At 42.4% G+C, this 56,504-nt stretch carries 62 protein-coding genes (1 of these 62 running past the window's edge); 41 read left to right on the top strand and 21 right to left on the bottom strand.

Going from position 1 to position 56,504, the window contains the following annotated elements; all coding sequences use genetic code 11:
• Both ACGTN9_RS14295 and ACGTN9_RS14290 read left to right on the top strand, forming a co-directional pair.
• Positions 1-541, top strand: partial view of an ABC transporter permease gene (locus ACGTN9_RS14295; RefSeq protein WP_499593891.1) — the 3' portion only. 518 nt of this gene lie to the left of the window's left edge; the window shows 541 of its 1,059 coding nt (coding positions 519-1,059); its start codon lies off the left edge, out of view; the stop codon is at positions 539-541.
• On the top strand, positions 538-1,269 hold the full coding sequence (locus tag ACGTN9_RS14290) for an ABC transporter ATP-binding protein (protein WP_499593889.1): 732 nt from the start codon (positions 538-540) through the stop codon (positions 1,267-1,269). The genes ACGTN9_RS14295 and ACGTN9_RS14290 overlap by 4 nt, the downstream gene beginning before the upstream one ends.
• 32 nt (positions 1,270-1,301) lie before the next feature.
• Here the strand turns inward: ACGTN9_RS14290 and ACGTN9_RS14285 are convergent, their stop codons facing one another.
• Complete coding sequence (locus ACGTN9_RS14285; RefSeq protein WP_499593887.1) at positions 1,302-1,526, bottom strand: DUF3892 domain-containing protein; 225 nt, start codon at positions 1,524-1,526, stop codon at positions 1,302-1,304.
• 175 nt (positions 1,527-1,701) lie between these two features.
• On the opposite strand from ACGTN9_RS14285, the gene ACGTN9_RS14280 reads away from it, so the two are divergent.
• Positions 1,702-3,264, top strand: coding sequence for a GNAT family N-acetyltransferase (locus ACGTN9_RS14280; protein ID WP_499593885.1), 1,563 nt, complete (start codon positions 1,702-1,704; stop codon positions 3,262-3,264).
• A gap of 15 nt (positions 3,265-3,279) precedes the next feature.
• Complete coding sequence (locus tag ACGTN9_RS14275; protein ID WP_499593883.1) at positions 3,280-4,005, top strand: SDR family oxidoreductase; 726 nt, start codon at positions 3,280-3,282, stop codon at positions 4,003-4,005.
• Between the two features lie 73 nt (positions 4,006-4,078).
• Here the strand turns inward: ACGTN9_RS14275 and ACGTN9_RS14270 are convergent, their stop codons facing one another.
• The gene (locus tag ACGTN9_RS14270) at positions 4,079-4,312 is read right to left on the bottom strand and encodes a YhdB family protein (RefSeq protein WP_499593881.1); all 234 of its coding nucleotides are present in this window, start codon (positions 4,310-4,312) and stop codon (positions 4,079-4,081) included.
• A 155-nt stretch (positions 4,313-4,467) separates the two neighbouring features.
• On the opposite strand from ACGTN9_RS14270, the gene ACGTN9_RS14265 reads away from it, so the two are divergent.
• The 8 genes from ACGTN9_RS14265 to trxB all read left to right on the top strand — a co-directional run bounded on the left by ACGTN9_RS14265 (position 4,468) and on the right by trxB (position 9,754).
• Positions 4,468-4,650 carry an imidazoleglycerol-phosphate dehydratase gene (locus ACGTN9_RS14265; protein WP_499593879.1) on the top strand — a complete coding sequence of 61 codons (183 nt, stop codon included), beginning with the start codon at positions 4,468-4,470 and terminating at the stop codon, positions 4,648-4,650.
• 100 nt (positions 4,651-4,750) lie between these two features.
• Positions 4,751-5,251 carry a hypothetical protein gene (locus tag ACGTN9_RS14260; RefSeq protein WP_499593877.1) on the top strand — a complete coding sequence of 167 codons (501 nt, stop codon included), beginning with the start codon at positions 4,751-4,753 and terminating at the stop codon, positions 5,249-5,251.
• 241 nt (positions 5,252-5,492) lie between these two features.
• The gene (locus tag ACGTN9_RS14255) at positions 5,493-6,125 is read left to right on the top strand and encodes a YhcN/YlaJ family sporulation lipoprotein (protein WP_499593875.1); all 633 of its coding nucleotides are present in this window, start codon (positions 5,493-5,495) and stop codon (positions 6,123-6,125) included.
• Positions 6,126-6,233: 108 nt separating this feature from the next.
• Complete coding sequence (locus tag ACGTN9_RS14250; protein ID WP_499593873.1) at positions 6,234-6,392, top strand: DUF1540 domain-containing protein; 159 nt, start codon at positions 6,234-6,236, stop codon at positions 6,390-6,392.
• A 96-nt stretch (positions 6,393-6,488) separates the two neighbouring features.
• Positions 6,489-6,833, top strand: a complete 345-nt coding sequence (locus ACGTN9_RS14245) for an ArsR/SmtB family transcription factor (RefSeq protein WP_499593871.1) — start codon at positions 6,489-6,491, stop codon at positions 6,831-6,833.
• Between the two features lie 15 nt (positions 6,834-6,848).
• Positions 6,849-8,144 (top strand): arsenic transporter, encoded by a 1,296-nt coding sequence (locus ACGTN9_RS14240; RefSeq protein ID WP_499593869.1) that lies wholly within the window; start codon positions 6,849-6,851, stop codon positions 8,142-8,144.
• Between the two features lie 24 nt (positions 8,145-8,168).
• Positions 8,169-8,591, top strand: a complete 423-nt coding sequence (arsC, locus tag ACGTN9_RS14235; protein ID WP_499593867.1) for an arsenate reductase (thioredoxin) — start codon at positions 8,169-8,171, stop codon at positions 8,589-8,591.
• A gap of 206 nt (positions 8,592-8,797) precedes the next feature.
• Positions 8,798-9,754, top strand: a complete 957-nt coding sequence (trxB, locus tag ACGTN9_RS14230; protein ID WP_499593865.1) for a thioredoxin-disulfide reductase — start codon at positions 8,798-8,800, stop codon at positions 9,752-9,754.
• 44 nt (positions 9,755-9,798) lie between these two features.
• Here trxB and ACGTN9_RS14225 read toward each other — a convergent pair whose 3' ends face one another.
• A complete protein-coding gene (locus ACGTN9_RS14225) occupies positions 9,799-11,034 on the bottom strand; it encodes an MFS transporter (RefSeq protein ID WP_499593863.1) in 1,236 nt (411 codons plus the stop codon).
• A 36-nt stretch (positions 11,035-11,070) separates the two neighbouring features.
• On the bottom strand, positions 11,071-11,730 hold the full coding sequence (locus ACGTN9_RS14220; RefSeq protein ID WP_499593861.1) for an ArsR/SmtB family transcription factor: 660 nt from the start codon (positions 11,728-11,730) through the stop codon (positions 11,071-11,073).
• A gap of 146 nt (positions 11,731-11,876) precedes the next feature.
• Between ACGTN9_RS14220 and ACGTN9_RS14215 the strand changes: the two genes are divergently transcribed.
• The 4 genes from ACGTN9_RS14215 to ACGTN9_RS14200 all read left to right on the top strand — a co-directional run bounded on the left by ACGTN9_RS14215 (position 11,877) and on the right by ACGTN9_RS14200 (position 15,672).
• A complete protein-coding gene (locus ACGTN9_RS14215; protein ID WP_499593859.1) occupies positions 11,877-13,295 on the top strand; it encodes a SpoVR family protein in 1,419 nt (472 codons plus the stop codon).
• A 103-nt stretch (positions 13,296-13,398) separates the two neighbouring features.
• The gene (locus tag ACGTN9_RS14210) at positions 13,399-13,782 is read left to right on the top strand and encodes a fluoride efflux transporter FluC (protein ID WP_499593857.1); all 384 of its coding nucleotides are present in this window, start codon (positions 13,399-13,401) and stop codon (positions 13,780-13,782) included.
• Between the two features lie 13 nt (positions 13,783-13,795).
• Positions 13,796-14,173 (top strand): fluoride efflux transporter CrcB, encoded by a 378-nt coding sequence (gene crcB, locus ACGTN9_RS14205; protein WP_499593855.1) that lies wholly within the window; start codon positions 13,796-13,798, stop codon positions 14,171-14,173.
• Positions 14,174-14,325: 152 nt separating this feature from the next.
• Entirely contained in the window at positions 14,326-15,672 is a 1,347-nt protein-coding gene (locus tag ACGTN9_RS14200) for a TrkH family potassium uptake protein (protein ID WP_499593996.1), read from the top strand.
• A 202-nt stretch (positions 15,673-15,874) separates the two neighbouring features.
• On the opposite strand, the gene ACGTN9_RS14195 is transcribed toward ACGTN9_RS14200, so the two are convergent.
• Positions 15,875-16,015, bottom strand: coding sequence for a hypothetical protein (locus tag ACGTN9_RS14195; protein WP_499593853.1), 141 nt, complete (start codon positions 16,013-16,015; stop codon positions 15,875-15,877).
• 13 nt (positions 16,016-16,028) lie between these two features.
• Positions 16,029-17,291 carry a helix-turn-helix domain-containing protein gene (locus ACGTN9_RS14190; RefSeq protein WP_499593851.1) on the bottom strand — a complete coding sequence of 421 codons (1,263 nt, stop codon included), beginning with the start codon at positions 17,289-17,291 and terminating at the stop codon, positions 16,029-16,031.
• Positions 17,292-17,758: 467 nt separating this feature from the next.
• Here ACGTN9_RS14190 and pyrH point away from each other — a divergent pair, with 467 nt between their 5' ends.
• From pyrH to ACGTN9_RS14175, 3 genes are all read left to right on the top strand, one after another.
• Entirely contained in the window at positions 17,759-18,499 is a 741-nt protein-coding gene (gene pyrH / locus ACGTN9_RS14185) for a UMP kinase (RefSeq protein WP_499593849.1), read from the top strand.
• Positions 18,500-18,575: 76 nt separating this feature from the next.
• Entirely contained in the window at positions 18,576-19,469 is an 894-nt protein-coding gene (gene dat / locus ACGTN9_RS14180) for a D-amino-acid transaminase (RefSeq protein ID WP_499593847.1), read from the top strand.
• A gap of 146 nt (positions 19,470-19,615) precedes the next feature.
• Positions 19,616-20,056 carry a hypothetical protein gene (locus tag ACGTN9_RS14175; RefSeq protein ID WP_499593845.1) on the top strand — a complete coding sequence of 147 codons (441 nt, stop codon included), beginning with the start codon at positions 19,616-19,618 and terminating at the stop codon, positions 20,054-20,056.
• Between the two features lie 5 nt (positions 20,057-20,061).
• Here ACGTN9_RS14175 and ACGTN9_RS14170 read toward each other — a convergent pair whose 3' ends face one another.
• The 4 genes from ACGTN9_RS14170 to ACGTN9_RS14155 form a co-directional block, all read right to left on the bottom strand.
• On the bottom strand, positions 20,062-21,171 hold the full coding sequence (locus ACGTN9_RS14170) for a GerAB/ArcD/ProY family transporter (RefSeq protein WP_499593843.1): 1,110 nt from the start codon (positions 21,169-21,171) through the stop codon (positions 20,062-20,064).
• Between the two features lie 117 nt (positions 21,172-21,288).
• Positions 21,289-21,525, bottom strand: coding sequence for a hypothetical protein (locus ACGTN9_RS14165; protein WP_499593841.1), 237 nt, complete (start codon positions 21,523-21,525; stop codon positions 21,289-21,291).
• Positions 21,526-21,533: 8 nt separating this feature from the next.
• Complete coding sequence (locus tag ACGTN9_RS14160) at positions 21,534-22,751, bottom strand: Ger(x)C family spore germination protein (protein WP_499593839.1); 1,218 nt, start codon at positions 22,749-22,751, stop codon at positions 21,534-21,536.
• Positions 22,748-24,307, bottom strand: coding sequence for a spore germination protein (locus tag ACGTN9_RS14155; RefSeq protein WP_499593837.1), 1,560 nt, complete (start codon positions 24,305-24,307; stop codon positions 22,748-22,750). Before ACGTN9_RS14155 ends, ACGTN9_RS14160 begins: the two co-directional genes overlap by 4 nt.
• Before the next feature lie 328 nt (positions 24,308-24,635).
• Between ACGTN9_RS14155 and ACGTN9_RS14150 the strand changes: the two genes are divergently transcribed.
• The 3 genes from ACGTN9_RS14150 to ACGTN9_RS14140 all read left to right on the top strand — a co-directional run bounded on the left by ACGTN9_RS14150 (position 24,636) and on the right by ACGTN9_RS14140 (position 28,359).
• A complete protein-coding gene (locus ACGTN9_RS14150; protein ID WP_499593835.1) occupies positions 24,636-25,643 on the top strand; it encodes a TAXI family TRAP transporter solute-binding subunit in 1,008 nt (335 codons plus the stop codon).
• 84 nt (positions 25,644-25,727) lie between these two features.
• Positions 25,728-26,258: a DUF1850 domain-containing protein gene (locus ACGTN9_RS14145; protein WP_499593833.1), complete on the top strand. Its 531-nt coding sequence runs from the start codon at positions 25,728-25,730 to the stop codon at positions 26,256-26,258.
• Positions 26,251-28,359 (top strand): TRAP transporter permease, encoded by a 2,109-nt coding sequence (locus tag ACGTN9_RS14140; protein WP_499593831.1) that lies wholly within the window; start codon positions 26,251-26,253, stop codon positions 28,357-28,359. Before ACGTN9_RS14145 ends, ACGTN9_RS14140 begins: the two co-directional genes overlap by 8 nt.
• A gap of 72 nt (positions 28,360-28,431) precedes the next feature.
• On the opposite strand, the gene ACGTN9_RS14135 is transcribed toward ACGTN9_RS14140, so the two are convergent.
• Positions 28,432-29,061 (bottom strand): YczE/YyaS/YitT family protein, encoded by a 630-nt coding sequence (locus ACGTN9_RS14135; RefSeq protein WP_499593829.1) that lies wholly within the window; start codon positions 29,059-29,061, stop codon positions 28,432-28,434.
• A 152-nt stretch (positions 29,062-29,213) separates the two neighbouring features.
• Between ACGTN9_RS14135 and ACGTN9_RS14130 the strand changes: the two genes are divergently transcribed.
• Positions 29,214-29,978: a (S)-benzoin forming benzil reductase gene (locus ACGTN9_RS14130; RefSeq protein ID WP_499593827.1), complete on the top strand. Its 765-nt coding sequence runs from the start codon at positions 29,214-29,216 to the stop codon at positions 29,976-29,978.
• Positions 29,979-30,228: 250 nt separating this feature from the next.
• Here the strand turns inward: ACGTN9_RS14130 and ACGTN9_RS14125 are convergent, their stop codons facing one another.
• Both ACGTN9_RS14125 and ACGTN9_RS14120 read right to left on the bottom strand, forming a co-directional pair.
• Positions 30,229-30,843 carry an NUDIX hydrolase gene (locus tag ACGTN9_RS14125; RefSeq protein ID WP_499593825.1) on the bottom strand — a complete coding sequence of 205 codons (615 nt, stop codon included), beginning with the start codon at positions 30,841-30,843 and terminating at the stop codon, positions 30,229-30,231.
• A gap of 15 nt (positions 30,844-30,858) precedes the next feature.
• Positions 30,859-31,374: a dihydrofolate reductase family protein gene (locus ACGTN9_RS14120; protein ID WP_499593823.1), complete on the bottom strand. Its 516-nt coding sequence runs from the start codon at positions 31,372-31,374 to the stop codon at positions 30,859-30,861.
• Between the two features lie 284 nt (positions 31,375-31,658).
• Here ACGTN9_RS14120 and abc-f point away from each other — a divergent pair, with 284 nt between their 5' ends.
• Complete coding sequence (gene abc-f / locus ACGTN9_RS14115; protein ID WP_499593821.1) at positions 31,659-33,254, top strand: ribosomal protection-like ABC-F family protein; 1,596 nt, start codon at positions 31,659-31,661, stop codon at positions 33,252-33,254.
• A gap of 205 nt (positions 33,255-33,459) precedes the next feature.
• Here abc-f and ACGTN9_RS14110 read toward each other — a convergent pair whose 3' ends face one another.
• Positions 33,460-34,932 (bottom strand): SulP family inorganic anion transporter, encoded by a 1,473-nt coding sequence (locus ACGTN9_RS14110; protein ID WP_499593819.1) that lies wholly within the window; start codon positions 34,930-34,932, stop codon positions 33,460-33,462.
• A 371-nt stretch (positions 34,933-35,303) separates the two neighbouring features.
• Here ACGTN9_RS14110 and ACGTN9_RS14105 point away from each other — a divergent pair, with 371 nt between their 5' ends.
• Positions 35,304-35,723: a universal stress protein gene (locus ACGTN9_RS14105; protein ID WP_499593817.1), complete on the top strand. Its 420-nt coding sequence runs from the start codon at positions 35,304-35,306 to the stop codon at positions 35,721-35,723.
• 42 nt (positions 35,724-35,765) lie between these two features.
• On the opposite strand, the gene ACGTN9_RS14100 is transcribed toward ACGTN9_RS14105, so the two are convergent.
• The 3 genes from ACGTN9_RS14100 to ACGTN9_RS14090 form a co-directional block, all read right to left on the bottom strand.
• A complete protein-coding gene (locus ACGTN9_RS14100; RefSeq protein ID WP_499593815.1) occupies positions 35,766-37,418 on the bottom strand; it encodes a putative ABC transporter permease subunit in 1,653 nt (550 codons plus the stop codon).
• The gene (locus ACGTN9_RS14095) at positions 37,411-38,133 is read right to left on the bottom strand and encodes an ABC transporter ATP-binding protein (protein ID WP_499593813.1); all 723 of its coding nucleotides are present in this window, start codon (positions 38,131-38,133) and stop codon (positions 37,411-37,413) included. The genes ACGTN9_RS14100 and ACGTN9_RS14095 overlap by 8 nt, the downstream gene beginning before the upstream one ends.
• Before the next feature lie 94 nt (positions 38,134-38,227).
• Entirely contained in the window at positions 38,228-38,731 is a 504-nt protein-coding gene (locus ACGTN9_RS14090) for a GNAT family N-acetyltransferase (RefSeq protein WP_499593811.1), read from the bottom strand.
• 85 nt (positions 38,732-38,816) lie between these two features.
• Between ACGTN9_RS14090 and ACGTN9_RS14085 the strand changes: the two genes are divergently transcribed.
• Both ACGTN9_RS14085 and map read left to right on the top strand, forming a co-directional pair.
• The gene (locus ACGTN9_RS14085) at positions 38,817-39,374 is read left to right on the top strand and encodes a sugar O-acetyltransferase (RefSeq protein ID WP_499593809.1); all 558 of its coding nucleotides are present in this window, start codon (positions 38,817-38,819) and stop codon (positions 39,372-39,374) included.
• 93 nt (positions 39,375-39,467) lie between these two features.
• Positions 39,468-40,223: a type I methionyl aminopeptidase gene (map, locus tag ACGTN9_RS14080; protein WP_499593807.1), complete on the top strand. Its 756-nt coding sequence runs from the start codon at positions 39,468-39,470 to the stop codon at positions 40,221-40,223.
• 555 nt (positions 40,224-40,778) lie between these two features.
• Here map and ACGTN9_RS14075 read toward each other — a convergent pair.
• Complete coding sequence (locus ACGTN9_RS14075) at positions 40,779-41,627, bottom strand: alpha/beta fold hydrolase (protein ID WP_499593805.1); 849 nt, start codon at positions 41,625-41,627, stop codon at positions 40,779-40,781.
• Positions 41,628-41,723: 96 nt separating this feature from the next.
• Here ACGTN9_RS14075 and ACGTN9_RS14070 point away from each other — a divergent pair, with 96 nt between their 5' ends.
• Complete coding sequence (locus tag ACGTN9_RS14070) at positions 41,724-42,506, top strand: cobalamin-binding protein (protein WP_499593803.1); 783 nt, start codon at positions 41,724-41,726, stop codon at positions 42,504-42,506.
• On the opposite strand, the gene ACGTN9_RS14065 is transcribed toward ACGTN9_RS14070, so the two are convergent.
• On the bottom strand, positions 42,503-43,330 hold the full coding sequence (locus tag ACGTN9_RS14065; RefSeq protein ID WP_499593801.1) for an MBL fold metallo-hydrolase: 828 nt from the start codon (positions 43,328-43,330) through the stop codon (positions 42,503-42,505). The two genes, ACGTN9_RS14070 and ACGTN9_RS14065, sit on opposite strands and share 4 nt — an antisense overlap.
• Positions 43,331-43,397: 67 nt before the next feature.
• Positions 43,398-44,774, bottom strand: a complete 1,377-nt coding sequence (nhaC, locus tag ACGTN9_RS14060; RefSeq protein ID WP_499593799.1) for a Na+/H+ antiporter NhaC — start codon at positions 44,772-44,774, stop codon at positions 43,398-43,400.
• Between the two features lie 466 nt (positions 44,775-45,240).
• Here nhaC and ACGTN9_RS14055 point away from each other — a divergent pair, with 466 nt between their 5' ends.
• The 4 genes from ACGTN9_RS14055 (at position 45,241) to ACGTN9_RS14040 (ending at position 47,421) form a co-directional block, all read left to right on the top strand.
• On the top strand, positions 45,241-45,930 hold the full coding sequence (locus ACGTN9_RS14055) for an AzlC family ABC transporter permease (RefSeq protein WP_499593995.1): 690 nt from the start codon (positions 45,241-45,243) through the stop codon (positions 45,928-45,930).
• Complete coding sequence (locus ACGTN9_RS14050; RefSeq protein ID WP_499593797.1) at positions 45,927-46,217, top strand: AzlD domain-containing protein; 291 nt, start codon at positions 45,927-45,929, stop codon at positions 46,215-46,217. Before ACGTN9_RS14055 ends, ACGTN9_RS14050 begins: the two co-directional genes overlap by 4 nt.
• A gap of 63 nt (positions 46,218-46,280) precedes the next feature.
• Positions 46,281-46,793 carry a hypothetical protein gene (locus tag ACGTN9_RS14045; RefSeq protein ID WP_499593795.1) on the top strand — a complete coding sequence of 171 codons (513 nt, stop codon included), beginning with the start codon at positions 46,281-46,283 and terminating at the stop codon, positions 46,791-46,793.
• A 76-nt stretch (positions 46,794-46,869) separates the two neighbouring features.
• Entirely contained in the window at positions 46,870-47,421 is a 552-nt protein-coding gene (locus ACGTN9_RS14040; RefSeq protein WP_499593793.1) for a GNAT family N-acetyltransferase, read from the top strand.
• Between the two features lie 108 nt (positions 47,422-47,529).
• Here the strand turns inward: ACGTN9_RS14040 and ACGTN9_RS14035 are convergent, their stop codons facing one another.
• Positions 47,530-48,405 carry a cation diffusion facilitator family transporter gene (locus ACGTN9_RS14035; protein WP_499593791.1) on the bottom strand — a complete coding sequence of 292 codons (876 nt, stop codon included), beginning with the start codon at positions 48,403-48,405 and terminating at the stop codon, positions 47,530-47,532.
• A 243-nt stretch (positions 48,406-48,648) separates the two neighbouring features.
• On the opposite strand from ACGTN9_RS14035, the gene ACGTN9_RS14030 reads away from it, so the two are divergent.
• The 9 genes from ACGTN9_RS14030 (at position 48,649) to ACGTN9_RS13990 (ending at position 56,202) form a co-directional block, all read left to right on the top strand.
• Positions 48,649-48,867, top strand: coding sequence for a hypothetical protein (locus tag ACGTN9_RS14030; protein ID WP_499593789.1), 219 nt, complete (start codon positions 48,649-48,651; stop codon positions 48,865-48,867).
• A gap of 133 nt (positions 48,868-49,000) precedes the next feature.
• A complete protein-coding gene (gene modA / locus ACGTN9_RS14025; protein WP_499593787.1) occupies positions 49,001-49,753 on the top strand; it encodes a molybdate ABC transporter substrate-binding protein in 753 nt (250 codons plus the stop codon).
• Between the two features lie 15 nt (positions 49,754-49,768).
• Positions 49,769-50,449 carry a molybdate ABC transporter permease subunit gene (gene modB, locus ACGTN9_RS14020; protein WP_499593785.1) on the top strand — a complete coding sequence of 227 codons (681 nt, stop codon included), beginning with the start codon at positions 49,769-49,771 and terminating at the stop codon, positions 50,447-50,449.
• The gene (locus tag ACGTN9_RS14015; RefSeq protein ID WP_499593783.1) at positions 50,419-51,096 is read left to right on the top strand and encodes an ATP-binding cassette domain-containing protein; all 678 of its coding nucleotides are present in this window, start codon (positions 50,419-50,421) and stop codon (positions 51,094-51,096) included. Before modB ends, ACGTN9_RS14015 begins: the two co-directional genes overlap by 31 nt.
• Positions 51,097-51,257: 161 nt before the next feature.
• Positions 51,258-51,872, top strand: a complete 615-nt coding sequence (wrbA, locus tag ACGTN9_RS14010) for an NAD(P)H:quinone oxidoreductase (RefSeq protein ID WP_499593782.1) — start codon at positions 51,258-51,260, stop codon at positions 51,870-51,872.
• 166 nt (positions 51,873-52,038) lie between these two features.
• Positions 52,039-53,133, top strand: coding sequence for a DUF5667 domain-containing protein (locus ACGTN9_RS14005; RefSeq protein ID WP_499593780.1), 1,095 nt, complete (start codon positions 52,039-52,041; stop codon positions 53,131-53,133).
• Positions 53,134-53,368: 235 nt separating this feature from the next.
• Positions 53,369-53,611 (top strand): IDEAL domain-containing protein, encoded by a 243-nt coding sequence (locus ACGTN9_RS14000; protein ID WP_093046057.1) that lies wholly within the window; start codon positions 53,369-53,371, stop codon positions 53,609-53,611.
• Between the two features lie 136 nt (positions 53,612-53,747).
• Entirely contained in the window at positions 53,748-55,226 is a 1,479-nt protein-coding gene (locus ACGTN9_RS13995) for a methyl-accepting chemotaxis protein (protein ID WP_499593778.1), read from the top strand.
• Positions 55,227-55,314: 88 nt separating this feature from the next.
• On the top strand, positions 55,315-56,202 hold the full coding sequence (locus ACGTN9_RS13990; protein WP_499593776.1) for a M15 family metallopeptidase: 888 nt from the start codon (positions 55,315-55,317) through the stop codon (positions 56,200-56,202).
• The last annotated feature ends 302 nt before the right edge of the window (positions 56,203-56,504 follow it).

The raw sequence follows: 56,504 nt of genomic DNA, 5'->3' as shown, positions 1-56,504 counted from the left end.
TCTGTTTCAAATGGAATTCAAGTGGATAACAGGAATGAAAAAACAGAATGGTGCTGCCCTCCCTTTATCGGTACAAGGAATGATTTCCTTTTTGCTTTTATATGTAATGGGGGTAGCTGCTTACTTATATCATCAGTGGTTCAAGGACAAAAATACAGGTTTATTGGAACGGATAAGATTGAGCACCGGTCATGTTTATTATTATTATGGAGCCTGGTTCCTGGTTCAGTTCGCCTTATTGATCAGTGTCACTTTGTTTGTCTTTGCACTGATGGTTCCTGTTTTTCATGTAACTTGGAGTTTACTGAAACCCTGGATGCTGCAAATGTTTGTAAGCATAAGCATTGTTCATGCATTTTTGTTCGTGATGGCAATTACAATGAGAAGCTCCAGGTTATTTTTTAGTATCAGTGCGAGTATTATCCTGGCATCATTTCTCTTAGGAGGCATTCCTTTAGAAAGCCTGGAAGGTTTCAGGGTTGGAAAATGGCTCCCGCACGGTTGGTTGTTTGATCACAGTTGGATGGAGGGATTGATGTGATCCGTACAGAAGCACTTGAAAAACATTATAAACAGAAGCTGATTCTGCATGAACTATCATGGCATATTACTGCTGGAGAATCGGTAGGAATTACCGGTCCCAATGGTGCAGGAAAAACAACCTTCTTGAAATTGCTGGCAACGATTGAAAAGCCGACTGGCGGGGGACTGTTTTTTGAGGAGAAACCTTACTCCACACAGGTTAAAAGAATCCGCAAACGTATCGGATATATACCTCAGGAAATCTCCTTGTTCGAAGGCTTAAAGGTTAAGGAACAAATCAACGCCTGGCGTAAGCTGAGTGCTCAAGCTATTGACGAGGCACATGTGAAGAAGATGATGGAAGTATTACGGTTGCATGAGGTAATGGAGCAGCGTTCCGATGATTTATCCGGCGGCTGGAAGAGGAAGCTGCATTTATGTATCGGATTGTTGCACAAACCGGAAATCTGCCTGCTGGATGAGCCGACTGCAGGTATTGATATGGCTGCCAAAGTCGAAATCATCGATTGGCTGAAAAGGCTTAATGATTCAGGTATGACGATGATTTATATCAGCCACGATTGGTATGAGCTGGAGCAGTTGAGCAAGCGTCTGTTACTGATGGATGAAGGAAATATCGTTTTTGACGGGGTAAAGGAGGAGTTAAAGGATTTACCGATAAACGATTATAGCAGGGAGCTTGCCAATATCATCTATGCCGCCAAGAAAATCGTGGTACACAAATAAGAGCCTGATTTCGGTCAGGCTCTTTTTGGTATTTAAAAAGTTGGTAAATTATCGAGATTATTTGTAGGGTCACCATCTGCATCACTGCGTAAATGCTTATCTCCGTCTCTGCCTTTGAAGGTATTTACATGCTCAATTTCTCCGTTATCAGCCATCTGCTGGGCTTGCTTATAATCGACAACCTGGCCGGAAGACAGTTTCAACTCAATGATATCTCCGTCACCATTTTTTCTAACTGCCACTACTTGTTCAGCCATTTAGATCGCCTCCTTATCCATAGCTTGTACATTTTTATTAATTTTATTAGGTAAAAAATGTACATTTTAAGAGGCGGTTAAGAAAGTCCTGGAAATGGGTAAAACTAGACAAGTGAATCATTTTTTTAATAAGCTATATTTAGGAAAAAACGATTCCAGGAAAGGATAAAATTGCATGTCCAAACTTGATTTATCTCAATTTGAGAAAAAACTGGCGGTCAGGAATCTCCAGGATAAAGATATTGAAGCTATTTTAAAATTACAAACCATCTGTTTTCCAAACATGGAACCATGGAAGCGCGACCACCTGGAAAGTCATTTGCGGCATTTCCCGGAAGGACAGTTTGTTGTCGAATATGATGGAGACATCATCGGAAGTTGTTCCAGCTTGATTGTCAATTTTGATGAATATGATGATAAGCATACCTGGGACGACATCACGGATGAAGGCTATATTACCAATCATGATGATGAAGGATACAATTTATACGGGATAGAAGTGATGGTTCATCCGGATTTTCGCGGGATGAAAATCGGCCGCCGTCTCTATGAGGCACGGAAAGAATTGGCTCGTCAATTGAATTTGAAAAGTATCATTATCGGCGGTCGTATCCCCAACTATCATAAATATGAACATGAGCTGACACCCAGGGAGTATGTGGAGGAGGTTCTAAACAAAAATATCTACGATCCGGTCTTGACGTTCCAGGTAATGAACGGATTTACCATTATGCGAATTAATCCGAATTACCTGCCGGATGATACTCAGTCCTCGAAGTACGCGACGTTGATGGAATGGAACAATGTCGATTACAAGGCCAGGACAAAACGTCATTTCAAGACAAGCTATCCTGTCCGTATTATGGTCATTCAATACATGATGAAGAATATTGATTCGTTTGAAGAATTTGCAAGACAGTGTGAATACTACGTGGATGTGGCAGCTGACTTTGGCTCGGATTTTGCTGTTTTTCCTGAAATTTTCACGACACAGCTTATGTCATTTCTGGAAGAAAAAATTCCCTCAAAAGCTGTGCGCAGATTATCAGAATTCACGGAAGACTATATTGAGTTGTTTACCCATCTGGCAGTGAAATACAACGTCAATGTTATCGGTGGATCTCATTTTGTGGAAGAGGACGACCACATTTATAACATTTCCTATTTGTTCCGCAGAGATGGTACGATAGAAAAGCAATATAAGATCCATGTCACCCCGAACGAGCGAAAATGGTGGGGCATCCAGCCTGGAGATGCTGTCAAAGTATTCGATACCGATTGCGGTAAAATCGCAATCCAGGTCTGCTATGACATCCAATTCCCAGAGCTTGCCCGCTATGCCGTCGATAAGGGGGCGAATATTATCTTCGTACCATTTTGTACTGATGACCGCCAGGGGTATCTGCGTGTACGCTATTGTGCCCAGGCTCGTGCTGTTGAGAACCAGGTTTATACCGTCATTGCTGGTACGGTCGGCAACCTCACTCAGGTGGAAAACATGGATATCCAATATGCCCAGTCCGGCATTTTCACCCCGTCTGATTTTGAGTTCGCAAGAGACGGGATCGTGGGTGAATGTAACGCCAATGTCGAAACAGTTGTTGTCGGCGATGTCGATCTTGAGATCTTAAGACGTCAGCGTAAATCAGGGACGGTCCGTCAATTGCATGATCGGAGAAGAGATTTATTTGAACTGGATTATAAATTGGACACCATTGTCAAACCAGAACGAACGTAAGAAAGGAAGATTAAAATGTTGAAAGACCAAGTCGCGATTATTACCGGGGCTTCCCGTGGAATCGGAAAAGAAGTCGCTCGTCAATTAGCCGCGAAAGATGTGAAACTCGCGATACTCGGAAGCTCGCAGGACATCCATGAAACAGCGGAAGAGCTGAAGCAGGAAGGTTATTTGAACGTGCAATCTTTTATCGCTGATATCAGCAAAGAAAATGATGTAGAACGTGTAGTTGAAGCTACGAAGAAAGCTTATGGGAAAGTTGATATTCTGATAAATAATGCAGGGATCGGGGCATTCAAAAAGGTTGAAGATGTCACCGTGGAAGAATGGAATAAAACATTCGCCATCAATGTTCAGGGTGTGTTCCTTGCTACAAAAGCGGTTCTGCCAATCATGAAGAAAAATCAATTCGGCACCATCATCACTGTAGCATCGGATGTATCCAGGTATACGATTCCAGAAGCAGGGTCACTTTATACGTCTACAAAATATGCCGTTCAAGGCTTTATGGGCGCAGTCGCTCAGGAAGTTCGTGAACATGGCATCCGGGTCGGAACAATCAACCCAGGCATGGTCGACACATACTTTGCCAACAGTAAACAAGGGCTTCCAGAAAAAGAAGAATGGCTGAAGGTTGAAGATATCGCGGAATCGATCGTTTATATGGCAGGCGTTCCTAAACATATGCTGATCGATGAACTTCATTTGCATCCACTGACGCAAACCTATCCAAGGCCATAAGTATTGGCTGCCGTTAGCCATAGTATGTATTAAATGTAAAAAGTTGAAAAAGCAGCCAAAGCGGCTGCTTTTTTTAAACCATCATAGCCGGAGCTGTGGTAGCCATGGCATGATCGATATAAGAAAGTAAACTTTCATGGGATTCAAGCACTTGCTGCTCGGTCGAGGGATAATGGAAAGCGTGCAGGAAGACTTCAATTTTCTTGGATAAAAATTGATCCTGTGTCCGCACCATCAAAATCAACAAGTCATCCCATTGTCCCCAGAGCGTATAGTACAACGCTTTATCATAGTCAGTGCTATACATGGTGTCGCCCCTTTCTAAAGCGAAGGGTTACTTTTATTATGTCCGTCGAACGTTTAAGTCTTCCTGTAGATTGGTACTAAAAATGTCAACACTTGACGGAATGAAACAGGTTTATCGACAGAAAATAAGGGTAATCCATTGAAAGGAGCACTTCTATGACAAGTCATAACGGCAGCAAAGGAAGTAAGAACCAAAATTCACCGCGACGAACAGGAAAATTGCCTGGTGGAAAAATGAATGAAGAATTCGGAAAAGAAATCACTTCCGGCGACCAGAATAAAGGGAAAGAATACCGTTCCAAAAAAGGTCCGAAAGCAAAAAAGACTCATAATAAGTAATGATGGATGCTCCGGTATTTTCTCCGGAGCACCCTTCTTTACATAAAGAAAAATATGGTATAATCATTTTTGATTATGTTGGAGAGGAGTGGTGTCAGTCATGGAAATGGAAAGAGCAAAACAACTACTCATTGGGACGGATAGAAAAGAACAATTATTTTTATCGAACGTATGGAGCATAGCTGCATTCGGTCTCTTTATGTTATTTACCTTTACAGTAGCCGGGACAGATACTGCCTTGCGTGTAATGGTCATTTTGACTGAAATTATTGGGGTTCTGGCAATAGCTGCTGCAATTTTTGGTATTTTATATTTATCTGGAGAACAACAATGGTTTTCGATTGCTAATGTATCTTTTTTGAGTGTATGGCTGATATTTGCTATCGGCTATGAAATCGGGCTCAGTGAACCGATGAGTTATTATTGGATTTTATTTATTACATATTATATTTTCTTTATCGCTTCCATTGTATTCATTCGATTAGCTTACACAAGAATAGCCAGTGTATATAAGATAGTGCCACCTGTTTTTATGTTTGTGAATGCGCTGTTGACCGTATATATGATTTTCTTGAATATGTGGTGGGCACTGACATCTTAACTTCAGATGAAGGCTTTTTGCCTTCATCTTTTTTTGTACTTTAAGGAAGATTAACTTTGTTAAAAAATACTAAGGTTTTCGCCATTAAGTACTTTGCAACAAGCCAGATTTTTTAAAAGGGAATTTTGATATTTTATTCTTGGTAATTTAACTCTTCCTGTGCATAAACCTCCTCTTTCTTGGAAGGATAATCAACGACAATGATTACATTCTAACCATAAAGAAGGAGGAAGTGTAAAAAATGAAAATAAAAACAATTGCTCTCAGTTTTCTTGCGACAACAGCTTTGGTAGCCTGCCAGGCGGATCCAGAAGAAGGAGCGCAAAATAACGACAACCTTAATGGTCCGGAAAATGTAGGGTTTGAAAGAGATGTAGACGAGATGGCCGACGGTGATGATCGCAATAACAATAATACACGTAATACGAATTATAAAGTGGCCGACCAGGCAGCAAAGACCATAACAGATCAAGTAGAAGGCGTCGATCGTGCCAATGTATTGACAACACGCAATAATGCTTATGTCGCAGTGGTCATGGATGGTAAAGATAAAGGAGATAATACCGGTAATAACAATGATTTAGGCAATCAAATGAACAATGCTAATGGTGTACGTGATAATGGGAATGATAATAATGGTATGGACGTAGGAAGAAATGAAGATGGAGACGTCAGTGATAAAATGAAAAAGAAAATCGCCGATATTGTCAAGAACCAAAATGAAGATATCGATAATGTGTATGTTTCTGCAAACCCTGACTTTGTCGATTTGACTACGAACTATGCTAATGATGTTGACAAAGGAGAGCCAGTAGAAGGTTTCTTCCGCCAATTTGGAGAAATGGTTGATCGTATCTTTCCTGATGCAGAATAACAACAACCAGGCTGTTGCTTGAAACAGCCTGGTTAATTTTATGGTAAAAAATTTTGGGTGAATTCTGACGAAAAAAGCACAAAATAATAAATAGGGGAGGTGACTATATTGGCCCAGGATGTATTATGTGAAGTGAATAACTGTGTATATTATAAAGAAGGAAACCGGTGTGGCGCATCGGAAATATACGTAGTGAGCCATGCAGGAAGTACTGCTGAAGACAGTAAAGAAACAGACTGTAAAACGTTTGAGCCGAACCACCACTAAACGATACAGCGTCCAAAATTGGGCGCTGTTTATTTTAAATTTACTATTGCATATATAAGCATATACTTATAAGATTATTTATGTGGAGGTGGACGAATGGAAAAAACAATTGTAGAGATAGAGCGTGCGGCAACTGTGTTGAAACTGCTTGGAGATAAAACACGACTGACGATTATTGGCCTTTTGCATGCGAATGAATGTTGTGTGTGTGAATTTGTCGAGGTTTTACAGATGAGTCAGCCGGCAATCAGTCAACATCTTCGTAAACTTCGGGATGCAGGGTTAGTAAAAGAAGAAAGAAGGGGCCACTGGATCTTTTATAAATTGAATGACACGAATGATATTTATCCATTAGTGGCAGAGGTACTTGAGCATATACCAGATCAAACTGAAAAATTAGAAGCATTGGAGAAATCAGGCAAACGGATTCAATGTAATTAATAGGAGGAATTGTCTTTGGCTTCCGTATTATTAGCAACCATCATATTCATCATTACACTGATCCTTGTTATCTGGCAGCCGAAAGGTTTAGGCATCGGATGGACAGCGATCGGTGGAGCAATTCTTGCGTTGCTTGCAGGTGTCGTTGACTTTAACGATGTGGTAACTGTGACGGGGATTGTCTGGAATGCAACGTTAGCTTTTATCGCTATCATTATTATATCTTTGATTTTAGACGAAATCGGCTTTTTTGAATGGTCGGCGCTTCATATGGCACGGATTGCGAAAGGTAAAGGAATTCGGATGTTTGTCTACGTGACATTGCTTGGAGCGATCGTCGCAGCACTATTTGCGAATGATGGTGCAGCGTTGATATTGACACCGATTGTCCTCGCAATGGTGCGTAATTTGAACTTTAAAGAAACGATGATCCTGCCTTTTATCATGGCAAGTGGGTTCATTGCGGATACGACTTCGTTGCCATTAGTCGTCAGCAACCTGGTGAATATCGTATCAGCAGATTTCTTTGACATCGGATTTGCTGAATATGCATCACGTATGATTGTCCCTAACTTTTTCTCATTAGGAGCAAGTATTCTTGTACTGTACTTATTTTTCAGAAAAGATATTCCTGAAGATTACGATATGAATCAGTTGAAAAAACCAGTGGAGGCTATCAAGGATCATAAAATGTTCCGGCTCTCCTGGGGAGTATTAGCGGTCTTACTGGTCGGTTATTTTGCCAGTGAGTTCATTGGGATTCCAGTTTCTATCATTGCCGTGATCGTCGCTATCTTCTTCCTGGTCATGGCACGAAGAAGTCCTGCAGTAGAAACAGCGAAAGTCATCAAAGGGGCGCCATGGGCGATCGTTTTCTTTTCAATCGGGATGTATGTCGTGGTTTATGGACTTCGTAATGTCGGTCTTACTGATGTCCTGGCTAATGTCATTCAGGCGACTGCAGATACTGGCCTGTTCGCGGCAACTATTTCGATGGGATTCATCGCTGCTATCCTGTCTTCGATCATGAACAATATGCCGACTGTCATGATTGATGCACTAGCGATTGCCGACACGAATACGACCGGTACCATTCGTGAAGCATTGATATATGCCAATGTCATCGGTTCTGACCTGGGACCAAAAATTACCCCGATCGGTTCACTCGCCACGTTATTGTGGCTTCACGTACTTTCCCTTAAAGGAGTAAAAATCTCCTGGGGGTACTATTTCAAGGTAGGGATCATTTTGACGATACCGACGCTATTCATTACGTTAGTCGGTCTATATCTATGGTTGTTGTTCATTTAAATTCAATAATAAAGGAGAAACATCATGTCTAAAAAACCAGTCATTTATTTCTTATGTACAGGAAACTCTTGCCGCAGCCAAATGGCAGATGGGTTTGGTAAAAAGTATCTTGGCGATGAGTATGAAGTATTATCAGCAGGGATTGAAGCGCACGGATTGAACCCAAATGCGGTGAAAGCGATGAAGGAAGTGGGAATCGATATCAGCAATCATACTTCCGATATCATCGATCCTGAAATTTTGAATAACGCAGCATACGCGATTACATTATGCGGAGATGCCAACGATAAGTGTCCGGTGACTCCTCCGCATGTGACTCGCTATCACTGGGGCTTTGATGACCCTGCCAAAGCGGAAGGTACAGACGAAGAAAAATGGGCCGTGTTCCAGCGCGTACGTGATGAAATAGAAGCGCGTATCAAACGCTTTGCAGAACATGGAGAATAGAATAACTAACACGTGAACCGGGGTTTTGTGCCCCGGTTTTTTAGAAGGAAGCACATCCAGTTTATTAGTCATTTGGATAATATGTTTGGAAAAATCCCAGCTTGGTTAATAGGTATAATGGAAGGAAATATGCAACACAAGCAAAAGCTTACAACTTTTGGGCATACTATCTACTAACCAATGAACTGTTAGGAGGAATAACAAAAATGGCTCATAAAGCGATTATTTTAGGAACGGGTCCGTCCGGTTTGACGGCCGCTGTCTATTTAGCAAGAGCAAACATGGAACCACTTGTCATTGAAGGTCCGGAACCAGGTGGACAATTGACATTGACAACAGAAGTGGAAAACTACCCTGGATTTCCTGATGGCATTATGGGACCGGAACTGATGGATAATATGAAAAAACAAGCCCAGCGTTTCGGTGCGACATTTGAACGGGGCTGGGTGACAGATGTCGATACATCAAACCGACCATTCAAGGTTTCCGTAGATGGTCTTGGTGAGCTCGAAGCAGACTCTCTGATTGTTTCTACAGGCGCTTCAGCGAAAATGCTCGGCATCCCGGGGGAGAAAGAAAACATGGGGAAAGGTGTCAGTACCTGTGCAACCTGTGATGGATTCTTTTTCCGGGATAAAAAAGTGTTGATTGTCGGTGGCGGTGATTCCGCAATGGAAGAATCTAATTTCCTGACCAAATTTGCAAGTGAAGTGAACATCGTGCATCGTCGTCACGAATTGCGAGCTTCAAAAATCATGCAGGACCGTGCGAAGAACAATCAAAAAATCACCTGGAGCCTTAATAAAACGCCGATCGAAGTCCTTTCAGACGGTATGAAAGTTTCCGGTCTTAAAGTGAAGGATAACGATTCAGGTGAAGAGGAAATTATTGAAGCGGATGGCATTTTCATTGCTATTGGTCATAATCCGAACACAGAATTTTTAAAGGGGCAAGTCGATACAGATGAAAACGGCTATATCCAGGTGACTCCTGGCACGACAAATACCAATATCCCTGGCTTGTTCGCTTGTGGTGATGTGCAGGACAATAAATATCGCCAGGCGATTACGGCTGCAGGAACAGGCTGTATGGCAGCTATGGACGCCGAGAAGTATCTGGAAGGTGAAGTGACGATCGACTGGAGTCAAAACTTATCATCGTAATAACTAAAAGCGTGCAGATCAAATCTGCACGCTTTTTTCAGGAATTATTTTTCTAATGTTTCGTCCATGCGGAAAGCAGTTATGAGGCCTGCCAGGAATGGCATCAATGCAACCAGAGCGATAGACCAGCTGACACCGAGCATATCGGCGATGAGGCCGGCTAATAATGCTCCGAAAGCATAGCCGCTGTCCCGCCAAAAACGATAAACCCCCATCGAAGTAGCCCGCCAATCCGGGTGGGCGACATCACTGATCGATGCCATGATTGTCGGATATACCATCGCTGTGCCAATCCCTAATAGGAGCGCACCCAACAACCATAAAGGGTAGCTATTGACCATCAATATGAGCCAAAGGGACAAAGCTTGCAGCCACATCCCAGTTGTTATCAGCCATTTACGTCCGATTCGGTCACTTAACACGCCAGTGAATAGCTGGAAGAATCCCCAGGCTGCAGGGTACACGGCGACGACGGTTCCGATTTGACCGACAGACAAACCGCCAGAAGCGAAGAATATCGGAAATAAACCCCACGCCATCCCGTCTTTCAAGTTAGTAGTGAGACCTGCAAAACTGCTGCTTGCCAGGTTTTTATTTTTCCAGCTCGTACGGCTGAATACTTCTTTTGTAGAGAGAGCGTCCGTCATTTGTTGCTTTTCACTTTTAGCCTGGACCTTTAAATGTTTATCTGTATTCTTTGCAAATAGAGATAGAATGAAACCGATAATAACGATAACGATGCCGATATAAAAAGGTTCTGGAGTTAAGGAATAGCTGGAAGCTACATATCCTGAAGCTGCTGCCATCAAAGCAACACCTATATACCCGGCGAATTCATTGAAACCGACCGCCAATCCGCGCTGTGTTGGCTTAGCCAGGTCAACTTTCATATTTACCGTCATCGACCAGGTTAATGACTGGTTAATTCCCAAGAGAACGTTGGCAAACACGATGACCCACCAGGCTTGAGCAAAAATCACAAGCAAGGGTACCGATAAACCGATAGCCCATCCAAGGAGGAGGACGTGTTTTCTCCCAATCCGATCGGCCAGATCTCCTGCAAAGAAATTGACGATTGCTTTAGAAAAACCGAAACTTACAATAAAAGAAAGAGCGGCACTCGTGGAGGCCAGACCGAATTGTTCTTCACCGATTATCGGCAGTATTGTCCGTTCCAGTCCAACCATCGAACCGACAAAAAAGTTGATTAGAACGAGTAAGGAAAATTGTATAATATTTTCTTTTACACCGACTTGTATTTTATTTAATGACCCTTCCATATCTACTCACCTCAAAAAGATAGCATGCTGCTTCCGTTAATGATTTTGATTCGCCTGGTAGTGATTCCATTCATGGACACCTGCTTCCAAGCGGGCTGCTTGATAGCCTTGTTCTTTAAGAAACTTGACCGCTTCTGTGGCATATACACAATAAGGACCGCGGCAGTAGGCGATGACTTCTTTATCCTTCGGTAACTTATTTAAATGATCATACAATTCCTCAACAGGAATCGATATCGCTCCTTCTATATGTCCAGTTAGAAACTCTGATTGTGGCCTAACATCAATCAGAACGTGACTGTCACCTGCCTTAAGGTTAAACCAATCCTCCAGCTCAATCGTTTCTAATTGATCTCCTCTTACAATAAATTTTTCGCGTAAGTGATTTATTTCGCTAATTTGGTCCTCGGCAATTGATTTCATTGAAAATAATAAATTTACCACCTTTGGATTGGCTAACTGGTAAATGACATAGTTCTTATTTTTTTGATAATCAACCAGGTGGGCGTCGAGTAGTGCTTGTAAATGTTTAGACGTATTAGCCATGGACATATTACTTTCATGTGCCAAAGTTTCTACAGATTTGGGAGATTGCGAAAGTAAATCTAACAATTCAAATCGTTTCGGACTTGATAAGACTTTCCCCACCCGTGCGAAATCGCTATATACGGCGTCTTTAAATGATCTGGCATCCAAAGGAAGCACCTCCTAACTATTCAACCATTTAGTTGAATAGTATCATGCAGCCTTATCTTTTGTAAATGTGTAAAGTTTATTCCTTGCTCATCATTCTCCTGAAAAACTCATACATTAGAGTAATAATCAATAAGGGGGAGAACTAATTGAGATCTGAGCAGCAACAGCAGCTGAATAAAGCAATTAGCGAAATTACTGAAATCGCAGAAGGGTTTGGGCTGGATTTTTACCCGATGCGTTATGAAATTTGTCCCGCTGATATCATCTATACATTTGGTGCTTACGGCATGCCGACACGTTTTTCCCACTGGAGCTTTGGAAAGCAGTATCATAAAATGAAACTGCAATATGACTTAGGGCTAAGCAAGATTTATGAGCTGGTTATCAATTCCAATCCATGTTATGCATTTTTGTTGAATTCTAACAGCCTGATTCAAAATAAACTGATTGTGGCCCATGTGCTTGCTCACTGTGACTTTTTTAAAAACAACGTGCGGTTTCAAAATACGAACCGTGATATGGTAGAAAGCATGTCTGCGACTGCTGAACGTATTTCTGCTTACGAGCATAAATATGGCAAGCAGGAGGTAGAGGATTTCCTGAATGCCATCTTAGCAATCCAGGAGCATATCGATCCTTCGCTTGTGCGTCCTAAATTAGAATGGACGTGGCAGGATGTCGAGGAAGAGGAGGAGGAAGAACCGGCACCAAGACCGACACCTTATGATGATTTATGGAAACTTGGCGATGAGCCAAAAGAAGAAAATACAACCAAAAAGAAAAAGAAGTTTCCACCAAGACCCGAAAAAGATTTACTATTATTTATCGAACAGTACAGCCGTGAACTGGAACCCTGGCAGCGCGATATTCTGACAATGATGCGCCAGGAAATGCTGTACTTCTGGCCACAGTTGGAAACGAAGATCATGAACGAAGGCTGGGCTAGTTACTGGCACGCTCGTATCCTGCGGGAAATGGACCTCACAAGTGGTGAATCGGTGGAGTTTGCAAAACTTAATGCAGGTGTCGTTCAGCCATCAAGAACGCAAATCAATCCTTATTATCTGGGCTTGAAAATCTTCGAAGATATAGAAGAACGTTATGATAATCCGACGGAAGAGATGAAAAAGCGCGGAGTCGAACCAGGATCAGGACGGGAAAAGATGTTTGAAGTTAGGGAAATTGAGTCAGATATCTCTTTTATCCGAAATTATTTAACCAAAGATTTGTGCCGAAATGAAGATTTGTATCTTTTCCAAAAGCAAGGGAAGGACTATAAGATTTCCGATAAAGACTATGAAGCGGTGCGAGATCAGCTTGTAACGATGCGTGTAAATGGCGGGTTCCCATACATCACTGTGAACGATGGCGATTTCTTGAAAAACGGCGAACTGTACCTGAAGCATCATTATGAAGATGTCGAGCTCGATCTGGAATATTTGGAACGAACACTGCCTTATATCCATCAGCTATGGGGGCGCCCTGTTCATATGGAAACGGTTGTCGAAAATAAAGAAGTGTTGTTCAGTTACAGTGGCAAAAAGGTGCAGAAGAAGTTTTTATAATAAAATAGAAGGTCCTGACGGTTCTATTCCGTCAGGGCTTTTTTGATGAGCAACGAAATAAGGTATACTAAATGAATATAAGTCCAAGGAGGGGGGAGCTTTGATGTACAAAAAACTGCTGGCAATCGGATTTGGAGGGGCATTAGGGACGCTCTGTCGTTATGTAATTAATCTTCAGACCCTATCAACCGGACTCCCTATAGGTACGGTCATAGAAAATCTTATTGGCAGTATGCTGCTTGGGTTGTTTACCGGATGGGTATTACATAGAAAGCCGAGGGAATGGGTGAGTGCGGGAATCGGAGTCGGGTTTTGCGGCGGGTTTACAACGATGTCCACACTGGCAGCTGATACGATATCCCTCAACAGCCAGGTATCCTTCACAGCGTCGATGATTTATTTAGTCGTTTCAATATTCGGAGGTACAATCCTTGCTTTTGGTGGATTAATGCTAGGAGCAAAATGGAGTGGAAGTACTGGAAAATAAGGTGGAATGAAAGATGAATGTTATTTTAGTAGCTATAGGTGGTGCGTTGGGGGCGATGGCCAGGTACCTGCTTGGTTTGATAATCATGAAGCGGTTTGCAGATCCGCCAATCCCGTTTGCTATGCTCTCTGTGAATATCCTTGGTTCCTTCGGTCTTGGCCTGTTTTTTGGTTTGTTTTATGGTGCTATTCCTCACGGTGCTTATCAAGATCCGCTTTTCTTATCTGTGGGAATAGGTTTTTTCGGGGCCTTTACAACATTTTCTACGTTTAGTGTAGAATTAGTCCAGCTGATACAGAAGCAATATTACAGCAAAGCTGGCATCTATCTTAGTATATCTGTCCTTGGCAGTATTACAGCTTTTGTAGTGGGTTTATATGCAGGGAGATAATGGGGATTATTTACATTAACCCTATTAACTTTTTCTTGCTAAAATAAAAATTGTTCATTATTGTATGATGTATGGCAATAATAGCCCGTTTTAATGTCGTAATCAATTTCTTAGGAAAGCCGTGAGTAGCTATGAAATTAAAACATCATAAAATGAAAAGTCTCGATCGGATACATCGCTTTACATCTGCGCAACTGATCGTTTTATATTATATATCAGCTGTTATCATTGCTACATTATTACTTAGTTTGCCATTCACCCATCGGCCAGGGGTAGATTTGACATTTGTTGATACGTTGTTTACTGCTGTCAGTGCCATCAGTGTTACTGGTCTTACGGTAGTTTCCACAGCGGATACGTTCAGCGTTCCCGGTTATTTTATCTTAATGTTCGTCCTCCAGTTCGGAGGCATTGGAATTATGACACTGGGTACCTTCGTTTGGCTGCTATTTGGTAAACGTATCGGTCTACGGGAAAGACAATTGATTATGACAGACCAGAATCAATCGACTTTATCAGGTTTGGTACAGTTAATGAAACAAATATTAGGTCTGATTTTAGTTATTGAGTTTATCGGATTTCTGGTGTTAGGTACTTATTTTTTGCAGTATTTCCCTACCTGGCAGGAAGCCTATATACAGGGAGCATTTGCGGCTGTGAGTGCCACGACGAATGCAGGGTTTGATATAACCGGCAGTTCTCTTGTACCATTCGCGGATGACTATTTTGTACAGTTTTTAAATATTGTATTACTGATTCTTGGAGCAATCGGATTTCCGGTGTTAATCGAAGTTAAAGAGTTTCTGACCTATAAAGGGGACAATTATCGATTTTCACTTTACACCAAGCTGACTACATCTACCTTTTTCTTGTTAGTATTAGCTGGAACACTTTTTCTATTGATCTTTGAACAGGGTAATTTTCTGGCTGATAAGTCCTGGCATGAAAGTTTGTTTTATTCATTGTTCCAATCGGTTACCACTAGAAATGGGGGGCTGGCTACCATGGATGTCAGTGAATTTACCACTGGCACATTATTAGGTGTTTCCATGTTAATGTTTATTGGTGCTTCTCCCAGTAGTGTAGGTGGTGGGGTCCGTACCACAACATTTGCGATTGCTGTATTGAGTCTATATGTATTTGCAAGAGGGAAGTCGACGATTAAAATATTTGACAGAGAAATTGAACAAAATGATGTGATACGTTCCTATATTGTCATTATGACCGCCTCACTGATTTGTGCTTTCGCGGTCATCACTATGGCCATGACTGAAGATTCTTTTACATTGACGGAAATAATTTTTGAGGTATCCTCAGCTTTTGGAACGACTGGACTTTCTATGGGAATCACTCCTGAGCTAAGTACCGGCGGTAAAACAGTAATCATGATTCTGATGTTTATCGGAAGAATCGGGATTTTCTCTTTGTTATTTATCATAAGAGGAAAAGAAGTCAAAGAACATTATCACTATCCAAAAGAACGAGTCATTATTGGTTGATGCCCCGATGAGGCTCATACAAACTTCCGTTATACTGCCGCTTAAATGGTTTGTGAAAATTTTTATGGTATTCGCAAGTGAAAAAGTGGTGACTCAGTTTGTGGAGAGGGTAAAACGGGTTGCCGAGGAAAAGTTTCATAAGGAATAAAGCAGTATAAAAAAAGGAACAGTTGGTGATTAACCAACTGTTCCTTTTTGTAGTTTATTCAGTAACTTCGATAGAGTTAAGACCGCCAACAGCTGGTTTTTCTCCAGCAAGGTCAGTTGTGTTGTCACTACCAAAGCCTAATGCAAAAACTGCTGCCAAAGCTAGCACACCCAAAATTTTAGTGATTTTTTTCATTTGTTTCACTCCTTTACTCCATTATTTGTAAAGCCTTCTGGTAATAGATGCTTGAACATTTATAATTCGCCTCCTGGAAATGATAGTTTCCAAGAGAACGGTATGCCTGATAAAGATACTCGTTTTCGCTTTGTTTCTCATAGTACTTCATTGCTGCATCTAAATCTGTTAAGTATTCTTCGGTATTTAAAAATTTTAAGATAAAGTCTGTAAATAAAATAGTGATGTAAGATGGATTTTGATTAGTTAATTTATTTTCATGTAAAGCTTGATATAACTGGAGGCCTTTTTCTTTGTCTTCATTAATGATATATAAATCGATTAAAGCCCGATAAGCACTCCACAAAGGAGTTCGTCCTTCTACCAGATCAGTTTCTATTGATTTTTGTAAGAATTCCTCAGCTTCAGGATACTTTTCTAAATCCAAATAAGTTAATCCTTTATTATGATAAATAAGTGTTAGCAAATCTGTATATTCATACTTAGTTGCAGTAATTAAAGCTTGTTTTAAATATTGCAATGCTTCTTCATATTGTCCAGTTTCCATATGTTGAGCTGCCAACAAGTTATTGGTTTTACATAGTAAAATTTCATATTTCTTCGTGTATTCAAACATGAACTTGGCTTTTAGGCCAAACTGTATAGCCTTACTATGTAACTCGAGCTTTCCGTATAATAAAGCGATATTGTATATGACAGCCGCCTTCATAGGTCCCTGCTCGACTGAATCCACGAACATCTCCATGTAGTAAGTGCTTTCTTTGATCATATTTTCTGAGAACATTTTCAGCGCCATCATATAATTGAAGCTTTCTCTTACCAGTTTCGGATAAGAGCGCAATTCTGTTTCATCAATATAGTGAATGATGAAGTTTTCGTATAGGTCTATGGCTTTTTTAGTATCATTGATCTTGTAGTAATAAGCACATTTCAAACATAAATAAGTGGCTTCCAGGTTAATCGGCGATAGGTATTCGAAGTAATTCTCTTCGATTACATCGATCACTTCTTTTGCCTTGTCCGGGTGCAGAACAATATTGGACAGAAGGAGGCGTAGAATATACTCTGCGTCTTCATCCCGTCGTTCATAGTTGGTCAAAAACCCCGGGCAAACTTCGAATTTACGTTCTAAAGCTTGCAACACATGCGGCCTGGGAGGATAGTTGCCCTCTTCTATTTTAGCCAGGTAACTGGAAGATGTAATAGTGTCTGCGGTTTGCTTTAAGGTTAGCTTCCGGTTATTTCTCATGATTTGAATGCGATTCCCGATGTGCATAATCAGACCCCATTGTGTGTTTATTCCAAAGACTCAGACAGTGAGTCTTGATTATTTTCATATTATACCAAAAGAAGAAAAAAGGAAATATGCCTTACTGTTTTTGTGAGAATACTATCATGAAAAACAGGTAAATATACCTATTTATTGTTGCTTTTTCCTTATTACATACTTCTGAATTACATGTTTTTCAAGGTTTATTTATCTAGGAATACCACAAAATGATGATGGGTAAAAAGTTATCCTTTTCAAAAATTCTGAATATGCTATAATGACTTAACAAATCTGAAGAGGTAAGGAGCGATTTCCATGGAAAAGCTTAGAGAAAATCCCGATCATGAGCCAGTAGATGATAATCGTTCCTTTTTGATGTGAGAGTATAGGCGTATTCGTCCTTGCTCTCTTTTTTTATGCTGAAATTTTTAGCAGGAGAACGTTTGCAAATGGCCGATAGGAGGAAAAAAGTTATGAGATACCGTCGGGTTTTAGTCAAAATCAGTGGTGGCGCACTTAGTGGAGACAATAACGAAAATTTTGATCATGCGCATTTAGAACATATCTCCAATGAAATATTATCTCTTGTAGAAGCCGGGATTGAAGTAGCCATCGTAGTCGGAGGCGGAAATATTTTCCGTGGAAGGACTGCGGAAGCCTGGGGAATCGACCGGGTAGAGGCTGACAATATCGGTACGATGGGAACTGTGATCAACAGTCTCATGTTACGCGGGGTATTAAAAAGCAAAACGGAGAGGGAAGTTAGAGTGATGACTTCGGTACCGATTTCGACCGTTGCTGAACCATATATCCGCCTGAAAGCTATGCATCATTTGGATAAAGGATACCTGATCATTTGTGCGGGCGGAAATGGTCAACCGTTTGTGACGACAGATTACCCGGCTGTTCAGCGTGCTGTTGAATTGGAATGTGATGCTATATTGGTAGCGAAACAAGGGGTGGATGGCGTGTTCACTGCAGATCCAAATAAACATAAACACGCCAAAATGTATACGTCCCTGAATTATGATGATATTCTGATCAACAACATTCAAGTGATGGACCAAACCGCATTGCTACTGGCGAGAGACCACAAGCTTCCTGTCCACATATTTAATTTTGACTATCCTGAGATTATAAAAAAATTATGTGCGGGGATGGATGTCGGCACCATTGTTTCGAGCCATCCATCTATGTTGAAAGAAGACGCATAATTTTATCCAATAAAAAAGATGATTTATAGGAAGAATATTAGTAACATAGTGATTGACTGTAAAGGAGAGAGCATTCATGGCAATCAAACCGATCATTTTGTCAGATAAAGAATTTTTGAATCATGAAGAATTGCATTATCCATTCGAAGAAAGAGGATTGCAGTTCGGTGATGGTGTTTACGAAGTAATCCGGGTTTACGATGGCAATTATTATTTAATGGAAGAGCATATCGATAGGTTATTCCGTTCTGTGGAAGCAATAAAAATTACGATGCCTTTCTCAAAAGAGGAACTGAAAGGTTTGCTGCAGCAGTTGTTAGAGAAAAACCAGGTTGATCAAGACGCAAAGGTCTATTTACAAATAACGAGAGGCTCTGCAGCCAGGGATCATGCCTTCCCTGTGGATGTAAAGCCTAACTTTTATGCTTATGCACAAGAGTTTTCCAGGAACTTGCCAGCCATGTGGAATGGCGGATCAGTCCTGTCCCATCCAGACCGCCGTTGGGATTGGTGTTATATTAAGAGCTTGAATCTGCTTCCAAATGTTCTTGCCAAACAGGAAGCGAAAGAGAACGGCTGTATGGAAGCGATCCTTCATAAAGATGGAGTCGTAACGGAAGGCAGTTCATCCAATGCCTACCTCGTGCGAGACGGGAAAATATATACCCATCCCGCTAAGAAAAATATATTACATGGCTGTGTCCGCATGAGGGTGGAACAGTTCTGTGATGATCTGGGCATACCATTTGTGGAAGAAGCATTTCGTGTCGAGGATATTCAGCATGCTGACGAGATGTTCATTACGAGCAGTACGGCTGAGGTAACTCCAGTCACACATTTCGATGGTAAAAAAATAGCGACCGGCTCACCTGGTGAGGTTACCAGAAAACTTCAATATGCCTATGAGAAAGATGCTGGAATTCCTACAGCAAAATCACTTTTTGAAAGTGTGGAAAAGCAAAACGCTTAAAAAACTTATGTACTGCAAGGATATAATTGATACAGGCGAAATTTGCCTGTATCATTTTTTTTCCTCTTTTATTTTAAGGAAAGGCGGCTAAACTATCCATGGCAGCTTTTTTTGTGTACGATGAAGAGGAAAGGAGGGGCCACACGATGAAAAAAGTTCACTTGGAATTTACACCAGTACAATACCAGAAGCTTGTGGAAGCCCTGTTTTTAGGAGGATGGGTAACCAATATCACTAGAGATGATCTGGATGAGGAATTTGAAGCGCTTCGTGACTATATCTTTCAATATTATAAAGAGGCTGGAATGGAAGGGTTGATTGAAGAAAATCAGGAAATAGGTTATAAGGATTTGAATGTTGACTATGAGTCGACATTGCTTTCCCGTTACATCGAACCTTATGATGAACAAGTGTTTTGGGAAAAGCTGGCGGAAAAATTATCTGACCGTGAGTTGGTTAATTTGGAAGGTCCAATTGCAGTTCCACTCAATGAGGCGCAAATCTTAAAGAAGCTTGCCCTTGAAGAAGAGATTGAAGAAGATTTACACATAAACGGGCTGCAGCATGTGAAGTGGGAGCGAAAATGAATGCTTTATTTTCGTGAACTCCCACTTTCTTGTTTCTTCTTCTTTATTATAGCTCCTGTCAATAGTAACACCGGCAGGACAAATCCATGCATCGTTGCGTAAGGAAGCCATGTGGTGCTTACGAAAGTTTCAAAGTAAGCGACATCAGGATAGGCAATGATTGAAAGTACTACCATGCCCATCCCTAATGGCAATAGTAAAACCCGATAGTCGTCGATTTTTAAAAATTGAGCGATTCCTAAACTCGAAGCATAATAGAGTATGACCAGTTTAAAAAAAATGGTCAGCATCCATACAATTGCCACGATGATTTCTATTCCTTCTAAGAAACCCGCAATGTTTATTTTTGATGCCAGCTCATATATGGGATATTCATTCAAAGCAGTAAGGTCACTGCCCATCACCAGAATGCTGAACAAGGTAAGCAGTGTCAAAAAGCCGCCCCCAATTAATAACCCAATCAACCAGGCATGTTTAGCTTTGCCTTTTTCTTTCACTTGCGGATATATCATCAAAAATATGACCATTTCCAGTATCGGAGTACCAATGACAGTTAAGGAAGTACTTGTAATAGTGCGAAAATCACTACCAAAAATAGGCTTAAGGTGGTTCAAGTCAAGTTGTGGTGTAAGTGAAAGGAAAAGGAAAACCAGTAATATGATCATCCAGGTGATGAACATTTCTGCCGAACGGCCAATCACTTCGATACCTAAACGGGCTCCCAGTACTACGACTAACAAGAAAAGGATATGTGTGTATTGTAAAGGCGTGTCAACCATCATCTGGGTGGTCATGAAATCACCAATATTTCGCAATACTAATGCAGCCAGGATGTAAATGAAAGACAGGTGAAAGAAACTGATGATTCGACCGAACCAATTTCCGAAGATATCAATAGCTGCTTCTACAAATGTTTTATTTCCAATAGTGACACCTATTTTATGGTATAAAAACACCAATAATATTCCGATCACCGTCCCTAATATAGCTGAAATCCAACCGTCCTGCTTTGCTCCGGCAGCTAGTGGACCAGGAATGATGAGTATGGAACTTCCTATTAAAAAAAGTATCACCAAATACATGAATTGGCGCGGACTGATCGTCTTATTGTTCATCTTTTTCATCCTCGTTTATCGGGTTTATAACTTTTTTAACTGGCTGGCACTGATTTAGTGCAAAACTGACGCGGGCTGATTGTGTTATTATCCATCATCATTCAACCTCGCTTTTTATCATTTGTACAAAGTATTCTGTAGCCAGGTGCTGACAGGGGCATAAAAAGCCTGGATAAGGTCTAAGGGATTTGGCGGTTCTTTGCCAATGCTTTCTACTATACTTAAAACTGTGGCTGCAATCAGAAACAAACAGAAATAACCTAACTCTTTCTTTTTGTTTTCCCTTTTAAGTTTGGGAGCTTCAATAAAAAAGATAGCAGCTGCTACGAACAGTACACCCAGGATCGGCCACATGACATCATCTATCCTTTCTTTTGCAGTGGTTGGACATTAGTACCTTTTCTTCTGATATTGACTTTCGTATTAATTTCTACCTCTGTTTCGACGAAATGAGTATCCCAATCTTTTTCAACTTTTTTCCAGTATTTAGGGTCTTTCCGGTTGACCGCATTACCGAATCCGAAAATATCACTTTCATATACTTCTTGTGCAGCCTTAATGGACGCCTGGATTTTATTTTTGATGTCAGCTTCTGTTTTATTAGCAATCATCTGAAGAGTTTCCGGTTTACTTAAGTCAATCTGGCATTCGACTTCCCCTACATTCCCTTCAGCTTGTACCTCAACCGAAATAACAGGCTTTCCTTTTTTCATTTGGGCATCAATTGCTGCGTTCGTGCGCAAAAGTTCTACTCCGACTTTTCCGCTATCTTCCTCTTTACAAGGAAAGTTGATCAGTGTGCTTTTTACGTTGCCAACAACATAATTATAGCCTTTACTCTCTGTCTCGTTGAGCCATCCAAGCATCCGGTCGTCTTTAAAGACACTAAGGTGGTCTATCTCTAAACGGGTGGGGGCATCGGTGGATTCCGTATTTTTATTAGAGCTGCCAGTATCTTCACTTCCGTTCATCAAAACCCCAGTCATTACGGGGCTTTTCCCTGTGCTTCTTATGTCAGAAATGACTTGGTCAATATAGACCCCTTCTGTCGCAGCCCAGTTTTCTTGAGCTGAAGTCAGTGTGTCCATGATTTTATTTGCCGGAATCTTTTCATACGGTGTCATGATACTAAGAATGTCTTCCACGCTTGCGTTTTTTGCTATGGTCATAAAAAAGCTGGTGCGGAATTCTGCGTCCCTGTATAGTAAGTCCAGTGCAGGAAGAATCCCTTCTTCAGCAAGAGACTGACCGATTACTAATAAACGCAGCTGTGAAACGTAAATTTTTCGTGGTGCTGTCTTTGTCATTTTTCGAAGTGCTTCAGAAAGTGTTTCCCCTTCTGACTTATAAATGGATACAGGGGGGCGTGTAGATGCCTTTTCTGCAGCAATTTCAGAGGGATTGATTATCTGTACCGTCAAAGCATAGTTTCCCTCTTCTGTCTTATCGATTCCTAAGGCCACTGCAATTCCAAGGTCGTCAAGTTCCCGGCTGCTCCAACAGCCTGACAGCAATATAAGACAAGAGAACATAATCAGGAGCAGCTTGCTTTTTTTCCAGAAATAATCTATTCCCTTCATTTTGAGCTCCCCTTTGATTGGTTTCGGCCACTCGTCCGTTTTTCGTTTTGATGAGAAGTAGCAGAAGGCCTGGACAGCAACCCCCAGTGTGGAAATCGGACCAGTACATCTTTTTGGTCTTTGGGAACTAGGGGAGCAAACGGTGACATGTATGGAACTCCGAAAGATTGCAAGCTGCACAGGTGGAGTACCAGGGCAATCAAACCGAGTATGATTCCATACAATCCAAACGTAGCAGCTAGTATCATCAAGGAGAATCGGAGCATCCTGACAGGAATCGCCATATTGTAGGATGGGAAAACAAAACTGCTGATTGCAGTGATGGCAACGACAATGACCATCGCCGGAGAGACAAGCCCTGCCTGTACCGCTGATTCACCCAATACCAACGCTCCTACAATCGAGACGGCAGAACCGACAGCTTTCGGAAGCCTTACCCCTGCTTCACGAAGGATTTCAAAGGTCGCTTCCATAAGCACAGCTTCGACAAAAGCCGGGAATGGCACACCCTCACGTTGGGCTGCTAAGTTGATCAATAAGGGAGCTGGAATCATTTCCTGGTGAAACGTTGTGATGGCAATGTATAAAGATGGCATGAACAAAGCGATGACAAATGAAAAAAGTCGTAACAACCGGATGAATGTTCCGATATCATAACGCTGGTAGTAATCCTCGCTGGACTGCATAAAATTGACGAAGAGCGCAGGGACTAACAGAACATTAGGTGTACCATCTGTTATAATGGCTACTTTTCCTTCTAAAAGCCCCCCAGCTATTGAATCCGGTCGTTCCGTATAATAGACTTTTGGAAAAGGAGAATAGGGTGGATCTTCAATGAATTCCTCGATATATCCACTTTCCAGCACTCCGTCGATGTCAATCTTATCTAAACGGGCATGTAATTCTTTTACAACACTTTCATCTGCAGTACCTTCAATATATAAGACTGCGATATCGGTAACGGTCTTTTTTCCGATTTTCTTAGCATCGATACGAAGCTTAGGGTCTTTGATTTTTCTACGCACCAGCGCTGTGTTTGTCCGAATTGTCTCAGTGAAAGATTCTTTAGGCCCACGGATGACACTTTCCGAGGTGGTTTCCTGAACCCCACGATCTTTCCAGCCTTTCGTGCTTGCGGATAATGCTCGTGTTTCATTATCAAGCAGTACTAAGGTTTCTCCGGATAATAAGCGCAATAGCAAGTCATCAAGTTTGTTTGTTTCCGTGATTTCTCCTATTGGAAGGGCTGAATCTTTAACCCCATCATATACATGAGCAAGGGAGATGTTTTCTGGTGGAACCTCAACCATCATGACTTCCAGAATGAAATCCTGCACAGAAGTTTTATCTACAAGACCATCGATGAAAATGATTGCTCCCTTGATATTGTTGCAGTTATTCAGTGTTATACGCCGTATTACTAAATCAGAAGCGTCACCTAAAGTCTTTTTGATTACTGTCAAGTTGACTTCTATACTCTTATCTATTTGTTTAGACAGACTGGAGTCTAGTTGAATCTCATTATTATTCGGTGTTTTTTTCTTGCGACGTCTCATGATGCTTGCCCCTTTTGTAGATGCTTTACGTATTAGCTTGCACACCTAAGGGTAATTTATGAATGCAGTGAACCTGATGGCCATCAATAATTGGGGAGCCGCCTTTTTCATAATTGCCTGAATAAAATTACAAGTAAGCGATTGCTTCATTACAGTTTGAATTTAGCGATATTTATAGTAAAATATATTTGCTGCATAAGAATCATCATTACAGATATCCACGCAACACTTATCCACAAAAGGGAAGTCGATGAAATGTTTGAATATTTCATCAATTTCTGCTAACATTATTTTACTGGACAACTTTAAAAAATGAGGGGGCTTATTTATGAAAAGAAAAAATTGGATGTTAACGTTCGCTATGTTGTTAACGCTTTCGCTGTTCCTTGCTGCATGTGGCGGCGGTACGGCTGACAACGGCGGAGGAGAAGGAGGAAATGAAGGTGGCGGCGATGAAGGCGGTACCACATTCCTGAACATTCTGACAGGTGGATCTCAAGGTACATATTATCCACTTGGCGGAAGCTTTGCTACAATCATCAACTCTAATGTAGATGGAGCCGAGGCTAACGCGGTTTCAACTGGAGCTTCTGTTGAAAATATGAAGAAGCTTCGTGATGGTGACGGAGAACTTGCATTTACCCAAACAGATATTGCTTCTTATGCAGCTAACGGAGAAGTAATGTTTGACGAAGCTATCGAAGGCGTTCAAGCGATCGGAACTTTATACCCGGAAACCATTCAAATCGTAACTACGAAAGATACAGGAATTGAAACAGTAGAGGATTTGAAAGGGAAGGTAGTTTCTGTTGGTGCGCCAGGTTCCGGTACGTATGCCAATGCTAAAAATATTCTTGAAATCCATGGAATTACGATGGATGACATTGAAAAGCGCGACCTTGAATTCGGTGATTCTACTTCTGGTATTCAAGATGGATCCATTGATGCAGCATTCATCACTTCCGGGACACCTACTGGAGCGGTAGAAAGTCTTGCAGCTACTACGGATGTAAACATCGTTACATTCGGCGATGGAAAAATCCAGGAGCTGATTGACAAGGTTCCATTCTATTCTGAAGATGAAATTCCATCTGGAACATATGGCCTGGATGAAGCGGTGCAGACAGTAGCCGTACAAGCGATGCTTGTTACTACTTCTGATATGGATGAAGACACCGTTTACAACATTACCAAATCTATTTTTGAAAATACCGATCAGATTACCCATAGCAAGGGTGAAGTAATCACAGCAGAATCTGCGCTTAAGGGTGTAGGAATCGATGTTCATCCTGGTGCACAAAAGTACTATGATGAAGTCGGCGTTTCTGCAGAATAATAAAAAGCCTGACAGGATTAATATGGCTTGTGATAGACCGATGTTATGTCGGTCTATCTTTTCTTGTGAGAAAGGAATATAAGCATGGAGAGATTTGCACAAAATAGAGCAGTAGTTGCTGTGGTGATAGGTTTGATTTTTTTATCTGCAGCTTCGTTATGGTTATTTTACCCCTACCAATATGTTCTTGCTCTCCACACAAAAGATACAGACAAACCTTCGCTTTTCCTTCAGGTGGAGGAAGGGGACCGTTTTCAAATCAAGTTTACGCACTCTATTCATTTAAGTGATGTTATCGAGGAGTATGAAGTAAAAGATAAAAAGCTTATCCCTGTTCAATTGATTTACGAGGATACAGCAGTAGGTATGCCTTCGAATGCTGGTGAGGGAGAAACATTCGAGGCGAAAGATGGAAAGTATTATATAACGGGGTTAAAGGGAGAGCATAGGTACATCGATCTGTCTGTAGGACAGGAGAAAGCAAACCATACGATCCTATATGAGGATCGTTCTTACCTTCTTAAGGAATATGTAGGTGGTGGTACAATAGTTCGTATTCAACCCCTCTATATAAACAACTGGGAACTTTTGAGAGGAGTGAATGTGCATGAGTAAGAAAGATCAATCACTATCTGTAGAAAAACAACAAGAAATCATGCAGAAATACGATCCTGAATCTTCTGTACGAGAACTGACTGGGCTCTTAGCGAAGGTCGTATTTTTTATCTTATTAGCATTTTCCATCTATCAGTTATATACAACCACCATCCATCCTCTGCCAGCACAAATCCATCGATCTGTGCACGTTGGATTCGGACTGGTATTGATATTTTTACTATTCCCTGCGTCTCAGAAAAACCGTATCAAGGGAAAGATAGCATGGTATGATCTCGTACTAGCTATACTTGGATTTTGCGTTGGTGCCTATTGGCCTTTATTTTATGAAGAAATAATTATGCGAGCCGGAGATATGAGTAAGCTGGACTTTTATATTGGTATATTAGCGGTGATCCTTGTATTAGAAGCGACTCGACGTGCGGTAGGCTTGCCAATTACGATTATTGCTGCACTATTTCTGGTTTATGCTTATTGGGGAAGGCAGATGCCGGGATTTTTGATTCACCGTGGTGTGAATCTGGATAGTCTGGTACAATCCATGTTTTTCACGACGGAAGGTATTCTCGGAACACCGATTGCTGTATCATCCACTTTTATATTCCTGTTCTTATTATTTGGTTCTTTCTTAGTAAAAACAGGAGTCGGGCAGTATTTTAATGATTTGGCAGTGACACTTGCCGGTAAACGGACTGGTGGACCTGCGAAAGTTGCTATATTTTCCAGTGCCTTGCAAGGTACCATTAGCGGAAGTTCTGTTGCCAACGTTGTTACGTCCGGTTCATTTACGATTCCGATGATGAAACGATTGGGATATCGCCGTGAATTCGCTGGTGGTGTAGAGGCTGCGGCTTCCACAGGTGGTCAGCTGATGCCTCCGATCATGGGTGCGGCAGCATTTTTGATGATCGAATTTATCGGTATAGATTACTGGAGCATCGCTAAAGCAGCGACGATTCCGGCCTTATTATATTTTACTGGTGTATGGATAATGACTCACTTTGAGGCGAAGCGTACAGGGCTGAGCGGATTGTCAGATGCCGAAATGCCGAACCGTAAAGAAGTCTTCAAGAAGATCTATCTGTTATTACCGATTGTAGCGATCGTTTTCTATTTAAGCAGTGGTCTTAGTGTCATGCGTGCTGCTATTTACGGAATTCTTACGACCATTCTTGTCGGTCTGATGAGAGAAGAGAAGTTCCGAAAAATATACCCGATTGTATTCGGAGTGGTAGCGGTAGGTATGGGGATTTATGGGTCGATAACCGGCGGTTTTTCCGTCACAACTTCCCTTGTTTCAGCAACGATGGTGACCATTCTTGTAAGCTATCTCTTTGATGGCAACTTCAAAGATACAATTGATGCTCTTGTTGATGGAGCACGCACAGCACTTGGAGTGGTAGCAGCAACTGCAGCGGCTGGTATTATCGTCGGGGTCGTCACGAAGACGGGCCTTGGTTTAAAGCTTGCTAACAGTTTGGTATCGCTGGCAAATGGGGAAATACTTTTGACCCTGTTCTTTACGATGCTGGCAGCTATCATCCTTGGAATGGGTTCACCAACTACGGCAAACTATATCATTACCTCAACGATTGCAGCACCTGCTCTAATCCTGCTAGGTATTGCTGACCTGCCGGCGCACATGTTTGTTTTCTACTTCGGTATCGTGGCTGATATTACACCACCAGTTGCACTTGCAGCGTTTGCAGCATCTGGTGTGGCAAGCTCTGAACCGATCAGGACAGGGGTGAACGCAGCGAAGCTTGCCATTGCTGCTTTTATCATCCCTTATATGTTCGTACTGGAGCCGAGGTTATTAATGATTGACACGACCGCTTTGGAATTGATCTGGATCGTGTTCACGGCTGTCTGTGGCATGCTGGCCATCGGTGCTGGATTGATTGGCTACTGGTTCCGGCAGCTCATGTGGTTTGAGCGAATCATCGCCTTGGCTGGAGGGCTGACACTGATTTACCCTGGTGGTTATTCGGATATCATTGGATTATCTGTGTTTGCAGTCATCCTGGGTATGCAGTTCCTGCTTAAACGGGATACACTTGGTGTACCGGTTGAAAGAGGCAGAAAAAAAGCTGAATCTTAATATTTGTGCAAACCTTCTATTAAGGGACAATATAAAAAGCGACCTGTCTAAGCAGGTCGCTTTTGCTCTTTTTTAAAGCATCTTTTCTTTCTGGTGAATGCCCCATAGGTTGATTATAGGGCGCGAGAGGACATAAAAAAATTGAATGACCGGTCCGGTAGATAAGGCGACGATCAATGTCCCAATCCCTACAGGGGCACCGAGCAGATAACCTATTAAAGCAAGGCCGGATTCTGCAAAAATTCGCACAGAACTTTTGGATTGGTTTGTCTTTTTATTAACGATCATCATGAAATGATCCAATGGAATCCGTGGGAAGGGCGTTCGTAAGTAGAGTGCGATACCAGCACCCATCGCGAGTAAACCTAGTGTGAAAATAAGCCATTGTGTCCACCAGAGGTCGTATCCGGACTCAGGCAGCATATTGTAAAGAAAAATATCTAACGTCCAGCCACGGACGACAATTGGCAGGATGGACTCATATACAGGCCTTTTCTTTTCAATCCAGGCATTAATAAGTAATAAAATGATGAAACTGATAATCAATACAGTACCCACAGAGACTGGCAGGTGCATCGATACACCGACAGCTACACTGTCCCCGGGCCCTACACCTAAGCCTGACTTGATAATCATGGCCAGACCAAGGCTGGATAGTACAATTCCTGCCAGATAGAGCAGGAAAAGAATCAAATGTCTCATAATGCAGGCTCCTTATGCTAAAACAGTAAGTGACGCTTTAATAATCATATACTTCCACTATTTCTCTGTAAAGTTCGAAGTGTCGCTGTTTTTATTTTATAGTTAAAGGGAAGCTATCATGTATAGATTAAGAAAAGGCGGGAGGCAGTTAGATGCAGTATGCAATCGTAACGGGAGAATCAAGAGGATTAGGAGAAGCTATTGCTAAAGACTTCATTGAATATGGGGTAGATGTCATTGGTATTTCGCGGTCTGGCAGTACAGAACTGAAAAAGTTTTCCGAACGGGAAAAGGCGGATTATCACCATATGGCATGTGACCTAAGTGATAGTACTGAGGCAGAGCAATGTTTTGAAAAAATAGCAGATGAACTGTTTAATGAAGAAACCTATCACATTTATCTAATCAATAATGCCGGTATGATCGAGCCGATTGAAAAGGTAGGGAATCTGGATGCAAAGCAGGTAACAAAGCATGTCCAGGTTAATCTGTTAGCACCGATCTTGCTGACTAACAGTCTGCTCTCCTACGCGGACAATCATGAGGTGGAATTGACTATCGTGAATATCACCTCTGGTGCTGCAGAAAAATCTACGCCTGGCTGGAGTACGTATAACAGCACAAAGGCGGCAATGAATCGGTTCACCGCGACAGTTGCAGCTGAGCTTGAGAGTCAGGAAAAAGACCATCATATCCTTGCCTATAGTCCGGGAGTGATGGATACCGATATGCAGGACGTCATCCGTTCAGCTTCTAAAGAGGCCTTTCAGGATGTCGAGAAGTTCAGGAAGTTGAAGGAGGAAGGGCAGTTGAGAGGACCGGATACAGTATCAGCTGTGTTGATGGACCTTCTGAATAAACCCAATGAAATAGAAAACGGAAAAGTTTATAAACTGTATGATTTAATCCAGGAGTAGTTGAAGGGGGAAGAGATAATAATTCAAAACTTTATGAAACATACAAAGGTTGAACAAAAAATACTGACACAAAAAGGATATAGGTGCCGTTAATCTAAATATCGTTAAGTGGGCTGGGGAATGACGAAACTTCAGCGGGAATAGTAAGGACGGCAAGACCCCCCAGGGCATAAGCCCGAGGAGACTTGCCGTCTTCCCCGCGGAAAGCGAGTTATTTCCCAGCCCACTTATTCTCCTTTCAAGCAACGGATTAATCACAAAATGGCCGGAGGGTTTCTTTTTGCATAGTAAACAAGTGTTCGATTTGTTCATATGTATTTCGGCCGATCGATAATTCTGGCAGTTTTTCCTTTTGAAAAAAAGCTGCATGGTCCGTTTCTGTTCCACCTTGAAGGTTGCCATCCTCCCAATCACAGGCGATGAAAATCTTATAGATGTGAGATGCCATTGGCGGGTGAGGATGTTTATGCATATCAACAACCCCAAGAAGCTGCCTTGCTGCTACTTCAATACCTGCTTCTTCATAAACCTCTTTGACAGCCACTTCCTTAGGAGAAAAGCCGATATCCGCCCATCCGCCTGGTAATGCCCATTTACCGTCTGATTTTTCCTGGACAAACAATAATTTTTCTTCATGAAAAACTACCGCGCGAATGTCGACCTTCGGTGTCTGGTAGCCTGTTTCATTGGCGAATAAATCGATGATTTTTTCCATCGGTTCATCGGTATATTCCTCGAGAATTTCTATACTTAACTCCCGCAGACGCTGATAGCGTTCCACGTCATAAACATCTTTTGCATAGGTAAGTCCTGCTTGTGAGATCGCTTGTATTTCTTTTGCCCATGTTAACCATTTATCCGACATCATACTCCCCCCTGGTTATTTTTTTCGGTAAGTAAGCATTAGCATACCGGTTGAAAATGGCTTCGCTTCATATAACTCCAGCTGTTGTTCTACGTCATTTTTTTCAAATAACGGGATACCGCTGCCGATCATTGTCGGCTGGATGGCGATTTGATATTCATCGATAAGATTTTTGTTAATAAAATGATGGATCACCTGGGCACCACCAACCACCCAAATATTTTTGTGCTGATCATTTTTTAGAAGGTTGATCAGCGGGCGGATTTGTTCCGGCTGAATAAATGTCGCATATTCATCGCTGCCTTCTTGCATGTTAGAAACAACATAGACATCCTTGGAGCGGTATGGGAATTGGTCGGTCAACTGAAAAATCTGCTCGTATGTTTTTCTGCCTAATATTACGGTATCGATAGTGGTGATGAACTTTTCATAGTCGTAATCCTGGTCATCCCAAAGCCAGTCGATAGCCCCGTTTTCGCGAGCGATATACCCATCGACACTTTGTGCTATGTATAAAACTACTTTTCCCATGACATTACCTTCTTTCCAAAATTTGTTGCAAACGAATACATATCTATCATATAATAGTTGTAACGAAAAAAGAAGGGACTGAAGTATAGAGCGATGAAGTACTAATCCTATTGCTTAAACGAGATATGAATAATAAATTCACTCGTTCGGAGATGGGGTTAGTCTGTCCAAAACAGGATATCATTGCTTGATCAGTCGTAGTACGGAGAAATACTGCCCTTCTACCTAACTGGACATGGAATGATTATGACACCACTTCTCTGAACCATCAGGGAGGTTTTTTTATGCTTTTTATGAGAGCGATGAACATTCAATATAGTATCGGACCACGCCGGTTATTGGATATAGAGGAACTGAAAATCCATAAAGGTGATCGAATTGGACTGGTTGGGAAAAATGGGCAGGGTAAAACACTGCTGTTGAATTATTTAGCAGGTAAAACAGAAATGGAACCTCAGGTTGAATTTCATACGGGCTTCAGCTGGTTTCAGCAGTTGGAAGATTCAGAAAACCATAATAATGAATGGAAGACATTAAGTGGCGGAGAAAAGACCTTAGCAAAGCTGGAGCAGCTATTTGCTGAAAACAGTGACCTCTTGTTTTTAGATGAGCCTACTAACAACCTGGATTGGCAGCATATCGAACAACTGGAACGGCAGTTAGAAAACCATCAAGGAGCATTTTTGATAGTATCCCATGATCGTAGTCTGCTGGATAAGGTATGTACAACCATATGGCATTTGGAAGATGGGAAGATAACCAGCTACCCGGGAGATTACAGTTTCTATGCCGATCAGAAAAAACTGGAACACAAACAGCAACAGGAAGCTCACGAAAAATATTTAAAAGAGAAGAAGCGCTTGACTGAACGTCTGACTAAGAAACGCAATCAGGCAAAGGGCATGCGTAAACCACCGGCGAGGATGGGGAACTCGGAATGGCAGCTTGGCAAAAATAAAGCCGCCGGCCAGCAAAAGAAAATCGAACGAGTATCAAAAAATATAGAAAACAGGATTGAAAGGCTGGAAAAAGTAGATAAACCTTTCGAGTGGGAGGAAGTGAAGATGGACTATGTCCTGCACTCGCCAGTTCACCGGAAGCAGTTGTTGATGGCGAAAGAGGTGCACGGTTCGGTGGCGGGCCGGAAGTTGTACCAGGTTCCTGCACTCAAATTAAAAACTGGTTCGAAAACCGCTTTGATTGGTGCGAATGGCAGTGGTAAAACGACCTTGATCCAGCAGTTGCTTAAGGGAGGAGAAACGATTGATTTCGCTGCTCAGGCGAAAATCGGGCATTTTGATCAGACGCTGGAAAACCTGCCGGCGCAGGAAACGGTGCTACAGTTTGTGCAAGCGACCAGTCAGCTTCCCGAGCATTTATTGCGGATTATTCTTGGAAGGCTGCGATTTAAAGCCGACGATGTCTATAAACCGATCGGGGTCTTGAGTGGCGGCGAAAGGGTTAAAGTGGCTTTGGCTCGCTTGTTGACCGGCGACTTTAACCTTTTGATTCTCGACGAACCTACTAACCATCTGGATTTAGAGGCGATTGAGTCCCTGGAAGGGCTCGTACGAGACTACCCGGGTACAGTTTTATATGTCACTCATGATCGGCGATTTGTTGATCGGACGGCAACCCATCTCTGGGTGCTGGAAAATCAAACAGTCCATAGTATTGAAGGAAGCCTGCATGAGTATGAAGAAGCGAAAAAAAAACCAAAAGAGGTGGATGTGCAAGAGTATGATCTGATGACTTTAGAAACGAAATTGACTGAGCTGATCAGCAAAATCAGTATGGCTCCACAAGGTGAAGATAACAGTGAGCTAGAGGAAGAATATCAAAAAGTGCTCGGTCAGGTAAGAAGGTTGAGGAATAGCTAACCAGATTAATTTCCCGTTCCTTATCTACAAAAGTGATGACTTATATTAGAAAAACTTGGCTTGTCACCAAGTACTTATGGCGAAAGCCTTAGTATTTCTTATACTTTAACCCTTTAACAAAGTTAAAATTTCTTAAAGTGCAAAAAAGTGCTGGCACACGAATGCCAGCACTTTTATTAAAAACAGCTTTTTAGCTGATAGTTTTTTAATGATTAGATAATGAAGCGTTCGGTTTATTATGAACGCCGAGTCGTTTAACGAGCTTCGAACTATCTTCATTCAATCCAGTGATTTCTACTTCTTTTCCTTGTTCCCGGAACTTCAGGACGAGTTTATCAATTGCAGCTACTGCTGAATCATCCCAAACATGGGAGTGGCTGAAGTCTACTTTGATGTGCTCGGCGTCTGCGTTGAAATCAAAGTGTTTGATCAAGTTATCGACAGAAGCGAAGAAGACTTGTCCTTTTACTGTATACGTCAACGTACGTGTTTGTTCTTCGAATTTCTTTGCTACATGCACAGAAGAAATTTTTGCAACGAAGAAGATAGCACTTAAGATGACACCAGCAAGGACACCTTTGGATAAATCATGTGTTTTAACAACCGTTACAACGGTAACGATCATGACAGCGGCATCGGTTTTCGGCATAACGTGAAGCTTCGTTAAAGAGCTCCAGTCGAATGTACCGATGGAAACCATGATCATGACACCGACGAGCACGGCCATTGGAATTTGAACTAATACATTTTGAAAAACGATAATTAACAACATCAGGAACACACCAGCGACAAGCGTTGATAACCGGCCGCGTCCCCCTGATTTTACATTAATGACAGATTGTCCAATCATTGCACAGCCAGCCATACCACCAAAGAAACCAGTAACGACGTTGGCAACACCTTGACCGCGTGCTTCTTTGTTTTTATCACTTGGCGTATCGGTCATATCGTCGACGATTTGCGCCGTCAATAAAGATTCCAGCAAACCGACGAAAGCTAAGGCCAAAGCAGTTGGGAAAATGATCTGCAATGTTTCGAAAGTCAACGGAATGTCAGGAAGCAAAAAGATTGGCAAGGTACTAGTCAATTCGCCCATATCTCCTACCGTCTTCACATTGATTCCTGTTGTTGTTACTAGAATCGTCATGGCAATGATAGCTACAAGCGGTGCCGGTACTGCTTTTGTAATGCGAGGGAACAGGTAGATGATCCCTAAAGACCCGATTACTAAAGCATACATTGGCCAGCTTTCACCGACAAAGTGAGGCAGCTGGGAGGTGAAAATCAGGATCCCAAGTGCGTTTACGAAGCCGATCATAACCGAACGTGGGATGAATTTCATAAATTGCCCAATTTTCAAAGTACCTAAAGCGAATTGGATAATACCGGTCAGAATAGTGGCGGCCAGGAGGTATTGTAACCCATGCTCTGCAACTAATGTCACCATCACCAGAGCCATAGCCCCTGTCGCAGCCGATATCATTCCAGGGCGTCCACCAATAAAGGAGATGACGACGGCAATACTGAAGGAAGCATAAAGACCAACCATCGGATCCACTCCAGCGATGATCGAGAAGGCGATGGCTTCTGGAATCAACGCCATGGCAACGACTAAACCTGCCAACACATCGTTCTTTATGTTTCCAAACCATTGATTTTTAATTGTTTCTACGTTCAATGCTGCACCTCTTTTCTATATATTAAAACTGTCGCACTGTCCGTAACAGTGCTATTTCCGGCAAGAACGAGACTGATTATATCACGCCTGTGAGCGAAGTGGTAATCGCATGTAAGCGCATGTTTTGAATGCATGCTTTTATATCCTTCCATTTGCTTTTATATAATAGGTAAAACCAAGTTTCTACTATTTTTATAGTAAAATCACATTAGAAAACCCGTGTGCTACCTGGGCTGAGAGCAAGGGAAGAGGGTCTTCCTTTCTTTACATCAGTATCAACAGTAGAAGTTAAATAGAGGGATAAAAAAATCATCATGTATTTTTGTAAACGTGATAAAATGAAAGCACTACTTTTGGAGAAGGAGAAATTTATGTACAAGAACATTTTAATAGCTGCTGATGGATCCGATCATTCTATCCGTACAGCAGAACAAGCAGCAGAGCTTGCAAGACTACAGGGGAATGCTCATATTACTGTCATCTATGTTGTCGATGGAGATACTTCCAAACATGATGTTCTTGCTGAAGGGAACCAGGCAACGATCGATATGAAGCGGCTTGAACGTCTGAAGCCGATAGAGGAACGTCTGGATAAAGCAGGAGTCGACTATGAGGTCGTTCTAAAACGCGGTGAGCCGGGACCAACAATCGTCAACTATGCAAATGAAGAAGATATTGATCTAGTCATCATTGGGAGCCGAGGTTTGAATACACTTCAGGAAATGGTTTTAGGTAGTGTCAGCCATAAGGTGGCAAAGCGGGCACAATGTCCGGTCATGATTGTTAAATAGTAGATAAAAACGCTTGAACCCAGGTAAGGATTCAAGCGTTTTTTATAGTGTTCTGTAATAATGCGTACGGATCAATCTCTTCAATATAATATGGCTGATTGTAACGGCACCAGCAAGTAAGAGAGCCAGCAGCAGGGAAGTCATCCATAAACCTTCTACAGCATCCATATTCCAAATAACAATTACGATGAAGCCGAACGTCCCCATCTCGATTAATAGAGCAAAAAGGGTAATTAGCCTCGATTTGAACACTTCCTGTTCATCGGTCCAATGTAGTTTGGGCTCATTCAAATCAAGGGCAGTCCCTACCAGGCTGGTGAACCAGCTTGCTAATAACGTTAGCCCAATCCAGAGTATAAATAGGTCTGGTGGCATGTTTAAGACAGCGATGCCAATGATAGCCAGTAATAAGATCGAAAGCAAATTGATCAACCAGGCGGTGGCCGCCTTACTGAAAATGACGGCCTCAGGATGGACTGGCATATATAAATTCGCGGCCCAGTTTCGTCCGTCCCTGGAAATGGATGAGTAGGATGCCGGATTTACACCTAAGATAAATAAAGAAAATACGAATAGTAACAGCAAGGAAGTCTTACCCTGGAATTGACCGAGCATGGTTCCTAGCGTGCTAAACGAGCCGGAAGAGCTCTCAAACAGCAAGATTACAATCAAGAAAACCGGGGCAAATAAACTTTGCACGATACATTGCATGAAAAAGGTGGGTGTCCGGAAAATTATCCTTAATTCTTTCTTGATCATTGCTGCAAATACAGGCTGAGGCTTGATCTTCCTGGTAACTTTATGAGAATCAAACGTTTTTCTGCTGCCGGCAGTCAAACCGAGTACACCCTTGAAGTAAAGCTTTTGCCCGGCTGAAAGGAAGAGAAGAACAGCAACAGTAGAAATAGCCAGCATTAATAATAGAAACAAGAGGCCACTGAATGCTGATGCCTGGCTCAAAGCCATCGTGCTGAAATATGCAGTCGGGACCATTCCAGTAATGAAATGGAGCAACCCGTTCTGTTCCTGAATCAGGGCGGCGGCTCCTTCTGCTGTCTGGTTTGGATCCTGATTCAAACGGATGATAATATTGAAACCAATGATAAATACGAAACTTAACAGACCGGCAAAAACTTTCGTGCGGTCTTTATTTTTAGCAATGTTGGCATACCGCATGAAAAACATCAAAATGATAGCCACCAGTGTGAATGGCACGACTGGGAAAATGATGAACAAGATAAAGGCGTATAAATAATAGAGAAAACTTGCGCCGCTATGGATACCGAATAATGTTAATATAGGAACCATCAGAATGCCGCTCGTCAAATAAAGGTTAATGAATGGAGCGGCTGCCTTGCCAGCCAATAATTGGTAAGGGTGGAAAGGGTAAGGGATGAAGCCTTCAATATCTTCTGCGAAATAGAACGAGCTTAATATGGAGCTTAAGCTTACGAAAAACAGGATGACGGTTATCCCGACAAACAACAGACCAAGCAAGGCATCTTCATTTCCTGTCGGTTCAAGCTGCTGATAGAGTGTTGCCACGATAGAATTCATCAATCCAAAGAATATAAATCCAAATGGGATCAGAAACAACAATAAAAGCAGGTAGCCAAGTTTTTCTCCTGCACTTTTACCAGCCTTAGAATATTGCATTTTTAGCATCGTACGGATCAGGCGGAGTGTTTTATTCATTGTTGGTCAGCTCCAAAAACACTTTCTCCAGATTTTCATCCGCTTTAAACTTTTCTTTCATTTCCTTCATATTACCCCGGAACTGCAGCCGGCCATTATTGATGATCGCGACCTCGTCACAAAGCTGCTCAACCACTTCCAGTACGTGGGTGGAAAAGAAGACAGTATTACCTTTCGCCGCATGTTCCCGCATCATTTCTTTCAACGTATAGGAGGATTTAGGATCAAGTCCTGATAATGGTTCATCCAGGATCCATACATCGGGATCATGGAGTAAGACACCGCTGACAACAATTTTTTGCCTCATGCCGTGAGAGTAAGTCTGTATGTAATCATCCAATGTTTCATATATACCGAAACTTTTCGTGAGATAGGCTATTTTTTCTTCTCGGATATCTCTGGGAATATCGTACACGTCTCCAATAAAGTTTAAATATTCGATTCCCTTCAGGCGAAGAAAAATATCCGGGCTATCCGGAACATAACCAAAAATTTTCTTCGCTTTCATTGGTTCCCGGGTGATGTCGAAACCATTGACGGTGATGTTGCCACTATCGATTGGCAATATGCCGGTTATCATTTTTATTGTCGTCGATTTTCCCGCTCCATTAGGACCAAGAAAACCAAAAATCTTTCCGTCCGGGATGACTAAGTCCAGGTTTTTGACTGCAGTTTTCCCAGCGTATTCTTTTGTCACATGATTGATCGTAATCATCATCTTCCCCCTTGCTGAACAGTCTCTCTTATATGTACGATTTCCCCGGAAATATGTTTCATCGAGTTTTTAAGTAATGGTTTGGAAGAAGTAATTAAGTCAAAAATAGTACCATCATATATTCATCAAAATAGCTATTACCAGTCTTGATGGCATTCTTTTCTGTGCCAAAAACAGTAAAGCCGAGCGATTGATATAAACGAACAGCAGGTTCATTAGTAGACACTACGCCTAAAAGCAACTGTTCAATTCCCACTTGTTTGGCATCTTCTATAGCTTGCTGTATCAACCATTTTCCTATATTTTTCCCGCGAAATTCAGGAGAAACATACATAGCAAGAATATCTGCCTTATGAGAAAACTTTTGATGGGATTGGCGTAGCATGGTAACGGTCCCGACAAGGCTGGAATCCTCGAAAGCTCCATAAGTATAATTGTTTTCATTTGTCATCCTGTCTGCTGCTTGAGCGATCGGATTCTCTTTGGTGACAGCGTCTTCATATGTAGTAATGAACGCATCGGGAGAAGTTTGCAGTGCTTCTAAACGAAGCTCCCAATACTTAGTTGCATCTTCTGCGTTCAAACGACGTATTTCCATAGTTATCCACCTCTTAGTTTTTAAAGAATACAGTATCCTAATTACATGATATTGTAAATAGAGAAATAGAAGAAAAGGGGGATGGGTGATGACTGAAAAAGAAAAAATGCTCCGCGGTGAACTTTATCAGGCTTGGGATGAGGAGTTGGTTCAGGAGCGTTTACGGGCCAGGAAGTTTACAAGAGAATTTAACCAATCGAGTGAGCATGACAGCGATTACCGAAACCGATTGATTCGGGAGTTATTTGGATCCTCAGGGGAAGAATTAGGCATCGAGCCGCCTTTTTATTGCGATTATGGCTATAATATTCATGTTGGGGAAGGTTTTTTCGCCAATTTTGATTGTGTTTTTCTTGATGTATGTAAAATTACTATCGGTGATCGAGTATTATTAGGACCAAAAGTGCAAGTATATACCGCTACACATCCAATCAATGCTGAAGACCGTAAGACTGGGCTGGAATATGGAAAGCAGGTTAATATTGGGAACGATGTGTGGATAAGCGGTGGAGCAATTATCAATCCTGGCGTGTCAATCGGTGATAATACGGTTATCGGTTCTGGAAGTGTTGTTACTAGAGATATGCCAGCTAATGTTTTTGCAGCTGGAAACCCATGCCGTGTCGTTAGACAATTAAATTGATACAATAGCTATGGATAGCATCTCACGTTATATTTCGTTACCATCTATAATGGTAGAAGGATAATTGAATTGCAGGAAAGAGGGGATCACAGGATGATTAAACGAAAAAGTAAGCGGGAAATCGAACTGATGCATGAAGCTGGAAAGCTGCTGGCTCAGGTTCACAAAGAACTAAGGAATTTTATTAAACCAGGAATCACCACCATGGAAATTGAAAATTTCGTGGAAAAATATTTAGAAAAGCATGGAGCGACAGCCGAGCAAAAAGGATATCAAGGTTATGAATATGCCACATGTGCTTCTATCAACGATGAGATTTGTCATGGTTTTCCTCGCAAAGATGAATTGAAGGATGGAGATATCGTCACCGTGGATATGGTGATTCGTTTGAATGGTGGATTGGCTGACTCTGCCTGGACGCATCCGGTCGGAGAAATCAGCGAAGAAGCGCAAAAGCTGATGGATGTTACAAAATCCTCCCTTTATAAAGGAATTGAGCAGGCACGAGTCGGTAAGCGTATCGGCGATATTGGCCATGCTATTCAAAGCTATGTTGAAGAGAAAGGTTATTCCGTTGTCCGTGATTTCACGGGCCATGGTATCGGGGAGACGATTCATGAGGATCCATACATTCCTCACTTTGGGGAAGCTGGAAAAGGAGCCCGCTTGAAAGAAGGAATGGTCATTACAATTGAGCCGATGGTCAATATCGGCGGTTGGGAAAGTAAAATGGACACCAATAACTGGACGGCTCGAACTGTAGATGGTTCGCTGTCTGCCCAATATGAACATACCGTAGCAATCACCGCTGATGGGCCGGTGATTTTAACAGAGCAAGAAGAAGAATAAACAAAAGCTGTCCCGGAAAGGTGGATGTAAAATCACCTTCGAGGACAGCTTTTTTTAAAGTCGAAGACTTGATTTCGAGATATTTGTCTGAAGTAACGGCCCGAAGGGGGACGACTCCCTTTCCGCGGGCATGCGCTGAGCCTCCTCAGACTTAGTCTTCCGGGGTCTCACCTGTCATTTTCATCCCGCAGGAGTATCGCCGTTCCCCTCCGGACCTTGCCGTAGAAAGTTCTCGAAATCACACTTGTGGGGAAAACATCTTTTAAAGAAGACTTCTGCCCCTTCATATCCTTTATTAATACTACAGTTCAGGATGAAGTTTTTAGTTGTACATTCTTCCTCTTTTTGAAGGGTCCGTTTAGTACTAAACGGGCTGGATGGGCAGGGAAACGGCGAGACTCCCGCGGGAGAAGGGGCTAGGCGAGATCCCGCAGGGCTTTAGCCCGAGGAAGCTTGCCAGGTCCCCCGCAGGAAAGCGAGTCGTTTCACGAACCATCCCATTCCTCTTATGGTAACGGACCCCACTATCTCGAAACTGAGTCTTATTTATCATAACTATAAAAGCTGGGGAACTTTCGAATGCTTCTGTAGAAATTCGAGACGCTTACTCCATAGTTCGTTGGCATGGTCTCCAATCCAAATCAAGTGGCTATCAGAAGGAACCTCATATATCTCACTATGGGGAACCAGTGATTGAAGCAGTATTGCGTTCGAAAAATGGACACTGCCGTCTTTTTGAGAGTACATACCAAGGACAGGAACTGTAACTTTTGAAAGATCAATAGGGTTATGGTCTAAATCAGCGGAAAAACCTTTTCCGGAGTGGGAAGTGGCGAGCATATCATAGACAAATCGCCGGTCTTGTTTAGATAGACCACTTAAGAGCTTTTCAGGATCTTCAGTAGTCAGCTCCTTTAACATCAGCTTCATGACAAAGTCAGGCTGGACTTTCAAAAGACCTCGCAATCCTCTCCATACAAGTGTTCCGGCTGGTCCGAACAATAGCTTTCCTTTACGTTTGAAGCGTGTTTCCCAGGGGGTTACGAGCGCAGCTTCAAGAGTCAATGTTTTTACCCGGGATGGGTAATGGTAAGCAAGGGCAAGCCCAGTAGGACCGGCGGCAGATACAGCAATGACATGGGCAGTGGGAATGGACAGGTGGTCAAGGACTTCGATCAATGTATCTGCGAAGTCTTCGGGTTTTTTTCCGGTTCTGATATCTGTTTTATCATAGCCTGGCCGTGAAACTGTCAACAAGGTGTAACCTTCATGGATGAGGCTTCGGTGTGAAAGATCTGTTTCACGACTGCAATGGCCGCCTTTCAATAATAAAATGACAGGACCATTGCCTTCATAACTGAACTCAACCAGCCCCTTGGAAGTTTCAAATAAAATAGGCTTCATCCTAACACCCTTCCCTATCGGTTATCGCTACTTTAAATATAAGCTATAATGGAAGAAAATGAAATACCTGATAATTCTGAAACAGGAGGAGATTCCATGCGAATCGTGTCGATATGTCCCAGTAATACGGAGTTGCTTGCGTACCTGGGAAAAACGGAATGGCTGGCAGGAGTAGATAACTATTCTGATTGGCCAGCAGAAATCAACGACCTTCCGCGTGTAGGGCCGGATTTATCGATAGATATGGATAAAGTCGCAGCGCTTGAGCCTGATCTGGTGCTTGCATCATTAAGTGTTCCGGGGATGGAAAAGAATATAGAAGCTTTGGATAACAAAGGGCTGCCCTATATCATCTTGAATCCAAATTCATTAACAGAGATTGCCGACGACCTGGTCACAGTCGGAGAAGCAATTGGTATAGAGTCATTTGCGAGAGAGAAGCGGGAGGAGTTTGTCCGAAATATTGGAAAGTACCGGAGCAGGGCAGGACAATTGACGGAGCGGCCTGCTATATATTGGGAGTGGTGGCCGAAGCCAATTTTCACCCCTGGAAAAGCGAATTGGCTTACTGAGATAAGTGAACTTGCCGGTGCCTATAATATTTTTCAAACAGAAGCGGAAGCGAATGTCCAAACCGATTGGGAGGATGTGCTTAAGCGGAATCCTGAACATATCTGTATGGTGTGGGTAGGCGTAAAAGAAGAAAAAATGAACCCGGCGCTCGTGAAGAAGCGTCCGGGCTGGGAGGAAATGACGGCAGTCAAGCAGAATCAGATTCATGTCCTGGAGGAATCGTTATATTGCCGACCGTCTCCTCGTTTGTTAGAAGGATTGAAAAAACTTTCTGACCTTCTCCATCCTGAAATTTCTCAGGATTAGTGAATGTTACGCTTATGCTTAGGAATTGCGAGTTCCCGGAAGTTTTCTGCCAGTTCATTCAATTGCTTGGTGAGTGCTTCACCTTCCATCGGCAGACCGTGGCCGGTGATCGCGACAGAAGGATCCAGTTCAGCCAACCGCTTGACGGATGTCTCCGCCTCTCGCCAGTTAGGAGTATAATAGGCGGGAGGTCCATGGACATGTTGAGCCTGGGTGAATACGGAAAGGCTGGACTCTGTTTTTTCCGTGGTAAATGCATCTCCAGCAATCAATGCTTTGTCTTTTTCCCGGAATAAGGAAATGTGCCCCGGTGTATGGCCAGGGGTATGAATGTATTTCCAATCTGGTAAAAAGGGGAGGGTTCCGTCTTCCGGAAGTTTCTCGGCATATCTTGCCAGGTTTACCCCTCTGGATGGAAAAAATGGTGAGAATAAAGCAATGGTGCCGCCACCCACGGTTGAATCTCCGACTGGATAATCCCGTCTGCCTATGACATAATCCCACTCCATCGGATGAACAAAAACCGGGACATCCCAATGCTTGCAAAGGTATTTAGCTGAGCCGACGTGGTCAAAATGTCCGTGTGTCAGAATAATTGCTTTTGGCGGGCGGTCTCCGAATCGTTTTTCACAAGCTGCCAGGATTCGTTCACCATAGCGGGCAATTCCGGTATCGACAAGTACCCAGTCGTTGGTGTTTTCTGTTCCGATCATACAAACATTGGCGACGAGGGTCTGGTAAATGGCCAGATCTTCTTTGATGATGTCTGGTTCCGCATGGTCCATTTTCCAACCATCTTGCAAATGTTCCTGATGTTTATCCATGTCTCATGCTCCTCGTTTTCTTTTAGTCTTGATAGAAAGCGGGGAAGTTATGCATGAAAAAAGAGACTCAGGCTTGTTTTGTAATAGTTTTCCCGGTTAACCCATATAAGATAGTTAGTATCGGACTTAGCAGGCAAAAGAATGCAAACGGCAGATAATCGATGACCGCTACCCCGAGAACATCAGCAAGGAAGACACCACAGACACTCCACGGAACAAGTGGGTTGATTACTGTACCGGCATCCTCCAGGGTCCGTGATAAATTTTTTCTTGCCAGATTCGCACGGTCATAGATATCCTGATATGCTTCGCCTGTCAAAAGAATCGAAAGATATTGTTCCCCGATAAAGACATTGATACCGATTGCAGTAAACGCCGTTGATAATGTAATTGTCCGAACAGATTGCAGCATGCGCTGCACGTGGAACAGCACGGATGGAATGACTCCGGTCACAAAAAACAATCCGCCAAGCGCAAGAGCAAGGGTTACAAGTGATATCGTGAACAGCATACTGTCGATTCCGCCTCTGGAAAGCATTTCATTGACCATGTCATTATTGGTGCTTGCACTGTAACCGCCAAACCAGGTACTCCACAGTTCACTCCATGGCAGGATGCTACGTAAGCCGGCAATCAGCGTTGCGGTAATACTGCTGAATGCTAATGCAACAAAGGCTGGTCTTTTTGTGACAGTCATCGCCAGTAACACAAGGACGGGAATCCAGGAACTCCAATGAACCAATCCAGATTCAGCTAATGCATTGTGAATCGTCGCTAAATTTTCTGACTGCACACGCTGTTGTGGAGATAACACAGCAAACAGAATAAAAGAAATGATAAAAGCTGGAATTGTCGTCCAGGTCATGTTTTTAATATGGTCGAATAAATCCACTTTTACTACTGTTGATGCAAGGTTGGTCGTATCGGATAACGGAGACATTTTATCCCCAAAGAAAGCGCCTGAAACGATGGCGCCTGCTGTCATTGCAAGCGATGCGTCCATCGACTGGGCCACTCCAAGAAATGCTACTCCAAGGGTAGCACTGGTAGTGAATGAGCTGCCTAGTGCCACACCGGTGATTGCCGTGATCGTAAAAACGATCGCCAGAAACCAGGACCCTCCGGCTAAAGAAAAAGAGACATCCATCAATGCTGGAATCGTCCCGCTTGCCATCCAGCTGCTTATCAGAATCCCAATCAGGAAAAAGATCAGGACAGCACCCATCCCTGATTGAGCGCCCTGAACCATCCCTTCCTGCAGCTGGGCAAAAGTGAACTGTCTAATAAATCCATACGTAATCATCAAAAGTACCGCCAATAAAATCGGCACGTGTGGAACACTTTGTAATTCAATGATAAAAAAACTGATCAGAGCTACGATAACAAGCAGCATTCCGATTGATTCCATTAACCCTGGTAATTTTTTAGGCTGTAAATGAAGCATTACGATTCCTCCTATATTCGTAAAAAGCGTAAGTTTGTGTACATACAAAAAGGCTTCATCCCTGAATAGGGACGAAGCCTGGCTCCGCGGTACCACCCTGATTGATGAACGATCATCCGCTCTTTCTAAAAGAAAACATAGCCTTAACGGAATCTGTAATTCGAATAGAAAGAAACCTGGATTCTCAGCTGCCATCCAGTCTCTGATGCTGTTTCTGTTCCATCTACTGTGGAATCCCTGATGCTTTTCTTTTACGCTTAAACGCTTTTATGTTGTAAAGTAAATATAAAGGATAGGCGGGAAGTTTGTCAATGGATTTTCTGATTGTCATTTATTACTATTGAGCGTATTAGCAATAAGTTCTTTCAAGATAAGTTATAATTGTGTATAATAGTGGAAATTTTCTTGATTGCGGGGGAAAGTCGTGGAACCTAATGCTGTTGCTGTAACAAATCAATCTGTGCGAATGACGATGATTAAACGGGGGGTTGCTGCAGGCTTTCCGATCATGCTCGGCTATTTACCGATAGCGATTACATATGGAGTGCTGGCCAGACAATCCGGTCTTTCTAATTTGGAGTTGACCCTGATGAGTATTCTTGTTTTCGCGGGAGCTGCTCAGTTCATGGGAGCTAATATGATTGCATTAGGCACGGGAATGGTCGAAATCGTCATAGCTACTTTTGTGTTGAATTTCCGCCATTTTGTCATGAGTCTTTCGTTTATGAACCGCCTGAGGGAAGTGAGCTTGAAGTGGAAAGTCCCCTTATCACTCGGATTAACCGATGAAACTTTTACGGTTTCTTCCCTGCATGCCAAAGAAGCAAAGGAGACCCATGGAACCTGGTTTTATGGAGCGTTGATCCTTACTGCTTATATATCGTGGGTAGGCGGTTCTTTTTTAGGCGGTGTATTGGGGGATGTGATTCCAGGCAGACTTAGCCAAAGTATGGGAATTGCCTTGTATGCCATGTTCATCGGCTTACTGATTCCATCTGTAAAAAAAGAGACAAAGGTTGCACTGGTAGCTTTGCTGGCAATGCTAATCAATTTCTTTTTCTCGTTATTCATCAGTGATGGATGGGCGATAGTGCTTGGAACGATTTTTGGTGGGGGCTGTGGCGTATTCCTGCTGAAAGGAGAGGAAGCAGCATGATGTGGGTAATCATAGGAATGGCGATTGTCACTGCTGTACCAAGGTTTTTGCCGGCTTTTATTGTGGATAAGCTGAATTTTCCCAGTTGGGTGGATCGATGGTTGAACGCGATTCCTTACGCCGCTTTAGGGGCATTGATTTTTCCAGGAATCATGACAGTGAAACCGGATGCTCCTCATGTGGGGGTGATCGGTGGGGTGGTCGCCATTGCATTAGCATGGTTCGGGATGAATATTATCTTAGTAGTGATAGGAGCGATCGCTACGGTATTTTTGGTGACTCTCTAGTCACGCGCCCTGTTGCGATGCATATAGTGTAGAGATTATTCCTATAAAGGAGTTTGATCGTATATGGATCGACAACAAGGAGGATTTTTTTCTGGCTTGCCTGGCTTTGGCGGCGGCTTTGGCCAAGGGCAAGGTCCTGGCGGCTTTCCTGGTTTCGGCCCTGGGGGCGGCGGTTTTCCAGGCCAAGGACCAGGTGGTTTCCCTGGTGGACCGGGCGGATTCCCGGGAGGTCCCGGTGGCTTTCCCGGCCAGGGCCCAGGAGGGTTTCCAGGTCAAGGACCGGGAGGCGGCAGTCAAGGGCAGACGATGCAATTACCACCACCGCCAACAGATGTGCCACAATTTGGAGCACAGTCATTCCAAGGTGGACCTGGGGTGTACGCTGTAGACCCTGGGGCTTTTTACGGCTGCCTATACCGAATGACGAGAGTGAGGCTGCGTAACGGACAAAGATTTTGGTTCTATCCCGTATTCATCGGGCGCCAGTCTGTTGCCGGATATCGTTGGCGGCCGCGCCGCAGGCAATGGGTTTATTTCGGCATAGATACAGATCGAATTGTTACCTTCCAATGTTAACAAGTATGAAAGCTGACAGCAGTATCCAACATGCTGCTGTCGGCATTTATAACCAGTGTTTGAAGGAGGACATCGTATGTTTCATGTAAGAAAAGCAGTTTTTGAAGATGCGGAGCAAATAGCGCATGTGCATGTCAGCAGCTGGAAATCTACATATAAAGATTTGATTGATGAAAAGGATATGAGCAATATAACCGTAGAGAACCGAATTGCCTTATGGGAAGCTGTCTTGAAAGTCCCTGTTAATGGTCAGGTCGCACTCGTAGTTGAAAACGATGCAGGCAGGGTAGTAGGCTTCGTGTCCGGAGGAAAAGAAAGAACGAAGCACTACGGCTACGATGGGGAAATTTATGCGATTTACCTGTTGGATCCGTATCAAAGACAGGGGCTGGGCGGTTTGTTGTTAGAAGCTTTTGGAAAAGAGATGAAGGAAGCCGGCTATCAGTCGCTGCTCGTATGGGTGCTGACTCACAATCCATCGAGCGATTTTTATCGTAAACACGGCGCTAAACTGGTGGAGGCAGAAACCGTTACCATAGGAGAAGGTACGTATGAAGAAACGGCTTTCGGGTGGAAGAATATTGATGAATTAGTTCAACGGTTTGCTTCACAAAGTAAACAGCTTTAGTAATAGCGGCACCTCCGGCAATGCAGTCGGGAGGTGCTTTTTTTATACCTGCTAAAAAGTTTACACACACGAAAGCCATGGGTCCGGAATTCATTAGGAACCATGGCTTTATACTTTTTCTTCATAGGGTTCGATATGGATTTGCGCAAAGCGAATATTGAGTTCGTCTTCCAGCATATCCTCGATCTCATCGGTGATTTCATGGCCTTCCTGTACTGTAATGTGCGGATCAACAAGGATAGTCACGTCAATCAAAATAATGTTCCCTTGCAGACGTCCTTTGACATCTTTCACTACCCATACCCCTGGGTTCTTAGAAATATGATGTCTGATATCCTCAAGCAAATCTTCATCAAAACCGTCCGTAAGTGTATGGGTCGAATCGGAAAAAATATCCCAGGCGGTCTTACAAATAATGATACCCACAATGAATCCAGCCAGGGGATCCAGCCAGTAGAGGCCGAACTGAGTACCGATAATTCCGGTAAAAGCACCGAGGCTGACCAGGGCATCGGAACGATTATCCTGAGCAGCGGCATAGAGAGAAGCACTGCTGATTTTTTTAGATAATCTTAAATTGAAGCGATAAACACCAATCATGACACCAGCACCCGCAAGTGCAGTCCAGGCGGTCAGCATGTCAGGTTGACTGTAATCGCTCGTCCACATGCTCTGGAAAGTTCCGTATAGCACTTCGAAACCGACAGTCATCATGATGAAAGCAGCGATCAGGGAAGCTATTGTTTCTGCACGGAAATGGCCATAATGGTGGTCTTCATCTGGGGGTTTTCGGGAAATTCTCAAGCCGATCAACACTGCCAGAGATGCAATGATATCGGTGGTGTTATTCAAACCATCCGCTCTCAAAGCCGAGGAACCGCCGATATAGGCGATGGACAATTTCACCACTGCCAATAGAAGGTAGGCAATGATACTGATCCATGCTCCTTTTTCTCCCCTTTTTAAATTCTCATATTCATTCATAATACTGCCTCCGGAATTTAGGCTGTCAAGCATAAATAGCTTACCAAAGCCTGCTTGTGTAAGTCTAGAGAAACAATGATAGTCTGTCTCACAGTAGTTGTCATATGCCAATATTTTTTGCAGCAGTCAAATGAAACGACAGATAAATATATTTAAGATGATTACTTATTTGTGTCAAGGGTATATACAAACTAACGCTATTATTGTTATAATATTTAAAATTTTCAAAAAAGGGGTGAGCTAGTGATTATTCAGGAAACTGTCATTATTGAGGGTTATGTCGATGAAATGAAATTTTCTAAACCAGTACTATTATCTTATAACCCTGATTCTGAAACACCCGAACAAGCACTTATAAGTTTTTATGGAAGTCAGGCTAGAAGTTTTGAAGAGTTGGCAATCCAACGTGGCTGGCACGATGCCTATTGGACTTATCCAGCATATTATGAAATGGTGATCTAAGAGATAAACTTTGCAAATGGCCGTGCGTGGATTCATCCATGTACGGCTATTTGTATTTATTGTGTAATTGTATTCAAAATGCCGGAGGATTCGTTATAATGGGGGGTAGACTGAGTTACAGGATGGGAAACATATGACACGAAAAATTATGACAGCAATTATAGGACTTTTAGTATTAACAGGTTGTCAGGAAAATAATCAGGCGGGTAAAGCAGAGCTTCGTATCGCCGCAGCTTCAAGTCTTACCGGTGTAATGAAACAAATAGAAACAGATTTTGAAGCCCAGACTGACATTCAATTAACGATGAATTTTGGTTCTTCAGGGACACTGGTACAGCAGCTCGAACAAGGTGCGCCGAGTGATATATACATATCTGCGAGCGAATACTGGATGAAAGAGGCTATCGAAAATGGGTTGATAGACGAAAAAAGTATTGCCTCGGTAATGGCCAACCAGTTAGTTCTGGCAGTCAACGATTCGAGTGATATTATACTTGAGAAGCTCCCAACAGATGCTGCATCCCAGATAGCTATTGGAGATCCGAAGAGCGTCCCGGCGGGGATGTATGCCAAACAAGCATTGGAAAGTCTCGGGTTATGGGAAGATATCCAAGGAAAGCTGGTTTATGGAAAAAATGCGAAGCAAGTAGCAGCCTATGTGGAATCCGGGAACGTCGATGCAGGATTTGTCTATCAAAGTGATGTAGTAAAGTCGCATAAATTAAGGACAGCTGACAAAATCAACAAAGCGCATCATACAGCGATTACTTATCCAGCCGGTATTGTCAAAGAATCTCAACAGAAGGAAGCCGCTGAAGAGCTTCTTGAATATTTACATAGCGATGAAGCGAAACAGACGATAAAAGAGTTCGGGTTTGAACGATAAGGCAGGGTGTTACGTATGGATTTATCGCCATTATGGTTATCAATCAGGATAGCCACTATTTCTACGATCATAGTGTTCGCAGCCGGTACCTTTAGTGCAAGATGGATGACGCGAAGAAGTTTCATAGGAAAGCAAGTACTTGATGCTCTGTTTTTATTACCCTTAGTGCTTCCGCCTACAGTGGTGGGTTTTGCACTATTATATTTATTTGGTAAAAATGGATGGATCGGAAAATTGTTGCTTGAGTGGTTTGGCATCCAGATAGTGTTTACCTGGTATGCGGCTGTCATCGCTGCTATGGTCGTTTCATTTCCATTGATGTACCAAAGCGCCGTAGCAGCTTTTTCTAAATATGACCGCTCTTTGGAAAACGCTGCATATACCATGGGGGCGAGCAGGTGGCGTGTTTTCTGGACGATTTCTTTTCCGCTGGCATGGCCTGGGCTGGTTGCAGGACTTGTCCTGTCTTTCGCTCGTGCTCTTGGTGAATTTGGCGCGACACTGATGCTGGCAGGCTACATTCCAGGTGTGACGGACACGTTGCCACTCGCCATTTATTTTTCAGTAGAAGCCGGGAATGAAAACCAGGCGCTCGTCTGGGTGATTATCATGGTAGTTATCGGGTTCACGACGATATATTGGCTTAATAATTGGAACCAGCGACCTTGGAAAAAGCACGTCGGTCGGAAGAGGTGAAGGGCATGTTGAATGTAACCGTAGAAAAAAAGCTGGCACATTATAAGCTCGATGTGTCATTTACTGTAGAGGATGAACTGGTGATTCTATTTGGAAGATCCGGTTCTGGCAAAACGACATTATTAAACATGCTCGCCGGTCTTCTCAAGCCGGAACAAGGGGAGATAAAGCTGGGAAGCCGAATGTTATACCAGACAGGGAAAGTGGACCTTCCTCCACAGCAGAGAAATGTAGGTTATGTGTTCCAGGATTATGCTTTATTTCCCCATATGACCGTAGAAAAGAATATTTATTATGGCATAAAATCGAAGCAAGTACCTGATCCTAAAGATCATTTGAAGCGCTTGATCGACATTGTGGGAATCAACCATTTGTTAAGCAAATATCCTGGCGAAATTTCAGGTGGGGAAAAACAGCGTGTTGCACTTGTCCGGGCGCTCGCATACCGTCCTGATATGCTTTTGATGGATGAACCATTTTCAGCTCTGGATGAAAAAAATCGTCTGCAGTGCCATGAAGAAATTCTAAGGCTAAAACAGGAATGGCAGATACCGATCCTGCTTGTCACCCACGATCATGCTGAAGCAAGCAAACTAGGTGATCTGATCATGTACATGCATGAAGGAAAGTTAAAACAAAAGGCTTGACCTTGGTTCAAGTCTTTCTTTATGCAGTATATCTCGAAATAAAGAATCTTCAGTTTGAGTGTTATTGTATAAGGGTAAATAGTGAAAATATAATGAGACAGTGCAGGGCTGTCTGAAAAACTTGAAGCAATAGAAAGAAACTATGATAAGGAGAGGTTACTATGGCAAATGTAAAAGTAGCAGTAATTTATTACAGTTCAACCGGTACCAATTACAAAATGGCAAAATGGGCTGAGGATGCAGTCAAGCAGGCCGGAGCAGAAGTGAAATTGGTAAAGACGCGAGAAACTGCTCCAATGGAAGCAATTGAACAGAATCCTGCCTGGAAAGAACACTATGAAGCAACTAAAGATGTCACAGAAGCGACGGTCGAGGACCTGGAATGGGCAGATGCCTACATCTTCAGTGTGCCAACCAGGTTCGGTAATGTGCCGGCACAATTCAAACAGTTGATGGACCAGGCTGGAGGTCTTTGGTTCCAGGGAAAACTGGTAAACAAAGTTGCCAGTGCCATGTCATCCGCTCAAAATCCTCATGGAGGCCAAGAAGCAACTATCCTTAACCTTTACACCAGCATGTTCCACTGGGGGGTATTAATTGCTGCTCCTGGTTATACCAATGATGCCGCATTCGCTTCTGGGGGAAATCCGTATGGAACGAGTGTCACTGTAGATGCAGAAGGTAATATGCAAGAAGACGTAGAGGAAGCAGTGCGAAACCAAGCATTACGTACACTTCAAGTAGCAGAAATGGTTGTAAAAGGCCAGGAAAAATAAATATTCAAGGGAAAGCGTCTCCTTAGAGAGGCGCTTTTTTTATGTAGTAATTTAACGCATTGAAATATATTTGAAATATTTTTGTAAAAAATAAAGTGTTTACCCCCGTAAAGAAAAAACGCTTTACGTAAAAGTATGAACGAATAGATAAAAGGGGGAAATCAATTTGAAAAACAAAAAAGTAATCAATGTACTATCATCTGCGGCTTTGGCGGTAGCTATTTCAGCTGTTCCTTATTCTGCCTGGGCGGAAGACGATGACAAAGTGTCAGTGGACATGAGTGAAATTGAAAAAGAAATAGAAGCTGAACAAGATGTCGCTATAGTGGATGAAAAAGATGATGAGCATAACGAAGCGATTTATTTTGAGGGTGATCTTTTTAATTTCTTACATACTTTGGTAAATCAGCTGCAATGGTCGCTGGGTCAGGATGATATGAATCAAGCAAACCTATTTGTAGATTTTGCTGAAAAGCAAATTGAAAAAGCGGAAAAGCTAATCGAAGATGGCGATGAAGAAGCAGCCGCTGAACTTTTGCAAAAAGCTGCTGAGTTAATGGAAAAAGCAGAAGCCTTAGTCGAGGAAGATACATACAACGAAGAGCAAGATGAAGACACAGACGCTGATGATGAGGATATGGACAGCGACGAAGAGAATACAGAAGAAGAAAAATCCGATAGTGATGAAGAAAGCGAAGAAGAAACAGAAGACGTAGAAGATGAGGAAAATAAAGAAGAAGCTGAAGAAGAAACAGAAGAGGATAGCGATGACGAAGAAAAGCTGCAAGCTAAGATCGGTCAAAATATAATCTCTTTGAAATTAGCTTCTATGAAAGTGACAAATGAGCGTGCGAAGTTTGTACTTGAACGCAATATGAACAAGTCTTTAGAGCGACTGGAAGCTAAATATGGTGATATTACAGCTTTGAAAGAACAATTAGCTGAGCTTGACCAAGAACAAAAAGCTGATGAATCGGAACAAGAAGAAAAACAACAAGAAGAAGATTCCGTGATTGTCACCACTTCTGAATCGGCTGAAGAAACAGCAGAAGCTATCGAGAAAACAAACGAAGAAGATAGCCAAGGGGCAGCCTTCGCTAAAAAAGCCAAAGAGGCAGCAAAGGCTAAAAAGCAGGAAGCTAAAGCAAAGGCAGAGCAAGCCAAAGCAGAAGCTAAAGTAAAGAAGAAAGCAGCAAAAGCTAAGGCTGCTGATAAAGGACACAAAAAAAATAAAGAAAAAGAAAAAGGACCAAAGAATTAATATTTTCATTTTATTTGATAAAATGAGTGGAGAGACTCATACAACTTGGACTGCCTATACGGACATGGGCAGTCCTTTTTACCTTGTAAACTTCCAATATTTACAAAATAATAATCGTTAAGTTCAGGTTTAACAAGGGTTGTGGCGGGGAATTGTATAGTAAATATTCAGAAAATTGTTGCAAAACACAACGATTTCCTGCATAATAGAAAAAAGTCTTTAGGGGGTAGGCCACATGAAAAAGCAAAAAATCAATTACGTGTTGCGAAGAAGCCCTGTTTTTGGAAATAAGACAATCACTGCTAAACGTGAATTATCCTTTGGTTTACAACTCGCCTCCAGATTAATCCTTGATGAATTAAGTTATGAGTTCAATAAACATAAATTGGATGAACAGATTAATGAGGCAATTGCAAATGAAGACCGAGATAGTTTTGATCGTTTAAGCAAGCAGTATCAACCCTATACATGGGAGTAACTAAACATTTTTCAGACCGGTTCACCGTACATGAGGTGGACCGGTCTTTTTGGTGTGTGGACCAATTTTAATTAATGCCCTTCTGAGCCGATATATTAGATATATAAATAAGGGTCATTTATAGGGGGAGAACACGGTGGAGAATAATATTAAACAGACGATTTTAGTAAAGCAGAATGGAGTCTTAATAAAAATAATGCTTTTATCAATCCTGCTTGGACTAGGTGCGGAACTCGCAGTAGGGGCTCCGATGGTCAATATGCTTGCTCTTGGAATTGGAGGATCTTTAGTTGCAGGGTTGATGATACTTTTCCATTATAAAAAGCTCTGGCAGCAGGCGGTACCGTATGTCGCTGTTTCAGGTATGACTGGTGTGGCCTTCGTCATCATGATGAGTTCTGAGTATGTTACGAACATGTTGTTCACATTTTTCCTGCTAGGCGTAGCTGCAGTTTCTTTATCTTTGACTGTATTGATGACAGGAGGCGTTTTAGGGCTCGGGTTGCTTGCTATTTTTGTCACAGTTAAAGGGGAAGTGATGAACTTTGATATGCGGGCAACTATTATTTCACTTGTGTTTTTCATTCTTGTTTTCGCTGTGCTGATGATTCAGGTCAGACTTTCGAGGCAATTACTAGGTGATGTAGAAACAAACCTTGTACATAATAATAAGCTGGTAATAGAAAGTGGCGAGCAAGCACAAAGGATAAGGAAGGTCGCAAGTGACGTCCAGTCCAATATGACGGCTATAGATACAAGCAGTAAAAAGAATTCCGGGATGATGAAGGAGATGAATTTGTCTTTCCAGGAAATCTCCCATGCTGCCCAGTCACAGGCATCAGCAATTACCGAGATTACTACTTCTACTGATCAGGCGAATGGATTACTGGAAAAAATGATGAGCGATTTCGATGATTTGGCGCAATCAGGAGAAGAAGTCCAGGATTCTTCTGCTCTTGGAAAGACTTCTTTACAATCACTTACCAATACAATGGAAGGTTTCAAAGAATCTTTTGACCAGATGCGATCTGACATGGAGCAATTAACTGATGACATCAAAAAGAATACCAATTTTACAAAACAGATACAGGACATTGCAGAACAGACCAATTTATTGGCATTGAATGCAAGCATAGAAGCGGCCCGGGCTGGAGAAGCAGGAAAAGGGTTTGCAGTTGTAGCGGAAGAAGTGCGTAAGCTTGCGGAAAGTTCGAGCCAGACCGCTGTCCAGATTAACGATAATTTAACAGAAATTAAAGAACGCGCGATAAAAACAGAAAACCAGGTGAAGGATAACGAAGTAAAGCTGGAAGAGAGCCTTGCCATTACGACAGAGACATCCGGTGCTTTTACCACTGTTACAGATAAGCTGGATGGCTTTATCGGAAAAATGAAAGAGTTCGATGGACAGGCAAGAGATATACGCAGCTCATCCCTCTCAATTGATAAGGCTGTTAATGAACTCGCTGCAATCATTGAAGAGACCTCTGCCACCATGCAGCAGCTTCAGGCACATGTAGAACAGCAAACCTACGAACAACAGGTTTTAACCGAAGCAATCACAGAAACAAATGCTTCGATGACTTTATTACAGGGGGATAAGCAAGTGTCCTAATGGTATTTTCTGCAAAAAAATACTTGTCACCCCGCTCTTTTTCCATGTTATAGTTGGGAGGAAGTTATTTTACGAAAGGATATTTCATATGAAGCATTTATACATCACAGTATTACTTTTTTTGCTGGTGATAGGTGCCGGCTGCAGTGGCCTTACGAATGAGAATGATAGTAATTCGACATCCTCTGATAGTTCTTCTAAACAAGAGAATACCGACCAGGAGAAAGGTTCTGAGGATACAGAAAGTACCGGAGATGATTCGGAACCACAGAAGAATCAAAAAGAGGCGGATACAACGCAAAAAGAATCTCAGAATGATAAACAATCTGGTGATGAAAAAAAGGATAAACAAACTGAATCTGCTTCTGGAGATGGATCTGGTTCTGAACTGGTTACCGTGGAGGAGCCGCATGCCATCACGGTTGTAGTCAATAAAAACAGGAAGCTGCCGGAAGGATTTGAACCGAGAGATTTGACCGTACCTGAAGTTCCGTTCCCTTTTAATGAGTTTCACCAAAAGAAACAGCTCCGCTTAGAGGCGGCTGAAGCATTGGAAGAACTTTTCCGCGGAGCAAAGCAGGACGGATTAGAATTGGTAGCTGCTTCAGGTTATCGTTCCTATGAAAGACAAAAACAGATCTATCAAAACAATGTAAGGCAGAATGGTGAAGAGCATGCTAACCAATTCTCAGCCAAACCAGGAACAAGTGAACATCAAACCGGACTGGCGATGGATGTCACTTCAGCTACAGCAGCATTCAAGCTGCAACAGTCTTTTATTGAAACCAAAGAAGGCAAATGGCTTGAAGACAATGCTCATGAATATGGGTTCATCATCCGCTACCCAGAAGGAAAATCTGATATCACAGGCTATGCCTATGAGCCATGGCACTTACGTTATGTCGGCAAAGAAACAGCCACTGAAATTCATCAAGAGCAGGAGACCTTAGAAGAGTTCTTTGGATTATACCCATAAATTAAAAAGCACCATCTGAAGTCGGGCGAGTCGCTTCGATATCAGATGGTGTTTTTTGATGAAACATGCCAGAATAGGTTTATAAATGCCTCAAAATGAAGGTTTTAGTTGTACATTCTTTCTTTTTTGATGGGTTCGTTTATTACAAAACTGGCTGGATGGAAGGGAAACGGCGCATAGCCGTCAAGCTAAGCTCTAAAATTTTTGTATCTCCCTTTATATACGTTATCCTTCCTTCAAGAATTTTCTAAGGAAGGATGATTTTATGAAACTAATGAAACACATTCGGTCCATGGCTCAAG

The sequence above is a fragment of the Halobacillus sp. B23F22_5 genome (genome assembly GCF_043497085.1).
Classification (GTDB): Bacteria; Bacillota; Bacilli; order Bacillales; family Halobacillaceae; genus Thalassobacillus.
This window is presented reverse-complemented; position numbering and strand designations above follow the sequence as displayed.

Bases quoted from the DNA above. Each gene is read 5' to 3' on its own strand.
- ACGTN9_RS14285 (WP_499593887.1), bottom strand. From the start codon at position 1,526: ATGGCTGAACAAGTAGTGGCAGTTAGAAAAAATGGTGACGGAGATATC.
- ACGTN9_RS14280 (WP_499593885.1), top strand. From the start codon at position 1,702: ATGTCCAAACTTGATTTATCTCAATTTGAGAAAAAACTGGCGGTCAGG.
- ACGTN9_RS14275 (WP_499593883.1), top strand. From the start codon at position 3,280: ATGTTGAAAGACCAAGTCGCGATTATTACCGGGGCTTCCCGTGGAATC.
- ACGTN9_RS14270 (WP_499593881.1), bottom strand. From the start codon at position 4,312: ATGTATAGCACTGACTATGATAAAGCGTTGTACTATACGCTCTGGGGA.
- ACGTN9_RS14265 (WP_499593879.1), top strand. From the start codon at position 4,468: ATGACAAGTCATAACGGCAGCAAAGGAAGTAAGAACCAAAATTCACCG.
- ACGTN9_RS14260 (WP_499593877.1), top strand. From the start codon at position 4,751: ATGGAAATGGAAAGAGCAAAACAACTACTCATTGGGACGGATAGAAAA.
- ACGTN9_RS14255 (WP_499593875.1), top strand. From the start codon at position 5,493: ATGAAAATAAAAACAATTGCTCTCAGTTTTCTTGCGACAACAGCTTTG.
- ACGTN9_RS14245 (WP_499593871.1), top strand. From the start codon at position 6,489: ATGGAAAAAACAATTGTAGAGATAGAGCGTGCGGCAACTGTGTTGAAA.
- arsC (WP_499593867.1), top strand. From the start codon at position 8,169: ATGTCTAAAAAACCAGTCATTTATTTCTTATGTACAGGAAACTCTTGC.
- trxB (WP_499593865.1), top strand. From the start codon at position 8,798: ATGGCTCATAAAGCGATTATTTTAGGAACGGGTCCGTCCGGTTTGACG.
- ACGTN9_RS14225 (WP_499593863.1), bottom strand. From the start codon at position 11,034: ATGGAAGGGTCATTAAATAAAATACAAGTCGGTGTAAAAGAAAATATT.
- ACGTN9_RS14210 (WP_499593857.1), top strand. From the start codon at position 13,399: ATGTACAAAAAACTGCTGGCAATCGGATTTGGAGGGGCATTAGGGACG.
- crcB (WP_499593855.1), top strand. From the start codon at position 13,796: ATGAATGTTATTTTAGTAGCTATAGGTGGTGCGTTGGGGGCGATGGCC.
- ACGTN9_RS14200 (WP_499593996.1), top strand. From the start codon at position 14,326: ATGAAAAGTCTCGATCGGATACATCGCTTTACATCTGCGCAACTGATC.
- ACGTN9_RS14195 (WP_499593853.1), bottom strand. From the start codon at position 16,015: ATGAAAAAAATCACTAAAATTTTGGGTGTGCTAGCTTTGGCAGCAGTT.
- ACGTN9_RS14190 (WP_499593851.1), bottom strand. From the start codon at position 17,291: ATGCACATCGGGAATCGCATTCAAATCATGAGAAATAACCGGAAGCTA.
- pyrH (WP_499593849.1), top strand. From the start codon at position 17,759: ATGAGATACCGTCGGGTTTTAGTCAAAATCAGTGGTGGCGCACTTAGT.
- dat (WP_499593847.1), top strand. From the start codon at position 18,576: ATGGCAATCAAACCGATCATTTTGTCAGATAAAGAATTTTTGAATCAT.
- ACGTN9_RS14175 (WP_499593845.1), top strand. From the start codon at position 19,616: ATGAAAAAAGTTCACTTGGAATTTACACCAGTACAATACCAGAAGCTT.
- ACGTN9_RS14170 (WP_499593843.1), bottom strand. From the start codon at position 21,171: ATGAACAATAAGACGATCAGTCCGCGCCAATTCATGTATTTGGTGATA.
- ACGTN9_RS14165 (WP_499593841.1), bottom strand. From the start codon at position 21,525: ATGTGGCCGATCCTGGGTGTACTGTTCGTAGCAGCTGCTATCTTTTTT.
- ACGTN9_RS14160 (WP_499593839.1), bottom strand. From the start codon at position 22,751: ATGAAGGGAATAGATTATTTCTGGAAAAAAAGCAAGCTGCTCCTGATT.
- ACGTN9_RS14155 (WP_499593837.1), bottom strand. From the start codon at position 24,307: ATGAGACGTCGCAAGAAAAAAACACCGAATAATAATGAGATTCAACTA.
- ACGTN9_RS14150 (WP_499593835.1), top strand. From the start codon at position 24,636: ATGAAAAGAAAAAATTGGATGTTAACGTTCGCTATGTTGTTAACGCTT.
- ACGTN9_RS14145 (WP_499593833.1), top strand. From the start codon at position 25,728: ATGGAGAGATTTGCACAAAATAGAGCAGTAGTTGCTGTGGTGATAGGT.
- ACGTN9_RS14140 (WP_499593831.1), top strand. From the start codon at position 26,251: ATGAGTAAGAAAGATCAATCACTATCTGTAGAAAAACAACAAGAAATC.
- ACGTN9_RS14135 (WP_499593829.1), bottom strand. From the start codon at position 29,061: ATGAGACATTTGATTCTTTTCCTGCTCTATCTGGCAGGAATTGTACTA.
- ACGTN9_RS14130 (WP_499593827.1), top strand. From the start codon at position 29,214: ATGCAGTATGCAATCGTAACGGGAGAATCAAGAGGATTAGGAGAAGCT.
- ACGTN9_RS14125 (WP_499593825.1), bottom strand. From the start codon at position 30,843: ATGTCGGATAAATGGTTAACATGGGCAAAAGAAATACAAGCGATCTCA.
- ACGTN9_RS14120 (WP_499593823.1), bottom strand. From the start codon at position 31,374: ATGGGAAAAGTAGTTTTATACATAGCACAAAGTGTCGATGGGTATATC.
- abc-f (WP_499593821.1), top strand. From the start codon at position 31,659: ATGCTTTTTATGAGAGCGATGAACATTCAATATAGTATCGGACCACGC.
- ACGTN9_RS14105 (WP_499593817.1), top strand. From the start codon at position 35,304: ATGTACAAGAACATTTTAATAGCTGCTGATGGATCCGATCATTCTATC.
- ACGTN9_RS14100 (WP_499593815.1), bottom strand. From the start codon at position 37,418: ATGAATAAAACACTCCGCCTGATCCGTACGATGCTAAAAATGCAATAT.
- ACGTN9_RS14095 (WP_499593813.1), bottom strand. From the start codon at position 38,133: ATGATTACGATCAATCATGTGACAAAAGAATACGCTGGGAAAACTGCA.
- ACGTN9_RS14090 (WP_499593811.1), bottom strand. From the start codon at position 38,731: ATGGAAATACGTCGTTTGAACGCAGAAGATGCAACTAAGTATTGGGAG.
- map (WP_499593807.1), top strand. From the start codon at position 39,468: ATGATTAAACGAAAAAGTAAGCGGGAAATCGAACTGATGCATGAAGCT.
- ACGTN9_RS14075 (WP_499593805.1), bottom strand. From the start codon at position 41,627: ATGAAGCCTATTTTATTTGAAACTTCCAAGGGGCTGGTTGAGTTCAGT.
- ACGTN9_RS14070 (WP_499593803.1), top strand. From the start codon at position 41,724: ATGCGAATCGTGTCGATATGTCCCAGTAATACGGAGTTGCTTGCGTAC.
- ACGTN9_RS14065 (WP_499593801.1), bottom strand. From the start codon at position 43,330: ATGGATAAACATCAGGAACATTTGCAAGATGGTTGGAAAATGGACCAT.
- nhaC (WP_499593799.1), bottom strand. From the start codon at position 44,774: ATGCTTCATTTACAGCCTAAAAAATTACCAGGGTTAATGGAATCAATC.
- ACGTN9_RS14055 (WP_499593995.1), top strand. From the start codon at position 45,241: ATGACGATGATTAAACGGGGGGTTGCTGCAGGCTTTCCGATCATGCTC.
- ACGTN9_RS14050 (WP_499593797.1), top strand. From the start codon at position 45,927: ATGATGTGGGTAATCATAGGAATGGCGATTGTCACTGCTGTACCAAGG.
- ACGTN9_RS14045 (WP_499593795.1), top strand. From the start codon at position 46,281: ATGGATCGACAACAAGGAGGATTTTTTTCTGGCTTGCCTGGCTTTGGC.
- ACGTN9_RS14040 (WP_499593793.1), top strand. From the start codon at position 46,870: ATGTTTCATGTAAGAAAAGCAGTTTTTGAAGATGCGGAGCAAATAGCG.
- ACGTN9_RS14035 (WP_499593791.1), bottom strand. From the start codon at position 48,405: ATGAATGAATATGAGAATTTAAAAAGGGGAGAAAAAGGAGCATGGATC.
- modA (WP_499593787.1), top strand. From the start codon at position 49,001: ATGACACGAAAAATTATGACAGCAATTATAGGACTTTTAGTATTAACA.
- modB (WP_499593785.1), top strand. From the start codon at position 49,769: ATGGATTTATCGCCATTATGGTTATCAATCAGGATAGCCACTATTTCT.
- wrbA (WP_499593782.1), top strand. From the start codon at position 51,258: ATGGCAAATGTAAAAGTAGCAGTAATTTATTACAGTTCAACCGGTACC.
- ACGTN9_RS14000 (WP_093046057.1), top strand. From the start codon at position 53,369: ATGAAAAAGCAAAAAATCAATTACGTGTTGCGAAGAAGCCCTGTTTTT.
- ACGTN9_RS13990 (WP_499593776.1), top strand. From the start codon at position 55,315: ATGAAGCATTTATACATCACAGTATTACTTTTTTTGCTGGTGATAGGT.